This window comes from Flagellimonas algicida (genome assembly GCF_049629585.1).
Classification (GTDB): domain Bacteria; phylum Bacteroidota; class Bacteroidia; order Flavobacteriales; family Flavobacteriaceae; genus Flagellimonas.
In genome coordinates this window covers 345,684-403,354 of record NZ_JBMYIX010000003.1, presented here as the reverse complement: position 1 = coordinate 403,354, position 57,671 = coordinate 345,684, and the positions used below count along the sequence as shown (strand labels likewise).

Annotated in this window: 51 protein-coding genes and 2 riboswitches (2 of these 53 cut by a window edge); of the genes, 19 read left to right on the top strand and 32 right to left on the bottom strand. The window is 44.8% G+C overall.

What is annotated here, in order from left to right; translation table 11 throughout:
- Window positions 1–45, bottom strand: the 5' portion of a protein-coding gene (locus tag ACPD8L_RS15625) for a prephenate dehydratase (protein ID WP_116217343.1). 786 nt of this gene lie to the left of the window's left edge; 45 of the gene's 831 nt are visible here — the first part of the coding sequence; its start codon is at window positions 43–45; its stop codon lies off the left edge, out of view.
- Window positions 46–418: 373 nt separating this feature from the next.
- Between ACPD8L_RS15625 and gldA the strand changes: the two genes are divergently transcribed.
- Entirely contained in the window at window positions 419–1,312 is an 894-nt protein-coding gene (gene gldA / locus ACPD8L_RS15620) for a gliding motility-associated ABC transporter ATP-binding subunit GldA (RefSeq protein ID WP_423944442.1), read from the top strand.
- Here the strand turns inward: gldA and ACPD8L_RS15615 are convergent.
- From ACPD8L_RS15615 to ACPD8L_RS15605, 3 genes are all read right to left on the bottom strand, one after another.
- The gene (locus ACPD8L_RS15615; protein WP_423944439.1) at window positions 1,309–1,725 is read right to left on the bottom strand and encodes a group III truncated hemoglobin; all 417 of its coding nucleotides are present in this window, start codon (window positions 1,723–1,725) and stop codon (window positions 1,309–1,311) included. The genes gldA and ACPD8L_RS15615 overlap by 4 nt on opposite strands.
- A gap of 8 nt (window positions 1,726–1,733) precedes the next feature.
- Window positions 1,734–2,339, bottom strand: coding sequence for a MarR family winged helix-turn-helix transcriptional regulator (locus ACPD8L_RS15610; protein ID WP_423944437.1), 606 nt, complete (start codon window positions 2,337–2,339; stop codon window positions 1,734–1,736).
- Between the two features lie 124 nt (window positions 2,340–2,463).
- Window positions 2,464–2,697, bottom strand: a complete 234-nt coding sequence (locus ACPD8L_RS15605; RefSeq protein ID WP_293302862.1) for a thioredoxin domain-containing protein — start codon at window positions 2,695–2,697, stop codon at window positions 2,464–2,466.
- Between the two features lie 193 nt (window positions 2,698–2,890).
- On the opposite strand from ACPD8L_RS15605, the gene ACPD8L_RS15600 reads away from it, so the two are divergent.
- A complete protein-coding gene (locus tag ACPD8L_RS15600; protein WP_421810919.1) occupies window positions 2,891–4,339 on the top strand; it encodes a pyridoxal phosphate-dependent decarboxylase family protein in 1,449 nt (482 codons plus the stop codon).
- Window positions 4,340–4,343: 4 nt separating this feature from the next.
- On the opposite strand, the gene ACPD8L_RS15595 is transcribed toward ACPD8L_RS15600, so the two are convergent.
- The 24 genes from ACPD8L_RS15595 to metK all read right to left on the bottom strand — a co-directional run bounded on the left by ACPD8L_RS15595 (window position 4,344) and on the right by metK (window position 35,232).
- Window positions 4,344–6,668, bottom strand: coding sequence for a TonB-dependent receptor domain-containing protein (locus ACPD8L_RS15595; protein ID WP_423944432.1), 2,325 nt, complete (start codon window positions 6,666–6,668; stop codon window positions 4,344–4,346).
- A gap of 65 nt (window positions 6,669–6,733) precedes the next feature.
- On the bottom strand, window positions 6,734–7,468 hold the full coding sequence (locus ACPD8L_RS15590) for a response regulator transcription factor (RefSeq protein ID WP_421810917.1): 735 nt from the start codon (window positions 7,466–7,468) through the stop codon (window positions 6,734–6,736).
- 22 nt (window positions 7,469–7,490) lie between these two features.
- On the bottom strand, window positions 7,491–8,555 hold the full coding sequence (locus tag ACPD8L_RS15585) for a serine hydrolase domain-containing protein (RefSeq protein ID WP_423944637.1): 1,065 nt from the start codon (window positions 8,553–8,555) through the stop codon (window positions 7,491–7,493).
- Window positions 8,556–8,630: 75 nt separating this feature from the next.
- A complete protein-coding gene (locus tag ACPD8L_RS15580; RefSeq protein ID WP_423944429.1) occupies window positions 8,631–9,437 on the bottom strand; it encodes a head GIN domain-containing protein in 807 nt (268 codons plus the stop codon).
- A 3-nt stretch (window positions 9,438–9,440) separates the two neighbouring features.
- Window positions 9,441–10,541 carry an acyloxyacyl hydrolase gene (locus tag ACPD8L_RS15575; protein ID WP_421810915.1) on the bottom strand — a complete coding sequence of 367 codons (1,101 nt, stop codon included), beginning with the start codon at window positions 10,539–10,541 and terminating at the stop codon, window positions 9,441–9,443.
- Window positions 10,542–10,560: 19 nt separating this feature from the next.
- Window positions 10,561–11,514, bottom strand: coding sequence for a methylenetetrahydrofolate reductase [NAD(P)H] (metF, locus tag ACPD8L_RS15570; protein WP_423944426.1), 954 nt, complete (start codon window positions 11,512–11,514; stop codon window positions 10,561–10,563).
- A gap of 3 nt (window positions 11,515–11,517) precedes the next feature.
- Entirely contained in the window at window positions 11,518–14,214 is a 2,697-nt protein-coding gene (metH, locus tag ACPD8L_RS15565; protein WP_423944424.1) for a methionine synthase, read from the bottom strand.
- 11 nt (window positions 14,215–14,225) lie between these two features.
- The gene (locus tag ACPD8L_RS15560; protein WP_423944422.1) at window positions 14,226–14,696 is read right to left on the bottom strand and encodes a hypothetical protein; all 471 of its coding nucleotides are present in this window, start codon (window positions 14,694–14,696) and stop codon (window positions 14,226–14,228) included.
- On the bottom strand, window positions 14,680–15,693 hold the full coding sequence (locus ACPD8L_RS15555) for a homocysteine S-methyltransferase family protein (RefSeq protein WP_423944420.1): 1,014 nt from the start codon (window positions 15,691–15,693) through the stop codon (window positions 14,680–14,682). The genes ACPD8L_RS15560 and ACPD8L_RS15555 overlap by 17 nt, the downstream gene beginning before the upstream one ends.
- 138 nt (window positions 15,694–15,831) lie before the next feature.
- Window positions 15,832–15,931: riboswitch (SAM riboswitch) on the bottom strand.
- 141 nt (window positions 15,932–16,072) lie between these two features.
- A complete protein-coding gene (locus ACPD8L_RS15550) occupies window positions 16,073–16,834 on the bottom strand; it encodes an SDR family NAD(P)-dependent oxidoreductase (RefSeq protein WP_423944417.1) in 762 nt (253 codons plus the stop codon).
- Window positions 16,835–16,918: 84 nt separating this feature from the next.
- Window positions 16,919–17,836, bottom strand: a complete 918-nt coding sequence (locus ACPD8L_RS15545; protein WP_116217329.1) for a helix-turn-helix domain-containing protein — start codon at window positions 17,834–17,836, stop codon at window positions 16,919–16,921.
- A gap of 88 nt (window positions 17,837–17,924) precedes the next feature.
- A complete protein-coding gene (locus ACPD8L_RS15540) occupies window positions 17,925–18,986 on the bottom strand; it encodes an NAD(P)/FAD-dependent oxidoreductase (protein WP_116217328.1) in 1,062 nt (353 codons plus the stop codon).
- 45 nt (window positions 18,987–19,031) lie between these two features.
- Window positions 19,032–19,808 (bottom strand): uroporphyrinogen-III C-methyltransferase, encoded by a 777-nt coding sequence (cobA, locus tag ACPD8L_RS15535; RefSeq protein WP_423944413.1) that lies wholly within the window; start codon window positions 19,806–19,808, stop codon window positions 19,032–19,034.
- Window positions 19,801–21,891 (bottom strand): HEPN domain-containing protein, encoded by a 2,091-nt coding sequence (locus ACPD8L_RS15530; protein ID WP_423944410.1) that lies wholly within the window; start codon window positions 21,889–21,891, stop codon window positions 19,801–19,803. Before ACPD8L_RS15530 ends, cobA begins: the two co-directional genes overlap by 8 nt.
- An 82-nt stretch (window positions 21,892–21,973) precedes the next feature.
- Window positions 21,974–23,221, bottom strand: coding sequence for a sulfate adenylyltransferase subunit 1 (locus tag ACPD8L_RS15525; RefSeq protein ID WP_116217325.1), 1,248 nt, complete (start codon window positions 23,219–23,221; stop codon window positions 21,974–21,976).
- 13 nt (window positions 23,222–23,234) lie between these two features.
- Window positions 23,235–24,173 (bottom strand): sulfate adenylyltransferase subunit CysD, encoded by a 939-nt coding sequence (cysD, locus tag ACPD8L_RS15520; protein WP_421811021.1) that lies wholly within the window; start codon window positions 24,171–24,173, stop codon window positions 23,235–23,237.
- Between the two features lie 62 nt (window positions 24,174–24,235).
- Entirely contained in the window at window positions 24,236–24,859 is a 624-nt protein-coding gene (locus ACPD8L_RS15515) for a phosphoadenosine phosphosulfate reductase domain-containing protein (protein WP_116217669.1), read from the bottom strand.
- An 11-nt stretch (window positions 24,860–24,870) separates the two neighbouring features.
- Window positions 24,871–25,137 (bottom strand): DUF2061 domain-containing protein, encoded by a 267-nt coding sequence (locus tag ACPD8L_RS15510; RefSeq protein ID WP_116217324.1) that lies wholly within the window; start codon window positions 25,135–25,137, stop codon window positions 24,871–24,873.
- Between the two features lie 180 nt (window positions 25,138–25,317).
- Complete coding sequence (locus ACPD8L_RS15505) at window positions 25,318–25,728, bottom strand: RrF2 family transcriptional regulator (RefSeq protein WP_116217323.1); 411 nt, start codon at window positions 25,726–25,728, stop codon at window positions 25,318–25,320.
- A 58-nt stretch (window positions 25,729–25,786) separates the two neighbouring features.
- Window positions 25,787–26,959 (bottom strand): trans-sulfuration enzyme family protein, encoded by a 1,173-nt coding sequence (locus ACPD8L_RS15500; protein ID WP_423944405.1) that lies wholly within the window; start codon window positions 26,957–26,959, stop codon window positions 25,787–25,789.
- A complete protein-coding gene (gene thrA, locus ACPD8L_RS15495) occupies window positions 26,956–30,339 on the bottom strand; it encodes a bifunctional aspartate kinase/homoserine dehydrogenase I (protein WP_423944403.1) in 3,384 nt (1,127 codons plus the stop codon). The genes ACPD8L_RS15500 and thrA overlap by 4 nt, the downstream gene beginning before the upstream one ends.
- Window positions 30,340–30,370: 31 nt before the next feature.
- On the bottom strand, window positions 30,371–31,648 hold the full coding sequence (locus tag ACPD8L_RS15490) for an O-acetylhomoserine aminocarboxypropyltransferase/cysteine synthase family protein (RefSeq protein ID WP_293302915.1): 1,278 nt from the start codon (window positions 31,646–31,648) through the stop codon (window positions 30,371–30,373).
- A gap of 109 nt (window positions 31,649–31,757) precedes the next feature.
- Window positions 31,758–31,865, bottom strand: a riboswitch (SAM riboswitch).
- Window positions 31,866–31,939: 74 nt separating this feature from the next.
- A complete protein-coding gene (locus ACPD8L_RS15485; protein WP_423944401.1) occupies window positions 31,940–33,874 on the bottom strand; it encodes a CocE/NonD family hydrolase in 1,935 nt (644 codons plus the stop codon).
- A 104-nt stretch (window positions 33,875–33,978) separates the two neighbouring features.
- Window positions 33,979–35,232, bottom strand: a complete 1,254-nt coding sequence (metK, locus tag ACPD8L_RS15480) for a methionine adenosyltransferase (protein WP_423944398.1) — start codon at window positions 35,230–35,232, stop codon at window positions 33,979–33,981.
- 322 nt (window positions 35,233–35,554) lie between these two features.
- Between metK and ACPD8L_RS15475 the strand changes: the two genes are divergently transcribed.
- The 5 genes from ACPD8L_RS15475 (at window position 35,555) to ACPD8L_RS15455 (ending at window position 39,095) form a co-directional block, all read left to right on the top strand.
- Window positions 35,555–36,172 carry a deoxynucleoside kinase gene (locus ACPD8L_RS15475; RefSeq protein WP_116217317.1) on the top strand — a complete coding sequence of 206 codons (618 nt, stop codon included), beginning with the start codon at window positions 35,555–35,557 and terminating at the stop codon, window positions 36,170–36,172.
- 117 nt (window positions 36,173–36,289) lie between these two features.
- Window positions 36,290–36,502, top strand: coding sequence for a hypothetical protein (locus ACPD8L_RS15470; protein WP_423944395.1), 213 nt, complete (start codon window positions 36,290–36,292; stop codon window positions 36,500–36,502).
- A 26-nt stretch (window positions 36,503–36,528) separates the two neighbouring features.
- On the top strand, window positions 36,529–37,809 hold the full coding sequence (locus ACPD8L_RS15465) for a serine hydrolase domain-containing protein (RefSeq protein WP_423944392.1): 1,281 nt from the start codon (window positions 36,529–36,531) through the stop codon (window positions 37,807–37,809).
- Window positions 37,810–37,814: 5 nt separating this feature from the next.
- Window positions 37,815–38,243, top strand: coding sequence for a DUF1801 domain-containing protein (locus ACPD8L_RS15460; protein ID WP_423944389.1), 429 nt, complete (start codon window positions 37,815–37,817; stop codon window positions 38,241–38,243).
- A gap of 138 nt (window positions 38,244–38,381) precedes the next feature.
- Window positions 38,382–39,095, top strand: coding sequence for an energy transducer TonB (locus ACPD8L_RS15455; protein ID WP_423944386.1), 714 nt, complete (start codon window positions 38,382–38,384; stop codon window positions 39,093–39,095).
- Between the two features lie 212 nt (window positions 39,096–39,307).
- Here the strand turns inward: ACPD8L_RS15455 and ACPD8L_RS15450 are convergent, their stop codons facing one another.
- The 4 genes from ACPD8L_RS15450 to ACPD8L_RS15435 all read right to left on the bottom strand — a co-directional run bounded on the left by ACPD8L_RS15450 (window position 39,308) and on the right by ACPD8L_RS15435 (window position 46,123).
- On the bottom strand, window positions 39,308–41,707 hold the full coding sequence (locus ACPD8L_RS15450; RefSeq protein WP_423944384.1) for a sodium-translocating pyrophosphatase: 2,400 nt from the start codon (window positions 41,705–41,707) through the stop codon (window positions 39,308–39,310).
- A 113-nt stretch (window positions 41,708–41,820) separates the two neighbouring features.
- Entirely contained in the window at window positions 41,821–42,348 is a 528-nt protein-coding gene (locus ACPD8L_RS15445; protein ID WP_116217311.1) for an inorganic diphosphatase, read from the bottom strand.
- A 143-nt stretch (window positions 42,349–42,491) separates the two neighbouring features.
- Complete coding sequence (locus ACPD8L_RS15440) at window positions 42,492–44,987, bottom strand: DUF5686 family protein (protein WP_423944381.1); 2,496 nt, start codon at window positions 44,985–44,987, stop codon at window positions 42,492–42,494.
- Between the two features lie 158 nt (window positions 44,988–45,145).
- Window positions 45,146–46,123 (bottom strand): pyruvate dehydrogenase complex E1 component subunit beta, encoded by a 978-nt coding sequence (locus ACPD8L_RS15435; protein WP_116217309.1) that lies wholly within the window; start codon window positions 46,121–46,123, stop codon window positions 45,146–45,148.
- A 171-nt stretch (window positions 46,124–46,294) separates the two neighbouring features.
- Here ACPD8L_RS15435 and ACPD8L_RS15430 point away from each other — a divergent pair, with 171 nt between their 5' ends.
- From ACPD8L_RS15430 to ACPD8L_RS15375, 12 genes are all read left to right on the top strand, one after another.
- Window positions 46,295–47,041, top strand: a complete 747-nt coding sequence (locus tag ACPD8L_RS15430) for an electron transfer flavoprotein subunit beta/FixA family protein (protein WP_293302949.1) — start codon at window positions 46,295–46,297, stop codon at window positions 47,039–47,041.
- Between the two features lie 96 nt (window positions 47,042–47,137).
- Complete coding sequence (locus ACPD8L_RS15425; protein WP_423944377.1) at window positions 47,138–48,106, top strand: electron transfer flavoprotein subunit alpha/FixB family protein; 969 nt, start codon at window positions 47,138–47,140, stop codon at window positions 48,104–48,106.
- 91 nt (window positions 48,107–48,197) lie between these two features.
- The gene (locus ACPD8L_RS15420) at window positions 48,198–48,830 is read left to right on the top strand and encodes a bifunctional nuclease family protein (RefSeq protein ID WP_116217306.1); all 633 of its coding nucleotides are present in this window, start codon (window positions 48,198–48,200) and stop codon (window positions 48,828–48,830) included.
- A gap of 9 nt (window positions 48,831–48,839) precedes the next feature.
- Window positions 48,840–50,300 carry a NupC/NupG family nucleoside CNT transporter gene (locus ACPD8L_RS15415; protein ID WP_423944375.1) on the top strand — a complete coding sequence of 487 codons (1,461 nt, stop codon included), beginning with the start codon at window positions 48,840–48,842 and terminating at the stop codon, window positions 50,298–50,300.
- A 172-nt stretch (window positions 50,301–50,472) separates the two neighbouring features.
- Entirely contained in the window at window positions 50,473–51,297 is an 825-nt protein-coding gene (locus tag ACPD8L_RS15410; RefSeq protein ID WP_423944372.1) for a thymidylate synthase, read from the top strand.
- Window positions 51,298–51,385: 88 nt separating this feature from the next.
- Complete coding sequence (locus ACPD8L_RS15405) at window positions 51,386–52,444, top strand: endonuclease/exonuclease/phosphatase family protein (RefSeq protein ID WP_423944369.1); 1,059 nt, start codon at window positions 51,386–51,388, stop codon at window positions 52,442–52,444.
- A 3-nt stretch (window positions 52,445–52,447) separates the two neighbouring features.
- A complete protein-coding gene (locus tag ACPD8L_RS15400; RefSeq protein WP_421810894.1) occupies window positions 52,448–52,801 on the top strand; it encodes an iron chaperone in 354 nt (117 codons plus the stop codon).
- 78 nt (window positions 52,802–52,879) lie between these two features.
- A complete protein-coding gene (locus tag ACPD8L_RS15395) occupies window positions 52,880–54,340 on the top strand; it encodes a sulfatase (protein WP_423944365.1) in 1,461 nt (486 codons plus the stop codon).
- A 58-nt stretch (window positions 54,341–54,398) separates the two neighbouring features.
- Entirely contained in the window at window positions 54,399–55,070 is a 672-nt protein-coding gene (locus tag ACPD8L_RS15390) for a hypothetical protein (protein WP_423944363.1), read from the top strand.
- A 23-nt stretch (window positions 55,071–55,093) separates the two neighbouring features.
- Window positions 55,094–55,987, top strand: coding sequence for a cation diffusion facilitator family transporter (locus ACPD8L_RS15385; protein ID WP_423944360.1), 894 nt, complete (start codon window positions 55,094–55,096; stop codon window positions 55,985–55,987).
- 195 nt (window positions 55,988–56,182) lie between these two features.
- Complete coding sequence (locus ACPD8L_RS15380) at window positions 56,183–57,310, top strand: cyanophycinase (RefSeq protein WP_423944358.1); 1,128 nt, start codon at window positions 56,183–56,185, stop codon at window positions 57,308–57,310.
- Window positions 57,311–57,421: 111 nt separating this feature from the next.
- Window positions 57,422–57,671 carry the 5' portion of a toxin-antitoxin system YwqK family antitoxin gene (locus ACPD8L_RS15375; protein WP_423944355.1) on the top strand. Its footprint extends 392 nt past the window's final position, so the window shows 250 of its 642 coding nt (coding positions 1–250); it begins with the start codon at window positions 57,422–57,424; the stop codon falls past the right edge of the window.

Sequence of the window (57,671 nt, the reverse complement as noted above, 5' to 3'; positions counted from 1 at the left end):
GTGGTTGGATCCCTTAATTCCCTGAATGGCTACTTTTAAACCCATGGCAAAAAAAAAGCCCCGATTTTATCGGGACTTTATCATGTTAATATACTTTAAGCGTATCTACAATAGTCCCGTTGCTCCTTGAAAAAAGAAGTAAAAATAAAAACGGTTCCAGAAATACGTTGTTGTCATTTGTGATAAATATGGAGCTAATATAGGCATTCAAACCAAAATCAACAGCAAAGCTTCATTTTTTTTCGATTTTTATTGAAATATCATTTTTTGTTGCATTTCGATTTAAAAAAAGCTTCATTTTTTGACAAATTCTATTTTTTCCGGTTTTGATGGTCTGCACTAAACTGACCTCAAAAAAAGCTCACTACATCTTATGGAAACGTCTAAAGATGTATTTTTGAGGCTTAAATAGCGTAGCATGTCCATCACTGTCCAGAACATTTCCAAAAGCTTTGGCCCACAAAAAGCCTTGAACAATGTTTCCTTCTCCATCAAAAAAGGAGAGATTGTAGGGTTCTTGGGACCAAACGGTGCGGGAAAATCTACCATGATGCGGATTTTGACCACCTATTATAAACCAGACAGTGGAGATGCAGAAGTAAACGGTTTTGATGTGTTGAAATCAGAAACCGAGGTACAAAAAAGCATTGGATACCTTCCCGAGCACAACCCACTCTATCTGGAAATGTATGTTAAGGAGTACCTATCCTTTAATGCCGATGTATACCAGGTATCCAAGAATACGGTACAGGAAGTTATTGAACAGACCGGATTGAGCCCTGAGGCCCATAAAAAAATTGGCCAGCTTTCCAAAGGGTACCGCCAACGTGTGGGATTGGCCGCTGCATTATTGCACAACCCAGAAGTATTGATCTTGGACGAACCTACTACCGGTTTGGATCCCAATCAATTAATAGAGATTCGGAAATTGATCCGGGACATTGGAAAGGAAAAGACCATTCTCCTATCCACCCATATCATGAAAGAAGTGGAAGCGGTCTGTGATCGGGTCATTATTATCAACAAAGGAAAACTTGTTGCGGATAAGAAATTGGAGGAACTTCGGGAATCTGAAGAACAAATCATTGAGGTAGAATTCGATTTTCGTGTGGAAGAACAATTGCTCATGCAATTGCCAAATGTTTCCAATGTGCGGAATATAGGTGGCTTTGCTTATGAAATCAGTTTTAACACTTCAACCGATATGCGCCCTGCGGTGTTCGATTTTGCTCACGACAATCAACTTAAAACGCTTCAACTTAGCCGAAAGAACAAAAATCTGGAGAGCTTGTTCACCGAACTTACCCGCTAATCGTTGGATTGATTTAGGACGCCATCCCTTTTTCGTTGTTCAAAAATGGTGATGAACATACGGACACTGATATTCCTGGCCCGCTGCTTGGCCTTCTCCGTATTTGGACCAACAAAATACGTATCCAGTGTAGTGATCCAATGGCGCAGCCAAATGCCAAAATGATAATCGGTTATGGAATACCCCTTTTCCTTATCCAACTCAGCATGCACCAACAAGGGGTTCCCTTTATATTTTTGGACAAAGAATAAATTGGTTTCCCAAAAGTCGGTCAGTTTTTCCATGTGCTCGGGCCAGTCCGTAATGGTAGTATTGAAAAAATGACCAATCTCAGCATCAGCCCGCACTTTCTCATAGAAACGATGCACCAATGCTGAAACATCTTCCCTGTTTTCAATATCCTTTCTTTCCATGGCCAAGATTATGGTTTCTCCTCAAATTCATTGCAATCCAGACGGATGTCCGAGTGGCGTAACTTTCTTTCCAATAAACGACAGTAATGTCCTGTCCCGTCTTTTGTATAAAATTTACAGGCAAAACAAGTCCGCTGCACCGTTAGTATGCCTTGCTGGTTCAACTGATAAATGAGGTTGCCCAAGGTCTTGAACAGCATTTCCTTTTCACCAGTGGGGACATTCTTCAATTGTGAAGCCAGCGGATGGGCAAAATCCTCGGTTTCTTCAACAATTTTCTTCCCCTTGTCCGACAAGAGAATGGAATAGCTCCTACTATCTTCCGAAGAGTGGTCTTTTATAATCAGCCCTTTTCGTTCCAAAACTTTAATAGCGTCGCTAATGGTCGGCTTGGTCACATTGAATTCCTTGGCCAAAAAACTAACATTATTGTAGCCTGATTTGTGATAGGCCACAAAAATCAGGATTTGAATTTGGATGGGGCTTAGCCCCAAACTTTTGGCTTTTTCCCATAACAGCACTTTAAAAGCTTGGGAAATACGCTCCAGACCTGCTACAATTTTGCTGGAAAGATCTTGCTGTTGCTGTTTCGTATCAAAAATACTTTTCTTCATAACAAACAATGCCTGCCGAAAGCTACCGACAGGCAAAGTTAGCATTCCTAATTAAATGTAGTGCGATTTTAATTTAAATTCCGGTCGGAATAAAAATAAGGATTCCTAACTACATAAATTATGACTATGCTTTCACATCCTCCAAAGAAGCCCCATAATTGATATGAAGGACATGACCGCTGGAAGTCACCAAAGCAGGAACCGACTTAACGCCAAAGTCTTCCGCTATGGATATTTGCTCTTTCTCTTCTCCCAAATGGACAATATCAAGATTTTCAACTCCCACTAAATCAATGATTTCACTCTCTGCCCCTACACAAACTGGACATCCTGCATGATAAAAAATTGGTTTACGCATTGTATTTTCATTTAAGTTAACGCATTATTGCCATACAAATATAGTTAGGATTCCTTATTAATAAAATTTCAGCCCTATTTTTTTATTTCTTATCCCAATGATAATGGCTGGTCTTATATGCAAACCATCCACATTGAAATTAGCTTCCCAATCAAAATATGGTACTTTTGCGATTGGAAACAAAAGCAACCTCATGAAGAAGAATCGTTCCCAACTGGAACTTACGAAAGAAGAAATGACTTCGTATGGCTATCAGATCATAGATGCCATAGTGGAGCACCATGATACCCAAAAACAAAAACTACCCGTAGCCTTGGGATCTCGGGAAGAAATGGACTCGCTTTTTTTGGAAGAAGCACCCGAAATGGGAACCGAACCCACCGAAGTACTTAATTTTGTACTGGAAAAGGTCATGACGAAGAGCACACTCATGTCTCATCCTAAATCGTATTCCTTTGTTCCCGGTCCCAGCAACTATATCAGCGCCATGGCTGACACCCTTGCCACAGGGTATAATATTTTCTCAGGGGGATGGGCAGCCTCACCAGCGGCGGCAGAATTGGAAATCGTTACCATTCAATGGCTGCTGAAGATTTTTGGATTCCCGAAGAAAAAAGGAGGTGGTATCTTCACCAGTGGAGGCTCCATGGCCAATTTAACGGCCCTGACCACTGCCAGAAGAATCAAATGTGGGGATGATTTTTCCAAAGCGATCATTTATCTCTCGGACCAAGCCCATTCCTCCAATATCAAGGCCATTCGGGTATTGGGATTCAAAAAAGAACAGATCCGCATCATTCCCACGGATAGTGAGTTTAAATTTTCCGTCAATAAACTGAAGAACTGTATTGCCAAGGACCGATTGGAAGGGTTTATGCCCTTCTGCTTGATCGCCACATCAGGAACCACCAATACGGGTACGGTGGACCCTCTTTCCGAGTTGGCGGCCATCTGCAAAAAAGAAGACATTTGGTTCCATATTGATGGCGCTTACGGCGCAGCGGCTATCTTATCTAAAAAAGGGAAACAATTGATGAAGGGCATCGAAAAAGCGGATTCGCTTACCGTAGACCCCCACAAATGGTTCTATCAACCTTACGAAATGGGCTGTTTATTGGTCCGCAACCACAAATACCTGAGTCACACCTTTACCGAAAAACCGGAATACCTTAGGGACATTGAGGGAAACACGTCTGAAATCAACTTTTATGATCATGGTATCCAGCTGACCCGAAGGTTTAGGGCGTTAAAATTTTATATGTCCCTTAAAACCTTTGGCCTTCAAGAATTTCGGAATGCCATCACCTATAATATTGACCTTGCCGAGGCCACCGAGGGTATTTTACGCAAGAGCAAACGCTGGGAAGTGGTTTTCCCTGCCACTTTGGCGGTCATTAATTTTAGGTACAACCCAATTTCCAAAAATTATACCGACAAGGAACTGGACGGCATCAACCAATACATTTCTGAAAAGGTAGTGTCCTCCAGAAAGGCTTTGCTGGTCACCACCATCCTACACGGACAGGTGGTATTGCGGATGTGTTTGATCAACCCCAGAACCGCCTTGGATGATGTAAAGGAAACCCTGGAACTCTGCGGAGGCTTTGCCGCCGAAATCGAGGAAAAATTGGCAAAAGGATAGGATCTTAGTTGATTCTATCCAGATTCTCATCCACATTCTTGTTTTTGAATGCATTGGATGCAGTTCCTCCAAAACTATATTTTAGGGATAGGGCCATTTCACGCCCGTCAACATAATAGGTTCCATTGGCTTCCACCCCGTTGATGGAATAGCTTTCTCCATAGTTCATGGCTTTGGTAATGTCGTTGAACCGCAGGGCACATTGCAGTTTTTCAAATAAAGTGGTGGTCACAGAGGCATTCAGCACTACCATCCCATTTCTTTCAATGATACCCTCTTTCCGTTGGGCCAAAGCATACCCTCCTACAGAAACGATGGTATCTTTCATTACTCTCAACTGTTGATCGGTGTAGACGTATAGATAGGGTTTGGCCTTGGTGAACACTGCAGATGAATCCTTGATTTTGTTATAGGTTATGCTCACTGAATTGGTCGAAGACCAGATTTTATGGGAAAATGGCACTGTCAATCCAAGATAATAACCCGATTCCTCATCTAGGTTATTCTCGGCCAGCAAGGCAGCTGAATCATTTTCTTTGTACCCTATCATAAAATATCTGGGGTTCTTATTCGTGTAGATACCTCCAAAGATAGATGTGTTCCCTACCTGAAGATTCGTGGAAATTTCATTGGTAATCGTAGGTATCAAGTCCACATTGTTCCCTGCTTCCAAAAAGGGGTTTATGAACACCCTCACGGAGCTGGTTCGGGAAAAATTGGGCCGATTGATGTTTCTGGAGTAGTTCAACGAAAGGGTTTTGGTGCTGTCTATGGTAAAATTCAAACCTACTTTGGGAAAAATCCGGGTATTTTCACGTTCAACCAAAGGTTGCAGGTCCTTTTCAAGCTGTCCTTCAACCTGATTGTATTCCACTCTGGCTCCCAGATTAAACTTGAACTTCTCCCCAAAACTTGATGCCGTATTTGTATAAATAGCATAGAGGATTTCTTTATAATCGTAGTTGATAACATCCCCATTGGCTAATTCAGGTTGATCAATCTGACTGAATGCATCAGCTTTGGCCTCGTTCCAGCTTGTACCGAAATCCAATTGCAAATTTTCGGAAATCACCTGTTCAAAATCCAAACGGGCCGCCAAAGATTCAATTTTATAATCCTGGTTTCTGGTTTGGTCCAGTACCAAGCCTTCATTGTTGTAGTTGTTTGCAATATCCGTTTGCAGCTTTTGATCAAAAGAGGAATATTGGATTCCCGTAAAAAGGTTCAAGTTTTCACTAAGCCTTTTGTTGAAATTGAAATTGGCACTAAAATAATCCCTCCGGTTCTCGTTCTGTGTTTCAGACGTGATTTCATTCGTTTCACCCCCATTTTGAAGAAACGTGCTGGTTTCAAAACCCGCATCATCAGTTTGACGGCGAAAAATAGTATTCAGGGAAATGTAGTCATTGGCATTGATGGGATAATAGAATCCCATTCCACTGTTGATTTGCATCCGCTTATTATCCGGGATGAGCACCAAATAATCAGAACGGATATTCTCCGTAGGAATGGCAAATGCAAAGGTATTGCTCTCCCATTGGCCAATGGTATTGTAATTAAGGTTTCCCCGAAGGTTCCATTTTCCGTTGGAATGGTTCCCATTGGCACTGATATAGTTGTTGGTGTTTTGTCTGAAGGAAAGTGTTTCACCCAGCGTTACTGTGGTGCCTTTGTCATTATTTTTCCTAAGCTGAATCAAAATCACCGCCCGCCCCTCAGCTTCATACTTTGGCGAAGGATTGTTGATGAGCTCGATACTTTCAATGGAGTCTACCGATAAGGCAACAAACTCTCCAAAGCTGATTCTTTGATTGCCTAGATAAATCAAGGGTGTTCCTTTCATAAGGACCGAAATGGACTCCCTATTTGGTGAAATCTGGACATTGGGAAGTTTCACCAACACTTCCAGAGGGTCTACCATGGTTGAAAAAACAGGGTTTAGGACATCAACCTTAAAATTTCCGTTTTTGTTGGTTATCGGATTTTTGGAGGCGATTACTTCAACATTTTCCAAGTCGGTAGTTTCTTCCTCCAGTTGAATTACCACTTCCAACGAATCACGGAACACATATTTTTTGGAGAATGTGGCATATCCCAACGCGGAGATTTCCAATAGGTATTCGCCCTTGGGCACCTCTTTAAAAGCAAAGTTTCCCTGTACCAATGTAGTATAGGATACCAACTCCCTAGTTTCGGGAACCAAGAGCAACACATCCCCGATGTCCACCGGGACCTTGTTCCCATCCAAAACCTTTCCCTTTAGGGAAAGCTGTTCTTGGCCTTGTATGAATTGTATCCCAAGAAGCAACAACCAAATTGCATGTTTCAATACCATCTGTTTTTGAAACAAAAAAAGCTTGCAAAAGATTTGATGTAAAGAATTTGGGGTATGGATTAGGTGCTAGTACCCGTACTATTTTTTAGAAGTTCCTGTCTTCCGGTCACATTGAGTTTACCATAAATACTGGTAATATGGCTCTTAACGGTGCTCAAGCTTATAAATAGCTCGTTGGCAATTTCTTTGTTGCTCTTGCCCTGCACAATGAGGCCATGTACCAAAGTCTCCTGCCTGCTCAATTGTGGAGCACCCCCTTTTTTCCGCTTCGCGTACTGGTACCACATGGTCAAGCCTAGAAAAAGTACCAGCAAAGCAAGGCCCACATTCAACCCTCTGCTCCATTGTAGTTCCCGTCCAAGGGCTTGCTGATTTAGATAAGCCAATTTCTCTTCAAGGAAACGGTATTCCAATGGCGCGATATCACTTTCCTTAAAATCAGTTAGCAACGAGGTGTAGTATGCTATATTTTCAGCAATATCCCTATCCAATAGATTCTTTTGGTCCAGAACCTTGATAGCGACCAGTTTCACCTTTAAAATATTCAGGGAATCCCGGGCATATCCTGTCAATTGACTTTCTTTTTCCTTGGCTGATAAGGTGGAAGCCTCCAACTGGTCTTCAAAATATTTGAACTTTTTCCATTCTTGGGCGCTTAAGCCATCAGAAAGACTATCTTTTTCAACCTCAAGTTGTTCCAAGGAAAACTTTGACTCCTTGGCATAGGAAGAAGAAATCGCCAAAAGCAAAAAAGCTCCGGCAAACAGGAATGTAAATTTGAAGACCCTTCTCATTTGGAATAAATTTCAGCAAAAATCATAAGCTTCGCAAATCCAGTATAGCTGTAATGGCAGCATCCAAGGTCTGCTGCACCTTGGGGTCGGTACAATTGATCAACATGGAAACCGCTACTTCTTCATCAGGATATACAAAAAAATTGGTGTAGGCCCCAACACTGCTGCCCACATGGCCCACAAAATGCCTGCCTTGGGCATCTTGGCTCACTTGAAAGCCCAAACCATAATAGATGGACTTTCCATTGACTTCTTGTGCGGTCAAAAGTACATCATAGGTTTCCTTTTGAAGTAGTTTTTGGTCCAGAATGGCTTGCCCCAACCGAGCTACATCCTCGCTAGTGGATAAATACCCTCCTCCGGCAATCTTATAAAAATTATCTACCGGAACCGATTTTTTAAAACACAGTGCTGTCTTGGTATACCATTGGGCCGAAGTACCCAAACCATCTGTCTTTGGTGGAAACGTATGCATCATACCCAGCGGATGCAGCACCTTTTGCTCCACATAGTCTTCAAAGGGCATACCACAGGCCTCTTGCATGGCCAAAGAGAGCAATACAAAATCAAAACTATTGTACAGATACCCCCTTCCCGGCTCAAAGACCAAGGGATCATCTTGGAACACACTGATACTTTCCTTGATTCCAAAAGGCTGGTTCAGGGCATATTCCTTTCCGCGATAGCCACGGATACCCGCCGTATGACTTGCCAATTGGCGCAAGGTGAAATCATACTTTTTCTTTGGAAAATAAGGCACATGGCTATAAAACGAATCGTCCAAATTCAGAATTCCCTCCTCCGCCATCTTGCCCAAGGCCAATCCGGTAATGCATTTGGAAATACTGGCAATCCGAAACAAAGTGTCCTTGGGGTCTACTGGGATTTTCTCTTCCATACGGGCATAACCATATCCTTTTTGGAGCATGGGTTTGCCGTTTTTGAGAATGGTAATGGCCATGCCGGGGATTTGCCCTTCCACAGTCAAGTTATGAAAGAGCGCATCTGCCCTTTCCCATCCTTGGAGTCCTTCAGGTGATTTAACCTTGGGGTCAGAAGAAAATAGTTTTTTTAAATGCGAGAACACCGACTTCAAAGGTCTAGGTTTGATATTCTCGAAAGTAATGAGAAATTAAGTCGTACCCAAGCTTGAAGCCAAGCATCAATCTTTAAAAATCAACTGGCCATTGAAGAGTTCCTCCACCTCAATCTCTGAAGGGCGGTTTACGCTGATCACATCACCTGTACCACTGATTGTCCCACTGATGCGTTGTTGTGGGTTGACAAAAATATCATTTGAGCCTCTATGGTTAAGGCTTACCCTTTGGGCCACAAGATTTTCCGCTTCTATTCTGGAATCCCCTGCGGCAATGGTCACATTAAAATCAGTGGTAGTCCCTACCAACTTAAAATAGGCGATACCATTTACTACAATACTGACCCTTTCGACATCCAATTGCAGATCAAAGGAACCATCCGTGGTCTCGGTTTCCGGATTATTGAAACTTTCGGTAATCAAGGATAGGTTTGGATATTGCAAGACTCCATCACTGGAAATTAAGAGTCCCGTACTGCTCCGTATTTCTGAAATATTTGGCGCTGTTACATAAATGGTGGTCAGCCCATACTCCCGGACATAATTACAGTTGTTCTCATTGCGCACAATCAATCTGTTGTCCTTGACCTCTGCCAATACATCATTCTGAAGAAATTCCCCGGTTTCAATTTCAACACGTTGTTCCTCTCCTTGTTTGAGCACCACATTGAGATTTTCAAAAACCGTAATGGTATTGAATTCCGGCACATCCACGGTCAATCTTACCGTATTCCCTGCATTTTGAAAACAATCGGGCACATTGTCCCCATTACAGGAAAGCAACAGCAGTAGAAGTAAAGCAAGGCAACACCTCTCGACTGTGCTCGAAGTGACATTCTTGCTTCTTTTAGTTCTTCTTGCAAATTCCATCATCACCTATAGTCTAATTCCAATTCCAAATTCCACTGCTTCTGCCTTGGCCCCGTGTGATTTTAAGGTCACGGCCCCAAATAGCTTGTCCCCAAAATACCGTTTCAATCCCACACGGTTGTATACCTGCCCTTCAAAATCAAACGGATAATACACATAATAGCCCAATTGGGCCACTACACTCATCTTGTTGATAAAGAGTTCATGACCTACAAACAAACCTACGCGCTTAAAATCGGTATCGGGGTCCACATCCATTTCGGGAAAGGAAGTGGATTGGAACCGAATCAATTCCTTCAAAAAGTTGGAAAAGAACACATCTGTTCCCAATTGTAGGGCACTTTTATTGCCCAATCTCTTATCGGCATAAGCCGATAAAATCCAAAATCCATACTGTCCCGAATTGATTACATCGCTCTCATTTAAACCACCACGTAGCACAAAATTGTATCGGATGGGTTCAATAATTTTCTCTTGAGGTCTTGGTTCTTGAAACTCATAAGTTTCACCACCATCCAAATCGTAGGTGAGCCCAAAATTGAAGGCCATGGTATTGGTAGAGGTATTGGGCGCCTTAAAATTGGCATTGGAATAATGAATCAGGGAAATGCCTGCCTTGAATCCCAATCCGGCCAATAGGTTCTCTTTATGATAATTGAACATGACCATGGTAGAACTCAGTAAATGGCTTCCGTAGGCATTGTTCCTGAAATTTGCGGCCTTGTCATACGGGTTGGTGTTATAGGCCACCCCCTGCCCTATCCGAAATTGTAGGTTTCTCCTTAAAAAATAGAAATTGTAGTGTGCGTACAACCCAAAGTTTTTTCCCAAGGTAGGATTGTTCATATCCTGATACACAAACGAAAAACCCGTATCGGGATACCCCAAACTGGCCTCCCAATCCTCATGCCCAAAACGCTTTCGGTTGAATCCCAAAATAACCCCTCCGGGATGGGCCGTGATCAAATGTGAAATATCCGGGTTGTGCAATAAAATGGAACCGTAGAACTGACTGGCGTCCAGCACATACTTTTTGGGAATCTCCCCTTTTTGGGAAAATCCAAAATAGCCACAGAAAAAAATAACCAAAAAAAGTAGGTGCCTCATGGGCCGCTAAAGTAGGAAATTAAAATACCTCCTTGGCAACCGCCTTGATATTATCCGATTTTCCCATGGAATAATAGTGCAAAACGGGCACTCCAGCTTCCTTGAGTTCCTTGGATTGCTGAATACACCATTCCACACCCACTTGGCGCACCTCTTTGTTGGTCTTGCAAGCATCCACGGCATCCACCAAATCCTGCGGAATATCCACCCGAAACACCTGGGGCAATAACTGTAAATGTCTTTTTACGGCAATGGGTTTAATCCCCGGAATAATAGGCACATTGATTCCCATTTCCCTTGCTGCTTCCACAAAGGCAAAGAATTTTTGATTATCAAAAAACATTTGGGTCACTACATAATCCGCCCCCAAATCCACTTTCTCCTTCAATCGTCTCAAATCGGACTTTAAAGAAGGGGCCTCCATGTGTTTTTCCGGATAACCGGCCACTCCAATGCAGAAACTGGCGCAATCATCGGTCTCTATGACCTCGTGCAAATAGTTTCCACCGTTGATGTCGTGAATCTGCTTTACCAATTCCGAAGCATATTGATGACCACCCCGTGTGGGAGCAAAATATTTTTCCTCCTTCATGGCATCGCCTCGTAAGGCCATTACATTCTCTATCTCCAAATAATGACAGTCTACCAAAAGGTATTCGGTCTCCTCTTTGGTAAACCCTCCACAAAGCACGTGGGGCACGGTATCCACATCGTATTTGTGTTTGATGGATGCACAGATGCCCAAGGTACCGGGACGCATCCGGGTCAATTTTTTATCGAGCAGCCCATCGCGGTCAATGTATACGTACTCCTCCCGGGAGGTGGTCACATCAATGAATGGGGGCTTGAACTCCATCAAGGGATCAATATTGTCGTACAGCTCCTGAATGCTCTTCCCTTTTACCGGAGGGATGATTTCAAAACTAAAAAGGGTTTTCCCTTTTGCTTTTTTAATATGGTCGGTTACTTTCATGCCTTATGCTTCAACTATGTTGGGAGCCAGCCACTTTTTGGCTTTCTCCAATTCAATATTCTTTCGTTTTGCAAAATCCTCTACCTGATCTTGCTCTATTTTTCCCAATCCGAAATATTTTGCCTGCGGATGTGCAAAATAATAGCCACTTACACTGGCCGCCGGCCACATGGCCAGGCTTTCGGTAAGTTCCACCCCTATTTTCTCCTTGACCCCCAATAATTCCCAGATAGTAAGCTTCTCCAAATGGTCTGGGCAGGCCGGATATCCCGGTGCAGGCCGGATTCCTAAATATTTTTCCTCAATAAGCTCATCGTTGGACAGGGATTCTGCGGCAGCATAGCCCCAGAATTTGGTTCGCACCTGCCTATGCAGATATTCCGCAAAGGCCTCTGCCAAACGGTCGGCAATGGCTTTGATCATGATGGAATTGTAGTCATCATGCTTTTTCTCAAAATCAGCAGCTAGTTCTTGTGTCCCAAAACCGGTGGAGACGCAAAAACAGCCTATATAATCTTGCAGGCCACTATCCTTTGGAGCGATAAAATCCGCAAGGGCAATATTGGGCACCCCATCCCTCTTTTTGAGCTGTTGCCGTAATGTCCTGAATGTCGTTGTGTCGTTCCCGTCCGCACTTGAACCCTCCAGTGACCCTGTCTGAAGCTCAATATCATCATCGTTCACCTGATTTGCAGGAAACAATCCAAAGATGGCCTTGGCGGTCAACCATTTTTCATCAAAGACCTTCTTGAGCATGACCTGGGCATCCTTGAAAAGCTCCGTGGCCTGTTCCCCTACAACCTTATCGGTAAGGATATCGGGATACTTTCCATGCAATCCCCAGCTTCGGAAAAAGGGGCTCCAGTCAATAAATTCTTTCAGTTTTTTCAGGTCGAAATCCTCCCAGACCTCAATACCAAGTTGTTTGGGAACCACAATATCTTTTGGACTCCAATCGATTTGGAGTTTGTTCTTTCGGGCTTCCTCCAAGCTTAAATAGGTTTTCTGTTTGGATCTGCCCAAAAACTTGTCCCTAAAACTTTCATAATCCAATTTGATGGACTTCTTGTAGGCATCAGAGGTTTCGGTCTGCAACAAATCGCCCACCACGGTCACCGCCCGCGAAGCATCATTGACATGCACCACCGCATTGCTGTAAACGGGATCAATCTTAACCGCGGTATGGGCCTTACTGGTAGTGGCCCCACCGATCAGAAGGGGAACTTCAAAATCTTGGCGTTCCATTTCCTTGGCCAAAAAGACCATCTCATCCAATGACGGTGTGATCAATCCACTCAAGCCAATAATATCTACTTGCTCTTCTTTGGCCTTATTGATGATTTTTTCTGGAGGCACCATAACCCCCATATCCACAATCTCATAATTGTTGCAGGCCAGTACCACACTGACAATGTTCTTTCCAATATCATGGACATCCCCTTTCACGGTGGCCATCAATATTTTTCCGGCCGCCTTGGCATTGGCATCCTTGGACGCCTCTATATATGGGGTAAGATAGGCCACTGCTTTTTTCATCACCCGGGCCGATTTGACCACCTGCGGCAAAAACATCTTCCCGCTTCCAAACAAATCCCCTACCACATTCATTCCAGTCATCAGGTTGCCCTCAATCACCTCCAAAGGTCTTTTGGCGTTTTGACGGGCTTCCTCTACGTCTTCAACAATGTATTGGTCTATTCCCTTTACCAAAGCCCTCGTAATCCTATCCTGCAATGGGTCTTCCCGCCATGACAGGTCCACTTTGCTTTCCTTGGCCGTTCCCACTACGGTTTCGGCAAATTCCAAAAGGCGTTCCGTGGCATCATCCCGTCTATCGAGCAAAACATCCTCAACGTGCTCCAAAAGGTCTTTTGGGATATCGTCATAAACTTCCAACATGGCAGGGTTTACGATTCCCATATTCATTCCCGCCTTGATGGCATGGAACAGGAAAGCGGAGTGCATGGCTTCACGCACAGGGTTATTTCCACGGAAAGAGAAGGACACATTACTGACCCCGCCGCTTACACTGCAATGGGGCAGGTTTTCGCGCACCCATTTGGTGCCATCAATAAAATCGAGGGCATTACGTCTGTGTTCTTCCATTCCCGTTGCCACAGGAAAGATATTGAGGTCGAAAATGATATCTTCCGGGGCAAATTTCACCTGATTGACCAAGATGTCGTAGGAACGTTTGGCAATTTCGATTCGGCGTTCATAGGTATCCGCCTGTCCTACCTCATCAAAGGCCATGACAATTACGGCCGCACCATACCGCTTGATGAGTTTGGCATGATGTATAAACTCTTCTTCCCCTTCTTTCAGGCTGATGGAATTAACCACACATTTTCCCTGTACCACTTGGAGACCTGCCTCGATGATCTCCCATTTGGAACTATCGATCATGATAGGCACCCGGGCAATATCGGGTTCGGATACGATAAGGTTCAGGAACTTGACCATGGCAGCTTTGCCATCGATCAATCCATCATCCATGTTCACATCTATGATCTGTGCTCCTCCCTCTACCTGATGACGGGCAATCTCCAGGGCTTCATCAAACTTTTCTTCCTTGATGAGCCTAAGAAACCTCTTGGAACCTGCTACATTGGTTCGCTCCCCCACATTGATGAAATTACTTTCCGGGGTAACGACCAACGGTTCCAGACCTGATAGTTTTAAAGCTCTTGTTTGGGCCATGTATCTCTTCCTTACTTGATCCTAATATATTTTTCCACTATATGCCGCTTGATACCAGCTTCGGGCACATCCTCAATCCCGGATTGAATCAAGGTATCTCCCTTGATCTCCACCTTGAAAGTAAACTCGTGCCCCCTTATTTCCTTTACACCCACATAATCCAATTGTTCCACGTAGGTGTCCCCATCCAAGCTGTAGGTTCCTCCACCGCCATAGAATCCATCTGCGGTATCCTTCACTTGATTGAAAAAGGCAAAATGGTCCTCATTCAAAATCTTTACGAACTCGGTATTTGACAAATCCTTTACTTCCAACGAATCTTCCGTCCTTATCTCACCATAGACCAGTTTCCATGTGCCCATGATACCTTTTTCTACTTCAATTGGGGTTGAAATTGTTTCTTCGACCTTTTCCTTTTTTCCACAGGAAGCCAAGGTCATCATCACCAATAAAATCATCATTATGTTATGCATGCGCTTCATGGGTCGGTTTTAATTTTCTGGGTGAATATTGCTCTGTCAATTCCACAATGGCCTTGATGTGCTCCGGAGTAGTTCCACAGCAACCGCCTACGATGTTCACCAATCCTTTTTCCAAGTACTCTTTGATCTGTGATGCCATTTGTTCCGGGGTTTCATCGTATTCCCCAAAGGCATTGGGCAAACCAGCGTTGGGATGGGCCGACGTGGCAAAATCCGACTTGGCTGAAATCACCTCCAAGTGGGGAACCAATTGTTTGGCCCCCAAGGCACAGTTGAACCCTACCGATAAAATGGGAATATGGGACACCGAAATCAAAAAAGCTTCTGCCGTCTGTCCGGACAAAGTACGCCCTGAAGCATCCGTAATGGTTCCACTGACCATGATAGGCACATCGATATTACGTTCGTCCTTAACTTCTTCTATGGCAAAAAGTGCCGCTTTGGCGTTCAGGGTATCAAAAATGGTCTCAACCAGCAACAAATCCGAACCACCATCCAACAAGGCTTCCACCTGCTGTTTGTAGGCTTCACGTAATTCATCAAAAGAAATGGCCCTAAAGCCTGGGTCATTTACATCAGGCGACATGCTAGCCGTTTTATTGGTGGGACCTATACTTCCGGCCACAAATCTGGGTTTATGGGGTTCCTTGGCAGTAAACTCGTTGGCTACCTCCTTGGCAATCCGGGCCGACTCGTAATTGAGCTCGTACACCAAATCTTCCATGTGGTAATCGGCCATAGCTATGGTAGTTCCCGAAAACGTGTTGGTTTCCACGATATCGGCACCCGCCTCAAAATATTTGTGATGAATGTCCGCAATGGCTTGGGGCTGGGTCAAGGACAACAAATCATTGTTCCCCTTCAAAGGATGCTCCCAATCCTTGAAGCGCTCCCCCCTAAAATCCTCTTCCTCGAACTTATACCGCTGCAACATGGTACCCATGGCACCATCCAGCACTAAAATGCGTTTTTGTAAAATGTCTTCAATCTTTTCCATAACTATACAATCTCCCTATACAGGAAATAAAACGGTATCAAGAAAATATGGAAATACAACAGGAATGTATTTTTGTTATCCTTCCCTTACCATGGACGGTTTTCCTTCCATGAGTTCCCAAATCATACTGAAACATGTTCAGTACCATTCCGGACAGGGGTAGAATGTAGCACCTTCTCGAAGTCGAGGGTTGCTAAGGTTTCACAGGGTCCATTCCCTCCACCTTTCTTGATAACCACTTCAGTTTATAAATGAACTAGGGTACAAAATAACGGCACTCCTGACTGAAAAGCAAAAAAAGAGCCACTAATTTTGGGTTTTGGGGCAATAAAAAAGGATTGGGCAAGCCCAATCCTTTTTAAACCATTTCAGTAGTACATTACATCATCATTCCCCCTGATGCTTCAATGCGTTGTCCGTTGATCCATTTGGCATCCTCCGTGCATAAAAAGGCCACTACTCCCCCAATGTCATCGGGCAAACCAACCCTTCCCAAAGCTGTTACATTGGCAATGATCGTTCTCTTTTCCTCATCAGTTTTATTGACGCCGCCTCCAAAATCGGTTTCAATGGCTCCCGGCGCAACCACGTTGGACCTGATTCTTCTTGACCCCAATTCCTTGGCCTGGTATCTGGTAAGGGCTTCCATGGCCGCTTTCAAGGAGCCATAGACTGAAAATCCTGGAAGTGAAAACCGTGCCAACCCGCTAGAAATGTTTACGATTCCACCTCCGTCCGCCAACAAAGGTAACAGCTTCTGCGTCAGGAAAAATGCTCCTTTGAAGTGGATATCCACCAAGGTATCAAACTGTTCCTCCGTGGTTTCATTTATGGTGGCGTTAATACCAATACCGGCATTGTTGATCAAAAAACCAATCTTTTCCGTCCCAAATTGGGACCCAACCACTTTTTGGACCTCTTGGACAAAGGCATCAAAACTACCCGTATCAGCCACATCCAGTTGAAGCGCATAGGCCTTTTGCCCCAATTGCTCCACTTCATGGACAGTTTTTAGGGCCTCATCCTTATTACTCCGATAGGTCAATATCACATCCAATCCCTTTTTGGCCAAACTGACGGCCATATTTTCACCGAGGCCTCTACTGCCCCCGGTCACCAATGCAATTTTTGAATTTCCCATTTTGTATGATTTTTTAGGTATGGGGCAAAGATCATCCATGCCCTTCCGAAGGAATTGCAACCATCAATCCACTTTTTGTAAAAATCAAACTTTTGCCCCTGTACGGTAATGCAAAGGGGATAGTGAGGCGTGTTTTTTGAAGAAATTGGAGAAATGGGCCACTTCTTCAAACCCCAAACTGAAGGCAATTTCGGAAACGTTCCAATCCGTATTGTTAAGCAAAATCTTGGCTTCCTCAAAAATTCGGGAATGGATAATGGCGGTTGTAGTGCTTCCAGTAGTCTCTTTCAAAACCTTGTTCAGGTGATTGGCATGCACCGCCAATCGCTCGGCAAAATCTTGGGCGGTTTTCAATCCCAGTCGCTGAACCGGCGAATTGATGGGAAATTGTCGCTCCAATAGTTCCACGAACAAGTCCGTGATTCGGGTAGCGGCATTTTTAGCATTTTCCTGAGGCTGTGCTGGGTGCAATTTCTGTCCGAGATGCAGCAACTCCACCACATAGGCCCGGATAAGGTCAAATTTATAAGCGTAGTCCGAAGACAGTTCCCTGTCTATTTTTTTGAACAATTGCTCCAACTCGGCATAATCCTTATCTGAAATGTTGAATATGGGAAACCCTCCCGGTTGAAACAAGGGGAGATTATCCAAAATGACCCCACTTTTATCCTTGGAAAGAAAGGTATCGGTAAACACACAGAAGTATCCCGATTGAACTTTATCCTGTGGCACGTAATGGTACGGAATCTTGGGAGAAGCGAACAAAAGCGCCTTGTTTTCTATATGGATGACCTTGTCGGCATACTCTGCCCTGTTTTTTCCATTGATGAGACTGATCTTAAAATACGAACGTCTGTCATAGCGCATTTCGCCACTTTTAAGGCGAGCTATATACTCATCAATCTTAAATACATTGAAATGCCCAATGTCTTTCCCTATGTTTTCAGGAATGGGCAGACCATGATTGCTGTAAAAATCCCGTAAGGTGAAAAGGCTCTGCATGGAATTGTAAAATTCAAATATACGCCATAAAACAAAACACCCTTCAAAAGCATTTGGAGGGTGTTCTTACTTTAGTAATCCGTATCTATTATGAAATACTCTGTACCACTTCTTTTTTGGCTTCTTTCTTGGATCCATCGAATCCTTCCACACCACCTACCGTGGTATATTTCATCACGTAGCGCTTATCTGGGTTGATAATCTGATAGGCATACTGGCACATCACGGCTGCTTCGTGAAAACCGGACAAAATCAACTTTAATTTACCTTCATAGGTATTAACATCACCAATGGCAAATACACCAGGAATATTGGTCTGGTAATCTTTGGCATTGTTCACCTTGATAGCATTCTTTTCTATCTCCAAGCCCCAATTGCCGATAGGTCCCAGCTTTGGGGACAAACCGAACAACGGAATGAAGTAATCGGTTTCCACATAGCTTTCTTCCTTGGTCTCGTCGTTGTATTTGATCACAACGGCTTGAAGGTCTTCCTTCCCATGGATTTCCTTCACCTCAGCTTCAGTGTAGAGTTGGATCTTGCCCAATTTGGCCAATTCCCTTGCTTTTTCAACAGAGTCCAAAGCCCCTCTAAACTCATTTCTTCGGTGTACCAAAGAAACTTCGGAAGCTACATCGGCCAAGAAAATAGCCCAATCCAAGGCAGAATCCCCACCTCCAGAAATAACCACTTTCTTGTTTCGGAACACCTCGGGGTCTTTGATCATATACTCCACCCCTTTGCTCTCAAACAAGTTAAGGTTGGCAATCAAGGGTTTTCTGGGCTCAAAAGAACCCAATCCCCCTGCAATAACCACAACGGGGGCATGGTGTTGGGTACCCTTACTGGTTGTGACAATAAAAGACCCATCCTCTTGCTTGTCCAAAGTTTCGGCACGTTCACCCAAGGTAAATCCTGGTTCAAAAGGTTTTATCTGCTCCATCAACTTGCTCACCAAGTCCCCTGCCAAAATCTCGGGATAGGCTGGAATATCGTAAATGGGTTTTTTTGGGTAAATCTCGGAACACTGTCCTCCCGGTTGGGCCAAGGCGTCAATCAAATGACACTTCAGCTTTAGCAAACCTGCTTCAAAAACGGTGAACAATCCTGTGGGCCCCGCTCCAATTATAATGATGTCTGTTTTAATCATAATACTACTTTTATTCGGTCTTAACGATGGTTTACCAGACCGTTTTTACACTTTTTCAAACAATTCTTTTCCCTTTTCTTGATATGCTCTTTGGATATCCAATATCTGCTGGCGGTGTTGTACCACTTCACCGATCACAATGATGGCCGGATTGGCCAATTTTTGCTCCCTTACCGTATCTTCAATGGTAGCAACCGTTCCTATCCCCACTCGTTCCTGACTCGTGGTGCCATTCTGGATAATGGCCACGGGAACCTCCTGTTTGCCCTCTTGCCTGAAGAGTTTCATAATCTCTCCCAATTTGGACATCCCCATAAGAATGACCACGGTAGCACTGGACTTGGCCGCCAGAGCCACATCATTGGAGAGTTTATGTTCTTTGGTGGTTCCTGTAATCACCCAAAAACTTTCGGAAGCTCCCCTTTTGGTCACTGGGATATTCTGCGAAGCAGGTACGGATACCGAAGATGAAATTCCCGGTACCACGGCCACTTCATGGCCATATTGGGCAGCATACTCCATTTCTTCCGCTCCTCTTCCGAACACGAATGGGTCACCCCCTTTTAAACGTACCACATGCAAGCCTAAATTGGCCCGTTGTACGATCAATTCATTGATCTGTTCCTGTTGATATCGGTAACAGCCTTTTCGTTTTCCCACGAAAATCTGTTCGGCTTGTGGCGCATACTCCAACAGTTCCTGATCCACCAAAGCGTCGAACAGGACAACATCTGCATTTTGAAGGGCCTTGATTCCTTTTAGGGTAATCAAATCCACATCACCGGGGCCAGCCCCAACCACTGTCAATTTTCCACTACGCATGTTGCAATTCCAATTTTCTGAACGCTTCCAATCGCTCCAAAACGGTCTTGGCATCTTCCAAGTAGCTTTTGGCAAAGGTTTCAGAAGGTTCATTTTTATTCAGTTGAAGGGCTAAAGTATCGAAACCACCCTCGAAGGCAATCTTCCCGGATGCCACATAGAGCTCCTCAAAATCCTTGATGATACTGGCATGGGTATTGGTCTTCACTTTTTCAGCCGTAAGCAACGCCTTGGCCGAATTCACAATGGACTGATACGAGTAGTAGATACAGGCTGCCCATTTTCCTTCCTTGATAGCCTCTTCGGCATTGTCAATCTTTTCTTGGCTTTCAAAGAAGAGTGTGGCCACCAAATCAATCACCACACCGGCACATTCACCAACACCGATTTCCTTTTTATATTTTTCCTCATTCCCCCAATCAATGAAATCTTCTGGGGTAAGGTTATCCACATCCGTAAGTGGCTTTAAAAAATCGTAGAAGTAAAGTTGGCCTTGTTTTTCGTAGTATTCCGTATAGGATGCTCCATTACCATTGGCCTCGAAATCATCCAAGATCAAACGAAGGGCCTCTGGACCTCTTTTACTCGGGATTTTGGCCACCTTATCGGCAAACTTTCCATTCCCATTTCCAAGATTTCCACCTCCCAATAACACCTGCAAAGCAGGAGCCACCAATTTATCCTTGGTACGAACGGACATTCCTTGAAATCCGATATGGGCCATATTATGCTGTCCACAGGCATTCATACATCCACTAATCTTAATCACCACATCAGGGTTGCTGATATACTGTGGGTATTCTGCCTTGATCACACGCTCCAACTCATCGGCAATCCCCGTACTACTGGCAATCCCTAAATTACAGGTATCGGTACCGGGACATGCCGTGATGTCCAAAGCCTTGTTATAACCTGCTTCGGCAAAGCCCAATTTTTGAAGTTCCACATAAAAGAAGGGTACCAACTCTTCCTTCACAAAAGGAATCAATATATTTTGTCTTAGGGAAAGTCGTATTTCACCGGCGGCATAATCGCGAACCAACTTTGCCAATTCCCTGGCCTTATCGGTATAGAAATCCCCTAAGAGCACCTTAATGCCGATGGCTACGTAGCCGTCTTGTTTTTGTGGCACCAAGTTGGTGGACTTCCATTGTTCGAATGCTTCTTTATCTTCAATGGTGATTTCAGGTACCTCTACCTCAACCGCTTTTGTCACGGGATAACTTTCATGATCAATTGGATACGATTTTACAGGTACGGCCAATTGCTCTTCTTCCAAAAGTGATTTGAAACCATCCAAACCGATATCCTTCAACAAGAACTTCATACGGGCCTTGGCGCGACTTTTACGTTCCCCATATCTATCAAAAACGCGGATTACGCCTTCCATCAAGGGAACTATTTGGTCTACCGGCAAGAATTCATAGAGTTCATCGGCATGGCGGGGCTGTGAACCCAATCCACCACCCAACATCACCTTAAAGCCTCTTTCCCCGTTTTGGATTTTGGCAATAAAGCCCAAATCGTGCATGTAGGACAGCCCGGTATCTTCATCACTGGATGAAAAAGAAACCTTGAATTTACGGCCCATTTCCTGCCCAATGGGGTTTCTTAGAAAGTATTCAAAAATTCCATGGGCATATGGGGAAACATCAAAAGGTTCGTTGACATCGATGCCCGCGGTTTCACTGGCGGTTACATTCCGAACCGTATTTCCACAGGCTTCACGGATGGTCACTTCATCTTTTTCCAGTTGTGCCCAAAGCTCAGGGGTTCTTTCCAAGTCCACGTAGTGGATTTGGATATCCTGACGGGTGGTAATGTGCAACCTTCCTCTGGAAAACTCATCGGATACGTCGCAAATCCCCAAAAGCTGATTGGAAGTTACCTTACCATAAGGCAGTTTTATCCGAACCATCTGTACACCAGGCTGACGTTGTCCGTACACCCCACGGGCCAAACGAAGGCTCCTGAACTTTTCCTCGTCCACTTCACCTCCTTTGAACTGGCGAATTTTTTTCTCCAATTCAATGATGTCCTTTTCAACTATCGGGTTCTCTATTTCTGTTCTGAAGCTTTTCATATTCTATTTTTCCTATCAATTTTATAGGATTTTGTTATAAATCCTCTATCCCTTTCCGGGGTTGCTAATTCTTATCGTAAAATCAACTGATAAAACCTACTCCCGCGGTAGTGTTGGTTCGACTGTCAATGATGATGAACGAGCCATTGGTCCGGTGATCCTTGAACTTGTCATAAAAAATAGGCTTGTTCAATTTGAAACGCACTTTGGCAATATCGTTCATCTGCAACGATGTGGCATTCTCTTCTATACCGGAGTAATCGGGATGAATCTTATGTTCAATGGCATCCACTTTGGCCAACACCTTGTTCACACCATGTTGCACAATATACTTGCCGCCCGTTGTCAACTGGTCGGCATCCATCCAAGATACCGTTGCCGTCAACTGCTTGTCTATGGTAGGCAGGTCATCGGTCTTCACCAACATATCCCCTCGGCTTACATTTACCTCATCTTCCAAGGTAATGGTCACGGAAGAGCGTCTTGGTGCTGTCTGATATTCCTTATCATAAAAGTATATCGCCTTTATTTTGGACCTTGTCATAGAAGGCAATACCACTACTTCATCACCCACACTCAATTCACCTCCATATACCTTTCCCGCAAATCCACGAAAATCATGGAATTCCTCGGTCTTGGGTCGAATTACATACTGGACCGGGAACCTTGGGGTTCCAGTGTTGTATATATCCTGAAGGTTCAATTCCTCCAAGTGTTCCAATAGGGTTTGCCCATTGTACCAAGGGGTGTTTTCGGAATGGTTCACTACATTGTCCCCTTTGAGGGCACTTACAGGAATGAAGGTAATTTTCTGGTCCTGATAGTCTCTTTTCCCCATCAATTCCTCAAAATCAGCCTTGATATCATTGAAGACATCCTCAGAAAAATCGACCAAATCCATCTTGTTGATGGCCACAATCACATCCTTCACCCGCAATAGGTTGTTGATAAAGAAGTGCCTGTTGGTCTGCTCGATGACTCCTTTTCGGGCATCGATCAAAATAATGGCCGCTTGCGACGTGGAGGCTCCGGTAACCATGTTACGGGTATATTCCACGTGGCCGGGGGTATCGGCAATGATATAACTCTTGGACTCGGTTGAAAAGTAGATGTGGGCCACATCAATGGTGATACCCTGTTCCCTTTCGGCCACCAATCCATCGGTTGCCAAGGAAAAATCTAGGTAATCGTAACCCTTTTGTTTGCTGGTACGCTCTATGGCCTCCAGTTTATCCTCGGTCAAGGATTTGGTATCGTAAAGCAAGCGTCCTATCAAGGTACTTTTACCGTCATCTACACTTCCTGCTGTTGCTATTTTTAAAACTTCCATGTTTCTCTTCTTCTTAAAAGTATCCTTGTTGTTTACGTTTTTCCATGGCGGCTTCGGAGCGTTTATCATCGATTCGCGCACCTCGTTCCGAGATTTTTGAGCTTCTGATCTCCGCGACCACCTTGTCAATGGTATCGGCGTGGGATTCCACAGCAGCGGTACAGGACATATCCCCTACCGTTCTGAAACGTACCACGCGCTCTTCCACTTGTTCGTCATCGGCCCTAAAAACCACATCGTCCTCAGCGGACCAAATCAGTCCGTCCCTTAAGAAAGTGTTTCTTTTGTGGGCAAAATAGATGGAAGGAATCTCAATATTTTCTTTTTGGATATAGCTCCATACGTCCAACTCGGTCCAGTTGCTGATAGGAAATACCCTAACATTCTGCCCTATTTCTATTTCACCGTTCAACATATCGAACAATTCTGGGCGCTGGTTTTTTTCGTCCCACTGGCCAAAATCATCCCGAACAGAGAATATACGTTCCTTGGCACGGGCCTTTTCCTCATCGCGACGGGCCCCGCCGATACAGGCATCAAACTTGAACTCTTCTATGGCGTCCAAAAGGGTTGTGGTCTGCAACATGTTTCTACTGGCATATTTCCCGGTTTCCTCCACTACCTTTCCTTGATCGATGGAATCCTGAACATTACGCACAATAAGCTCTACACCCAGTTCCTCTACCAATTTATCCCTGAACTCAATGGTTTCAGGAAAGTTATGGCCGGTATCAATATGCATCAAGGGAAATGGAATCTTAGCGGGCCAAAATGCTTTCTGGGCCAATCGGACCAAGGTTATGGAATCCTTTCCTCCCGAAAACAACAGTACGGGTTTTTCAAACTGTGCCGCAACCTCACGGATAATGTAAATGGCCTCATGCTCCAATGCATTGGCCCTTGGCCTATCGGTCAGGTTTTGGGTTTCTGGTTTTTGCAATTCTTCTGTGATTGTGCTCAATGTATTGTGTTTATGGTCTCTCGACTGCTCTCGAGGTAGAATTAGTTTATGATTTAGGTATGCAGACCGCATTCGCGGTTCTCCAATACTTTTGTTGGGTCAAAATATTTATGCTCGTTGGGCAATTTGTGCTTGTTGAGATATGCATCCAATTGCGTATCGCTCCAGTGGTAAAACGGGCTTACCTTAAGAACCCCGTCCTTACTCAAGCTCAACACATCCAACGAATCCCGGTGGGCTGTTTGACCTTTGCGCAAATTGGTGAACCATACATCGGGTTTATGCTCCTCCATGGCTCTTCTAAAAGGCTCCAACTTTACCTGCTCCGTAAATTCCTTGTGCCTTGGGTCATCTATTTGTGGAATCCCCATGACAGCATCCCTGTGGGCCGAAGTTTGTTTGGGAACATATAATTTTATGTTCAATCCCAAGCGTGAAATCAACTCTTCTGCATGCTTATAGGTATTGGGCGTATTATACCCTGTATCACACCAAATCACCGGAGTGTTTTTATTCACTTCGGTCACCGCATGAAGAATAGCGACTTCGTAGGGTCTAAAGTTTGTGGTAACCACAGATTTCTTCCCATGACCAATGGCCCAAGAAATAATCTCTTCTGGTGGAATGCCCTTGAACTGGCGATTTAAATTCTGGATTTCTTCTAGTGATAATGCCATATCATCAAATTTTATCTGCCCCATTTGATTGTATTCCAAATTCTCTCATGAAAAAAATAAAGCACCATTTTGGTAACCAACTCCACCATACCAATTGAAAACGCCAAAGACAAGGTCCCGGTTATGATCCATGATATTATAATGGTGTCCAATGTGCCTACGATCCTCCAACTAATAGATTTTACAATACTACGCTTGGGACTTTCGGAGCTTCTGTCCTTCTTATAGGTAGTACTCTCTTCTTTGGTCTTATGAACTACGAGTTGGTCTGCAATCATTTGTTTTATTTTATCCTATCGATTTACTAGGGATTTCAAAAATAGAATTTTTCATCAAAGTAGATTGTTAAAATCCGTATAAAATTACTTTTATCCTATAGTTTTAGTAGATTAATTGGATTACAGGTCGACTTTTATCAATTTACTGATCGTTGGTTCTAAAAATTAATGGATTTCAACCTAAGAAATAAGGTCTGCCAGGGTGTTGTTCCGGTATACTTCCAAGGCACTGTCCCTTACTTGGAGCATCAATTTATGTACGGAACACTCTCCTTCGTCAGGACAGTCATCACACTTTTCGTAGAAATTGAGGCTAACACAGGGAACCATGGCAATGGGTCCTTCCAACACCCGCATTACCGAGGTCATTAAGATTTCGCTAGGGTCTTTTATCAGATAATACCCTCCGCCTTTTCCTTTTTTGGAGCCTAAAAAGCCATTTCTTCTAAGGGTAAGCAAGATACTTTCCAAAAACTTTTGGGAAATGTTCTCATGTTTGGCTATCTCAGCAATCTGAACAGGCTCCTTATCCCCTACCGTAGCAAGGTAAGCCAAAGCCTTTAAGCCATATTTTGTCTTCTTGGAGAGCATCCCACGAATATAGCGAAAATTAACAATCTGCTATCCAAAAATATAGGTGGTATAGGTTTTAGCCCAAGGCCTGCTCAATATCCGCTATAATGTCCTGTATGTGTTCCAATCCTACCGAAACCCGTACCGTACCGTCTGAAATACCCACAGCCTCCCGTTCCTCTTTGGTGAGTTTACTGTGCGTGGTAGATGCAGGGTGGGTCACTATACTCCGGGAATCCCCTAAATTGGCGGAAAGGGACAACAACTTAATGCTGTTGAAAAACCTGCGCCCTTCTTCCAGTCCACCTTTTACTTCAAAAGCAACCACACACCCTCCGGCCTTCATCTGTTTTTTGGCAATCTCATATTGGGGATGCGACTTTAAAAACGGATATTTTACCCACTCCACTTTATCATGCTTTTCCAGGTAATTGGCCAACTCCAAAGCATTCGCACAATGCCTGTCCACCCGTATGGCCAAGGTTTCCAAACTTTTGGACAACACCCATGCGTTGAATGGGGAAAGCGCTGGCCCGGTTATTCGGGAAAAACGATATACCTTGTCCACCAATTCATGGCTTCCAACGGTAATACCGGCCAAAACCCGTCCCTGACCATCCATAAGCTTGGTCCCAGAGTGGATCACCAAATCCGCCCCAAACTTAATGGGCTGTTGCAAATAGGGCGATGCAAAGCAATTATCGATGATAAAAATAAGTCCGTGTTTCTTCGCAATGTTACCCAATGCCTCCAAATCCAGCACATCCACACCTGGGTTGGTAGGCGATTCGGCATAAATGATCTTGGTCTTGGGTGTGATCAATGCCTCTATACTATCCAAATCATTGGCATTAAAATAGCTGGTAGCAATGTTCCATTTTGGGAAAAACTGCGTAAAAAGACTATGGGTTGATCCAAATATGCTCTTGGAAGAGATGATATGGTCCCCACTATCCAACAGTGCGGCCAAGGTTGAGAACACAGCCGCCATACCGGATGCAAAGGCAAAACCACTTTCGGCTCCCTCCATTTTACAAACCTTCTCGATAAACTCAGAGGAGTTTGGATTGGCGTAACGCGAATAAATATTGCGGTCCTTTTCCTCAGCAAAGGAGGCCCTCATATCCTCGGCATCCTCAAAAACAAAGCTCGAAGTAAGGTACATGGGCGCAGAATGTTCCAAAAATTGGGAACGCTCCATTTGCGTTCTGATCGCTTCCGTTTCAAATTGCTTCTTCTGCTCGCTCATATCTTTTCTGCTATTCTTAATATATCACCAAAAACCCCTCGGGCCGTAACGGCCGCTCCTGCCCCTGCTCCTTGGATCACCAAAGGGTTCTCTCCATAGGACTCGGTATAGATTTCAATAATGGAATCCGATCCCTTTACCTGCCCCAAAGCACTTTCTTTGGGCACGGACACCAATTTCACTTCCAAAACACCCTTGTCTTGCTGTAAATCGCCATGCAGATCTCCCACATATCTAAGTACATGGTTCTCTTCTTGTACACTTTTGATATCCTCATAAATCTTATCCATATCCCCTATCTTACCCATAAAGGCATCAAACTCAAGCGTCCTTAATTCCTCCGGGATTAGATTTTCCACTTCTATATCTGAAAATTCATTTTGTAAATCTAATTCACGGGCCAAGATCAACAATTTCCTGCCCACATCGTTACCGGATAGATCCTCACGCGGGTCCGGCTCGGTATACCCCTTCTCCATTGCTTCCTTGACAATGGATGAAAACGGAATATCCTGCTCCGAAAAGGTGTTGAAAATGTAGCTCAACGAACCCGAAAACACCCCTTTGATCCTGGTTATGTTCTCTCCGGACAGGTGCAAGAGCTTAATGGTATCGATCAAGGGAAGCCCTGCGCCCACATTGGTCTCGTACAAATACTGTTTTTGATTTTTATCCAAGCACTTCCGTATGGATTTGTATTTTTCGAAGCTGAGCGTATTGGCAATTTTATTGGATGAAACCAAATCAAAACCGTGTTTGACCAAGGTTTCATAGTTCTCCACAAAAGATTTGCTCGCGGTATTATCAACTGCTATTAGATTTTCCAAATGATGGGTTTGCGCAAAGGACACCACACTTTCCATCTGGTAGGGGATTCCTTCTTTTTCCAATCTTTTCTTCCAATCCGATCCAATTCCAGACGCATCCAACAATACCTTTTTGGAATTGGCCACTGCAAACACCCGAAAGCCAATCCCTTTTCGCTCCTCTATACTTTTTTGGGAGTCCAAGATTTGGTCGATCAGTGTACCGCCCACATTGCCGTGACCAAAAATGGCCAGATTCACTTTTTTGGCTATGCCGAAAATTTGCCCGTGAATCACATTGACGGCCTTATGCAAATCCGCTTTCTTCACCACCATACTCACATTCTTGCCCGTAACCGTATTATTGAAAAGCAAGGGGATCACTTGGTTCTTGGCCAGGGCGTTGAAAGGTTTATGAAAACTGCTCAGGTCCATCCCCACAATGGAGATGACCGATACATCCTTGGTCACGGTTATCTGGTTGATGTCCTGCGAAGAATAGTCGGTCTCAAACTCTGCATCCAAGACTTTTTTGGCCTTCTCCGCTTTGGATAAATCGACCACCAAACCAATACCCCGTTCCGAAGAACCTTGGGAAATGATACCCACACTGATATCGTTCTGACCCAATGCCCTAAAAATCCTTGCATCAATGCCCACCTTACCCAAAAGACCTCTACCTTCCAAATTGATAAGGGCCATATTGTCCAAAACCGATAGGGACTTAATGCCTCCATTTTGGGTTTTAGGGCCAATTAGGGTTCCCTCGTTATCATCATTGAACGTATTGCAGATACGCAAGGGAATGTTCTTTTCAATGAGCGGGATTATGGTCTTTGCATGCAGAATGGTCGCCCCAAAGTTGGCGAGCTCATTCGCCTCGTCGTACGATATCACGTCAATCAGTTTGGCATCGCTCACCAAATCCGGGTTGGCCGTAAAAATACCATCCACATGGGTATAGTTGATGAGTTCGGACGCATCCAAGAAATTGGCCAACAAGGCAGCTGAATAATTGGTGCCATTCCTACCCAAAGTGGTGGTCACTCCCTCCTTATTGGAAGCAATGAAACCGGTTACCACGGGTATCGTATCCGAGTCCAAATCATGGAAGCAACGGATCACATTTTCTTTGGAAAGACTCTGGTCTACCTCTGCATTGCTGTAAGTGTCATCGGTCTTGATCAAGCTTCTGGAGTCTATCAACTGTGCCTTTAACCCTTCTTTATTCAAAAGTGCGGCAACGGTCTTACCCGAAATCAATTCCCCAAAAGACAACAACTCGTCTTTGGTCCTCAAACTATAATCCCCGGTAAGGAACACTCCGCTCAATATTTTCTCTATGGATTTGAGTTCTTCTTCAATAGCTACGGAAAACCCGTTCTTCTGGTAGGCGGAAAAAGCAGCCAGAGCTTCCTCAAACTCCTCACCTCTTGCCGCTTTTTCTAGCATGTTCTCCAATTGGTCCGTGGCCTTGCCCCGGGCCGATACCACCACGGCAAAATTCTCATGGGCTTCCGCCCTTTTGGTGATGATGTTCAACACCCTTTCAATGCCCTCACCATTGGCCAAGGACTTCCCTCCAAACTTCAGGACCTTGATGCGCTCTTGTTTTCCCTTTTTGGGAAAAACGGCTTCCAACAGCTTTTCCAACTGTTCAAACTCCATTAAAAAAGCATCATGGCCATGCAACGACTGCACTTCGCCATAGGTAACATTGGTATTGGCCTGGGCCAAACGCTTAAAGGTTTCCCTGTTTTCTTCAGCCGTAAAGAACAAATCCGAGTTGACCCCGATAATATGGATCTTGGTATCACTATCCTGCAGTTCCTTGAAACCCTCATCCCCATTTCGGGTGATGTCTATGGTCTTCAGCAATTGGTTCATCAGTTTATAGGCCGATAATTGGAACCGTTCCTGAAGTTTTTTTCCATGGTGCATCAACCAGCTCTCCACATTGAAGACCTGAAGTTCTTCATTGGTACTTCGTTTGAAACGTTCTTTGAAGGATTCAGGGGTCCTATAACAGAGCATGGCATGCATACGGGCATCGTGAACGGGCTGCTTGGAGTTCACCAAAAACTGTTCTTGGATCTGACAGTTGGCAATGAGCCAATCGGTTGACTTCCAATCCGAAGCTACGGGAATCAAATGTTCCGTGATCCTTGGGTTCAACGCGGCCATTTCCCAGGCAATGCCTCCACCCAATGACCCACCAATGATGGCATACAATCGGTCTATCTTCAACTGTTGCAATCCCAAAAGAAAAATCTTTGCGATATCCCCTGCCACAAAATCCTTGTAATTGTCGATCACAAAACCGTCATGACCATTTCCCGGAATGTTGAAGGACAAAATGGTATAGACATCGGTGTTGATGGATTTATCCTTACCAATAAGATCGGACCACCATCCGTGTTCACCAGCCACATTGGAATTTCCGGTAAGGGCATGGTTCACCAAAACAATGGGAGCCGAATACAAGGGCTGCCCAAAAAGTTGATAGGACAATTGCAAATCCTGGGTGGTACCGTTCTGTGTGGCGAATTGTGGTATGTTAAGATGCTGTAACATGTAGGTGTCTGTAATATGCGTGTCTGTTATTTTACCCGATGGATGCAAAGGCCTGCTCCAAATCGGCTTTTAAATCTTCGATATCCTCAAGGCCTACCGACAATCGAATTAAATCTTGGGTCACACCGGCACTTTCCTGTTGTTCTTCGTTCAGTTGCTGGTGCGTGGTGCTGGCTGGGTGTATGATCAAGGATTTGGTATCGCCAATATTCGCCAACAATGAGAATATCTGGGTGGCATCGGTCAGCTGTTTGGCTGCTTCAAACCCGCCTTTTACCCCAAAGGTAACGATTCCACTTTGGCCTTTTGGCAAATATTCCTTGGCCAAATCATTGTACTCACTACTTTTCAATCCAGGGTAATTGACCCAGGCAACCTCATCCCTGCTTTCCAGCCATTCTGCCAATGCCAAAGCATTTTCACTGTGCTGTTTGATTCGAACCGGCAAGGTTTCCAAACCTTGTAAAATCTGGAAGGCATTGAACGGACTTAAAGCCCCTCCAAAATCGCGCAGTCCCTCCAAAATCAATTTAAAGGTAAAGGCTGCAGCTCCCAAGGCTTCGTGGTACACCAAACCGTGGTAGCCTGCAGAAGGTTCCGTAAATTCAGGAAACTTTCCATTGGCCCAATCAAACGTACCGGCATCGATGATCGCCCCACCCAAGGAGTTGCCCTGACCCCCAATATATTTGGTCAAAGAATGGATCACCAAATTGGCCCCATGCTCAATCGGATTCAACAATCCGGGAGTAGCTACGGTGTTGTCCACGATAAAAGGTACTTGTGCCGCTTTGGCTTCCTTGGATATTCCTTTTAGGTCGAGCACATCCAACTTGGGGTTCCCCAAAGATTCCACAAAGAAGGCACGCGTATTATCTTGAACGGCGGCCGCAAAATTGGAAGGATCGGATGCATCCACAAAAGTGGTTGTGATGCCCAATCTAGGCAGGGTCACATTCAACAAGTTATAGGTACCTCCGTACAAACTGCTCGAAGCCACAATATGATCTCCGGCCTTTAAAAGAGTCAACAACCCTGTTGAAATAGCGGATGTCCCTGAAGCAAACACCACAGCACCCACACCGCCTTCAACCGCCGCCAAACGATCTTGTAAAATCTGGTTGGTAGGATTGTTCAATCGGGTGTAGATGAAGCCCAATTCTGCCAAGGAAAACAAGTTGGCAGCATGGTCCGTGTTGTTGAACACATACGAGGTGGACTGATAAATAGGCACTGCCCTGGTACCCGCTGTTTGGGTAGTATCGTGTCCGGCATGTAAAGCGTTGGTTGCAAATTTTTGATTACTCATGACTTTTCTTTTTTTTAATTTTTAAAACAATACGTAAAAGTCAAACCCAAGGGCATGGCCCATAGATAAATCAAAAAGTTATAAGAAAGTGAAATCGAAAAATCGATCGTCGTTATCTATTCCCTGCTGGGATAGAATGTAGCACCTTCTTGGCACTAGGGGCCAAGGGTTGCTAAGGCTTCACAGGGTCTATTCCCTCCACCTTTCTTGATAACTAATCAATACGTGTTTGAACTTGTGGGGACAAATATACTGATGGAAACACCGAAATTCCTAATCTTTTGGAAAAAATTAGCGTAAAACCGAAAACTCAATGTTCGAATCGGTAAAAACGGTATGTGTTTGGGTCTTAAAGTCCGATTCATCCGCTTTAAAGATATTATCCACATAGGTCTGCGGATTCAAATCGATAAGGGGAAACCACGTACTCTGCACCTGAATCTGTAATTTATGCCCTTTCTTCACCGTATGGAACACATCTTGGAGTTTGATGTCCACATCCGTCTTTTGATTGGGCGTAAAAGGTTCCGGGTCGGAAAAACTGTTTCGGAAACGCCCGCGCAATACCTCGCTCCGTACCATTAAATGATAATTGCTCATTTTAAGGTGGTCCTGCATTTCCTCGTTGGTTTCGGCATCAGCGGGGTGCACATCAATGACCTTGACAATCCAATCGGCAGCTGTTCCTGTGGTAGCCACTTTTAAATGGGCCATGATATCACCGGCCAAGGTAAGGTCTTCATCCATCACCTCGGTTTCAAACACCAAAACGTCGGAACGCCTTGCGGCAAATCGTTGATCATCCGTCATGTACTTTCTCGGAGTGAACACAGTCTTTACATCTTCGGAATAAGGCACCGGCTTTTTTATATCACTGATAAACTGGATTCCTTCGGTTCCTTTTTGTTCCAAGGTCAATTCTTGATTTTCTGAAAGGTATAGGGTCTGTTTCATCATATCTGCTGGTGGCCATGTATCGTATTCTTTCCATTCCTTTTTACCCGTGTCAAACACGTAGGCTTCGGGAAGACCAGAATTCATATCGCCATCACCCTTCAAGAAATGGTTGAAGAATTTGGTTTCGATATTATCCTGATAAAACTCTGCAATGGAATCCCCAAAATAATAATTGCCCACCAAGCTTCGGCCATCCCGTCTGGACCAACGTCCATGATCCCATGGACCAAAAACCATGGTATTGTAGTTACCTTCATTGTATTTTTCAATGTTTTTGTAGGTTTCCAACGGACCGTAAAGGTCTTCGGCATCAAACCACCCTCCCACGATCATGGTGGCCACATGGCTCTTTACATTTTTTAGATGCTGGATAAGACCCTTGCGTTGCCACATCTCATCATAATTGGGATGTTCCTTTAGCTCATTCCAGAAAAAGTCATCGGTCACACCTTCGGGACGCATTTTTGGGGTGTCCGCGGTTTCATACTCAAAAAAGTAATCCAGGTTTTTCAACGGACCGGCATCCAAGAAGAATTGGTATTGATCTTCCGTAGGCAATTCCGGCAACACATACCAAGCCGTGTCGATGGGCTGATCACCGTTGGGCCGTGGTGTTCCAAAAAGGGAAGTCGCCCTAAAATAGCTCAATAAATAGGCACCATTGTGGTGAAAGTCGTCAAAAAAGAAATCCCCAATACAGGCCTGTGGCGAAGCGGCCTTTAAGGCCGGATGCGCATCCACGGTGGCATAGGTGGCGTAATATCCCGGGTAGGAAATTCCCCAAACGCCTACATTGCCATTGTTGTTCTCCACATTGTTCACCAACCAATCAATGGTGTCGTAGGTATCCGAACTTTCATCCACTTGATCATTGGAGGTCTTGTTGGGAATATAAGCCCTCATATTTTCATAATGTCCCTCACTGAGCCAGCGCCCCCTCACATCTTGGTAAACTATAATGTTCCCTTCCTTCATTAAATGCACATTGGGCCCGATCTGTGTCCTGAAATTCCCTTCACCATAGGGTCGGGAACTATATGGGGTGCGTTGCATCAGAATGGGATATTCCTTGGAAGTGTCCTTTGGGGAATATATGGTGGTGTGCAGTGTTACCCCATCCCGCATCTCAATATCCACTTCCTGCTTGGTATAATGATCTTGTACATAGGTATCAACTTGTTGAACCTCGGTCTTAACCGTTTTTTTACAACTGCCAATTACAAACAACAGGCCAACACTTAGAAACAGAACCTTTACCAAACTTTTCATCGATTTGTATTTTGATTGCCTAAAACTACTAAAGTTCCGCAGAGTATCCCAAACAAAAAAGGAGCCCCTTTCGAGACTCCTTCGTTTAGTGTGGTTATTTTTCTTTATAGGTTGAAGGCTGCTTTCACGGCATCCACTTTATCCAATTTTTCCCATGTGAACAGCTCTACATCCCTTTCAATTTTTCCATTATAGGGAGATTCAAAGACCTTGGTCAAGGTTTGGGGCTGTTTCCCCATATGGCCATAGGCCGCCGTTTCCAAATAAATGGGATTACGTAGTTTTAGGCGTTCTTCAATGGCAAAGGGTCGCATATCGAAGAGTTCGGAAGCCTTTTTGGCAATCTCGCCATCGGTTAGATCAACATTGGCGGTCCCGTAGGTATCCACAAAAATGGACGTTGGTTCCACTACCCCAATGGCATAGCTCACCTGTACCAAAATCTCATCGGCCACCCCTGCGGCCACCAAGTTTTTGGCAATATGTCGAGCAGCATAGGCCGCACTGCGGTCCACCTTGCTGGGATCCTTTCCACTAAAGGCACCACCACCATGCGCTCCCTTTCCACCGTAGGTATCCACAATGATCTTACGGCCGGTAAGACCGGTGTCGCCATGTGGGCCACCAATCACAAACTTTCCGGTGGGATTCACGTGGTATTTGATGGTATCGTTGAATAGTTTCTGGATGTTTTCGGGCAAAAGTTCCTTGACCTTTGGAATCAATATTTTGATTACATCTTCCTTGATCTTGGCCTGCATCTCGGTATCTGTTCCAAACTCATCGTGCTGGGTAGAGACCACAATGGTATCGATGCGTTGTGGCACGTTGTCATCCGAATATTCTATGGTCACCTGTGCCTTGGCATCAGGTCGTAGATAGGTCAATTGGGTGCCTTCACGTCGCAATTCTGCCAAAACCTGCAAAATCTTGTGCGAAATATCCAAGGCCAAGGGCATGTAGTTGTCAGTTTCCTTGGTAGCATACCCGAACATCATTCCCTGATCACCGGCACCTTGCTCTTCTTTGCTACCACGATCTACCCCTTGGTTGATTTCCTGGGATTGTTCATGGATCAAGGAAATCACCCCGCAGGAATCGCCGCTGAACTTATACTCCCCCTTGGTGTAGCCAATATTGTTTATGACTTCCCGGGCAATGCTCTGCAAATCCAAATAGGTGTGACTCTTCACTTCACCCGCCAAGACCACTTGCCCCGTGGTCACCAAGGTTTCACAGGCCACTTTGCTCTCGGGGTCAAAGGCCAAAAAATTATCCAAAAGGGCATCACTGATCTGATCTGCAATTTTATCTGGGTGTCCCTCACTTACCGATTCTGAGGTAAACAAATATGCCATGATTCTAATTTAAATGGATAGTTTTGACGGAAAGGCCGTAAGAAGTTTACAATGCTTCACCAAGAAGCCCGAACCAGGTTCAGTATAAACTGCTTTAGCATTTTTGTACACCCATCTGTTGGGCGACCGAGGTTGCAATCAGTCAAATCTATCCTCATTCAGATGGGCAAAAGTACATATTTGCCACATATTTTAAAACTTTGTTTGATCACTGTTCACAAGTTTCCCATTTCAACCGGTTTTTTTTCTTCTACTGGATATACTTTGTATATTGCGCGTTGGTTCCCCAACCTAATACACCAACTTTAAACAACATCATCCCATGCATATTGCGGTAGCAGGAAACATTGGCGCCGGAAAGACCACCTTAACCAACTTACTTGCCAAACATTATAAGTGGGACGCCCATTTTGAGGACGTGGTGGACAATCCGTACCTAGATGACTTCTACACCCAAATGGAACGATGGAGTTTTAACCTGCAGATCTACTTTTTGAACAGTCGCTACCGACAGATCCTTAAAATCCGTGAAACTGGAATGGATGTGATCCAAGACAGGACCATCTATGAGGATGCGCATATTTTTGCACCCAACCTGCATGCCATGGGGTTGATGACCAACCGGGATTTTGAGAACTACAAAAGTCTTTTTGAGTTGATGGAGACCTTGGTACAACCGCCAGACCTGTTGATTTATCTACGCAGTTCCATCCCTAATTTGGTGAACCAGATCCACAAGCGCGGTCGGGATTACGAGAACAGTATCTCTATTGACTACCTCAGCCGATTGAACGAACGTTACGAGGCTTGGGCCAATACCTACGAAAAAGGGAAATTGCTCATTTTTGATGTGGACAACCTCAACTTTGTGGACTCCCCGGAGGATTTGGGCGAGGTGATCAACCGCATTGATGCGGAGATCCACGGCTTGTTCGAATAAATTTTTACGCCAGAACATATTTATCAACTTTATACCGCTCCTTTTTTGAAGGGATATGGGTATATTTAGTTTTTGTATTCAAGATTTTACCTTGTAAAAATCAGAAAACCCAATACCATGAATTCAGACATCATAAAGCTCTACAAGCAGTTGGAAAACATGGAACAGACCAAGGAAGTGGTACAATTGAGCAATCAACTTAGAGAAACATTACATCAAAATCTTCGGAGCCATTTTCAGGAGTTCATCAACATTGGCCATGCCATTGGCTTTAACGAACTCCATGAAGAATTGAAAAAGGCCATGGAGCTGTTGGAAATCCAGAAATAAAAAATAATCATCACAATCAACCCATTATGAGAACCCTATCGTTTTCCAAGTTTTTACTTTTTGCCTTTGTATCCTTGCTTTATGTGGGCACCACGGCCCAAGAGTTGGCCAAAGTCCCTGCCGATCAGGTAGGCCTATCTTCCCAACGCCTCAACGTACTCACCCAGACCTTTCAGGAGTATGTGGATGACGGGGAACTGTCCGGCGCGGTTGCACTCGTGGCCCGCAAAGGAAAAGTGGCCTATTTGCAGTCGTTTGGAAAGAATGACGTGGAAAACAACGTCCCCATGACCGAAAGCTCCATTTTCAGGATCGCTTCGCAGACCAAGGCCGTTATCAGTGTTGGGGTGATGATCTTGCAGGAACGGGGGCAATTGCTCATCAGTGATCCCGTGGGAAAATATATGCCCGCTTTTATGGAAACCAAGGTGGCCGTGGCCAAAGAAGATGGTTCCTATGATGTAGTGAAGGCCAAAAGACCCATCACCGTTCGCGATCTACTCACCCATACCTCGGGAGTTTCCTACGGCAGTGGCATAGCCAAGGACCTCTGGGAAGCCGCCAATATCCAAGGGTGGTATTTTGCAGACCGTAACGAACCCATCCAAGCGACCATCAACCGTATGGCCGACCTCCCCTTTGAATCACAACCCGGTGAAAAATGGGTGTATGGCTATAACACCGATATTCTTGGTGCCTTGATCGAGGTGGTTTCCGGGGAACCTTTGGATGTTTTCATCAAGAAAAATATTCTGGACCCTCTGGGCATGAACGACACCCATTTTTATCTTCCAAAGGATAAAAGACAGCGTTTGGCAACAGTGTATTCCGCTACCGAAAACGGATTGGAACGCGCCCCCGAACCTGGGCATATGGTAGGCCAAGGGGCGTATGTGGATGGTCCTCGAAAAAGCTTTTCCGGTGGTGCCGGTCTCTTGAGCACCGCCATGGACTATGCCAAATTCTTGCAAATGACGCTCAACAAAGGAACGTTCAATGGCAAACAAATCATATCCCCCAAAACCGTGGAACTCATGACCGTGAACCATTTGGCCAGTGATGTGATTTATCCTTGGGGAAATGGCACCGGATTCGGTCTGGGCTTTTCCGTTGTGGAGGATTTGGGCAGACGAGGGGTATTAGGCTCCAAAGGTGAATATGGTTGGGGTGGCGCCTATCACTCTTCCTATTGGGTAGACCCAGAGGAAGAATTGGTAGTGGTCTATTTTACCCAATTAATCCCTGCCGGGAAGATTGACGACCATGGAAAACTCCGTGCTTTGATTTACCAAGCGTTGACCGACTGATTTTCATGGAAAACCTTCAGATAAACACAAACCCCGAAGTACAAACGGTGTTCGACCACTATCCTGATTGGGCTAGGGAAAAACTGTTAGTGCTTCGGGAGTTAATTGTGGAAACTGCCAAGGAAGTTGAAGATATCTCCGCACTGGAAGAGACCCTGAAATGGGGTGAACCCAGTTATTTGACCAAAAATGGCAGCACCATACGGATGGATTGGAAATCCAAGGCCCCCGACCAGTATGCCTTGTACTTTAAGTGCACCAGCCGATTGGTGGAAACGTTCAAAGCAACTTTCCAGAGCGTTTTTGAATTTGAAAGGAAGAGAGCCCTTATTTTCCAAAAGGATGATGAAATCCCTGTGGAAGAACTCAAGCATTGTATACGGGCCGCCCTTACCTATCACAAGGTGAAACACCTCCCCACTCTGGGCATATAAAACCCATCTTGAACCGTATCAAGGTCATTCCCTAATCCAAAAGGGGCATTCACTCATTGTAGGTTTCATCCAGCTGATTTTCAAAGTAGTTTAAGGGTACGAACTGCGACCCTCACGGGCCATTAAAACTTGAAAGTCATGGAACCAAAGAAAAATCAACATGTGGAATTGAAACGGAACAGCCTCCTTTACTTTTTTATGGGGATGTTCTTGGTATTGCTCCTTATCTACACTGCATTGGAGTGGAAAACGTATGACCCCGTAGTAGATTGGGATTATGCTAAACTACACGTTCAAGATGAACTTATTGAAGAAGTACCCATCACCAAAATTGAACTCCCCAAACCCAAGATTATCCAAGCACCTCCGATAATAGAAATTGTTCCAGACGATGACGAAAACATCATTGAAACTGTTATCGAATCCACAGAACCTGATCAGGATACAGAGATATCCCCCATTGAAACCATAGAGGTAGCCGATGACGATGAACCTGAGATTGTTCCGTGGGTATTGATTGAGGATGCCCCTACTTTTCCAGGTTGCGAAAATGTAACCGACAAAGAAGAAAAGAAATTATGTTTTCAGGAGATGATGCAAAAACATATTAGAAAGCATTTCCGCTATCCCGAAATTGCCCAAGAAATGGGTTTGGAAGGCCGGGTAAATGTGGTATTCACCATTCAAAAAGATGGAAAAATAGCTGATGTACGCATGCGAGGTCCCCATGAAAGCCTGGAAACCGAAGCGGCCCGCATCATCTCCAAACTACCCCAGATGATTCCGGGAAAGCAACGGGGAACAGCAGTGAAGGTTCCTTTTTCCATACCCATTACGTTTAAATTGAATTGATTTAAGATTTTCCACACTCCCAAGGTGGGTTTGAAATGACAGTAGGAACGGCAAGGTTATTTCGAAGAAGCGTAGCGACTGAGAAATCTATCAGGAAAACATGTCATTTTAAAATGAGGACCGCAAGGACGATTGAGAAATCCAACATAGATTGAATTCACAAAAAAACCACGCCAAAGGCGTGGTTTTTACTCGTATTGAAAGCAAGTTCTTTATTGCTTCATCTTATTTTTATATGCCTCCACCAATTGTTCCACTTCTTCCTTGGTATCAGCAGTGAACTCTTCTATCTCATCCACTACTTTTCCATTGGCTTCGTAGCTGGAGGTCACGATAGCCTTGAAAGCACCATCGGCAGTATTGCTTACCTCTACCAAGAACTTCTTGGCAATGGTCTTGGTCTCTTTCATTCCTTCCTCAGAAATGGTGATGACCGTACCGTTTTCTTTCACCATGCTCAACTCATCCGCTGGGGATAGGTTTACCAAACTTGGCGCAATAACCAAGGCCACAACGGACATCAATTTCAACAAGATGTTCAAGGATGGCCCTGAAGTATCCTTGAAAGGATCTCCAACGGTATCTCCAACCACGGCAGCTTTATGGGCATCAGAGCCTTTGCGACCTTCACTTTCAATGGTCTTCTTGGCGTTGTCCCAAGCACCTCCGGCATTGGATTGGAAGATGGCCATCAATACCCCGGCTGTGGTTACCCCAGCCAACAATCCACCTAACATTTCGGCACCTCCAATAAACCCAACGGCCACAGGAACGGCAATCGCCAACAATCCAGGGAATACCATTTCCTTAATGGACGCCTGAGTGGAAATGGCCACACACTTTTCGTATTCGGCCACACCATCGGCGGCATCAAAAATCTTTCTATCTTCTTCTGACGCTTTTGAAATATCAGCATCGTATTTACGCATTACCTCAAGGGCCGCTTTCAATTGGGGAATGTCCCTAAATTGACGACGTACCTCTTCGATCATGGCCATGGCAGCTCTACCTACGGCATTCATGGAAAGGGCGGAAAATACGAAAGGAAGCATTCCCCCGATCAATAGTCCCGCCATAATATCCGGCTGGGATACGTCAATGGATGTTACACCGGCTGTCTTCATGAAAGCAGCGAACAACGCCAAGGCAGTCAAAGCCGCTGAGGCAATGGCAAAACCTTTACCAATGGCAGCAGTGGTGTTTCCAACGGCATCCAATTTATCAGTACGTTCACGTACTTCGCTTGGCAATTCGGCCATCTCGGCAATACCACCCGCGTTGTCGGAAATAGGTCCGTACGCATCAACCGCCAACTGGATACCGGTATTGGCCAACATCCCTACGGCCGCGATAGCGATACCGTATAATCCAGCAAAATAATGTGATACCAAAATCGCAGCGGCAATCAATATGATCGGAATGGCGGTGGACATCATACCCACGCCCAAACCGGCAATAATGTTTGTGGCAGAACCGGTTTCGGACTGACGTACAATGGAGTTTACGGGTTTAGTTCCCGTTCCAGTATAATATTCAGTGACTTTACCCACCAACAATCCGGCAACAAGACCGGCAATGGTAGCCCAGAAAACCCCCATGGAAGAGTATTCTTTTCCTCCTTCAACCCAAGATTCTGGAAGCATTCCAGTAATCAAGAAATAGGATGCGATCAACATAAGTCCGGCAGAGCCAAATTCACCAATGTTCAAAGCAGTCTGTGGATTCCCGCCATCCTTTACTTTAACAAAGAACGTCCCGATAATGGACATTACAATCCCTACTGCAGCCAAAGCCAAGGGAAGATATACGGCCCCAAGACCGTCAAAAGCGGCTTGGAATTCTGGAAGACCCGCAAAAACGGCTCCCAATACCATGGTTCCGATTATGGAACCTACGTATGATTCAAAAAGGTCAGCCCCCATACCGGCAACGTCCCCAACATTATCCCCCACATTATCTGCAATAGTGGCAGGGTTCAAGGGGTGATCTTCGGGAATACCGGCTTCCACCTTACCCACAAGGTCGGCACCAACATCGGCCGCCTTGGTATAGATACCTCCACCCACACGGGCGAAGAGTGCTATGGATGATGCGCCCAAGGAGAATCCAGAAAGTACGTTCAATACTTCACTAAGTTCCCATCCTTGTCCGCTGTACACCATAAAGAGCACGCTCAATCCCAAAACACCGAGACCTACAACGCCGAGACCCATTACGGCTCCACCGGCAAAAGCCACTTCCAAGGCCTTGCCCAAGGAAGTTCTGGCGGCATTTGTGGTACGCACATTTGCTTTGGTGGCCACTTTCATTCCAATAAAACCGGCCAACGCGGAGCAGATGGCCCCTACAATAAAGGAAACGGCCACCATGCCATTGGAACCAGCCTCATTACTGCCTTTGAAGAACAGTAGAATAGCCACAGCAACGACGAAAATGCTCAATATCTTATATTCAGCCTTCAAGAACGACATTGCACCATCTGCAATGTTCTTGGCAATTCTTGCCATCTTCTCATCCCCGACTTCCTGCTTAGAAATCCATACGTTTTTAATAAACACGTACAACAAGCCCAGGATACCAAACACGGGCAAAAATTTCACAATCAAATCCATAGTTAGTAGTTGTTTAAGATTTTTTTAATGGCAGCTAATGTAGTAAAATACGGAGTAATAAAAAAAATGCGCTTTTATTTAATAAAAGCGCATAAATTCTTGGCGATTGTTCCTTATATGGTATAAGTACGTTTCTTTTTGTGTTCACTTTCATCATATCGTTTCACACATTCGAGGTAAATCTCTATGGCTTCATCGACACCACCCCATCCTCCGGTGTCGACCTTTTTCTCTTCCAAGTCTTTGTATACTTGGAAAAAGTGCTCGATTTCCTTTAGTCTATGTGGGTTCAATTCGCTGATATCATCCCTTTTGCTCCAAATAGGGTCGGAAACGGGAACACAAATCAATTTTTCATCCGGTCCTTTTTCATCGGTCATATGGAACACCCCTACTGGCTTTACCTCCATCACCACCATGGGATAGGTGGGCTCGGTACCCAACACCAACACATCCAAGGGATCGTGGTCCAAGGCCAAGGTCTCTGGAACAAAACCGTAATCCCCGGGATACATCATCGAGGAAAAAAGGGTTCTATCGAACCGAATCTTATGCAGGGTAAAGTCGTATTCGTATTTGTTTCGGCTACCTTTTGGAATTTCAATTAGGACATCAAAGGTAACGGGTTCTCTTTTGGACATGCTTGAAGTTTTATTTTCTACAAAAATAGCCCGTATAGATGGAATGGGGTAATGAAATTGCGTTAATTCGTATAGATTCCTGTTTTCACAGGAATAACAATTTTATCCGAGCCCTGATGCCCTGCATCAGGAAGATTTTTCAGTTAAAAATTAAATCCGAAGGTTCCCGTGATTCCAAACGGACGTGCATCGGGATTATCCAGATAATTCCCCCTAAAGTTAAAATCGATGCGCAAAATCTTGAAGATGTTGCCCACACCAAACGAGTACTCCCAATAAATCTGGTCCTCGGGCGCCATTAATGGAATGTTGGCGGGAGCACTCAAAGCGATATTTTCATCCGAAATTTGACCCCATGCCCCTCTCAATCCAACAATTTCACGCAGGTTGAACTTGCGCAAAAATGGAATTCTTGAGAACAGTCTCCCATTAAAATTATGCTCCAAATGCACGGTAGCATAGGTATCGGTCACAAATTCGTAAAAATCAAGGTTGGGGAATACATTATATAGTGAGAACAGGGTTTGATTTCCGGGAATAACACTTAAAAGTGACAAAGGCACTTCTCCAAAGGTCTTCCCAAGTTCCACGCTGGTCGTTAACCTCCCAAAACCTCCTATTTGCCAAGGCTGCTTGTACGAAAATTGGAGTCGCTCATAGTCAAAATCACTTTCCAAGAAGCCACTTATCCCTTTGGTGTAATTCAACACCACGGTGCTATGATCGTCGTTGATATTGGCCCGTTCCACCCCATATCCAATGGTTCTTTTACCCGGCGTATAGATGAGGGTGGTGCTGACATCAAATTGTTTCACTTCTGATGAAATGCCTGTTGGCGAACCCGCATCCACATAATCCAGGTTAAAGGCATCCGGCAAGGCCGAACTCAAGGTCCGTAAGGAACTCCCCAGACGAATCCGGAAATTCTTGACGGGTTCCATTTCCAGTCCCAAAGTGGATAGGTTAATGTTGGTAAGCCTGTCATTGGAGCCTACCGTGACCAAGGAGGATGAAGCAATACTCCTGCCCAGCACATCATTGGTACTGGTAAGGCTTAGTCCCAACTGCTCTATGTCCCTTCGGTTTCCACCGGAAAGAATCAGTCGGGTCTTTCGGTCCAGCAAGAACTTACCTGAAAGCCCGTGTTTAAACTTATGATCACCAAACCCATAGGCCATATAGCCTTCCAAACGCCAGGTATCGTTTTGGCCAAAGTAGGTACGGGCTCCTGCCCTTAAGCGCATTCCTTCAGCATCATTATAGCCAAAGGTGCTGTAGACATCGCCAATATCTATGTTCCACTTGTCTATTTCGATATAGCCAGAACCCAAGATGCTCACAATGTCATAGTAGGTTCGGAACTTGGGGACCGTCTTCAGGGTGTCCAAAAGCTGAAAGATTCCCGATTCGTCATCACTGAGATTCTCCAGCCGGGCATTTTTCCAGAAGGTGGTATCCTGCGAAAAGACCCGTGGGTCATAGGGGTCGGATTCCGCTTTGTAGAACGACTCGGGCCGACTTAGATCAAACTCATAATTATCAAAAACCGTAGTGCGTTTTCCGTACACCCCTCTTGATTTCTCCTTTTTGGAAAAGGCAAAGTCGCTGAGCATATAGTCCCGTTTCAGCAAAAAGACCGAATCGTTGACCACATCAAAATCCTGTTCAATATAGATTTCCTTCACCCAATTGATATTGGCACTCTTGGTGACCTGCATGTTGATCTTCTTAATGGCAAAGGTGGTATCGTTTACCCAAAAATCCCCTTTAAAGGTGAGTTCGTTCTTTCGTCTAGGGTAATAGATGATGTTATAGCACCATTTATCATCAATATAGGTACTGTCTGACAGCACATAATTATAGGTATCTATCCCTGTCTTGGACAACGGACTGGTGAAGCTTTTGTCGAAAAACCGCAGGTAGTTATCGTAGATGTCATAATCGGAGTACAGGTCTTCCACAAAGGCCGTGATGGCTTGGTTTCCTTCAAATCCTGAACTTTTATTGCCTAAGACATCCTCTTTTTCCCGATTCAGGATATTATCACCATAGACCTTTGAAAAGGTTTCGTTCAAAAAGATGGGCAAATAGGTCTTCCCTGTAATCCTTGAGGTATCCAAATCCTCGAACATGAACTCTAACCCCCTGAACAGTTTACTTTGGATCAATGCACTGTCTATGGTATTAAGGTCAAACTCTACTTTTTCGTATTTATCGTATTTGTATTGTTTGAACTTACTAACCCCATTTTCACGTTTCTTGGCCCAAATTTTTCGAAGGATATCAATGGCCGGGTTATCTTTTTTGGACTGCTTTCCGGTATACACAATAACCTCTTTTAGCTGTTCCATGGATTCGTTCAACACGATTTCCAATCCATAGTTCACCTTTTGGGGCAAGTTTATCTCCTTACTTTCATACCCAATAAAGGTAACCGTAATGGTTTCATAGGTATCATCCGATTCCAAGTAGAATCTACCATTGTCATTGGTAATGGTCCCCTCGGAAGAGTTTTTAAAAATGATATTGGCAAAGGCAATGGGTTCACCGGATTCATCCAATACAATACCGCCCACCTTGGTCTGCGAGAAAATGGTTAAAGAAGTAAGCAAAAAGAAAACGGCTAGGAATCTCTTCATGTTTTGATATATGGGACATTGGAAAAACCGTTGGGCTTTCCAGCTGCACTTTAGGTCAAATTTTGGTTCAAAAGTAACTTCTTATCAAAAACTGTTCCGTTAAAAAAGCCCCATCAACATGGTTGACGGGGCTAATATACCTTACAAATATACGCAAGCTATTTATATAACACTTTCTTAACAGCCTTAATGACATCCTCATGATTGGGCAACCACTCGGCCAAAAGCACGGGCGAATAGGGTGCCGGGGTATCGGCTGTGTTTATTTTCACAATAGGGGCGTCCAAATAATCGAATGCCTTGTCCTGTACATGGTAAATGATCTCAGTGGCCACATTTCCAAAAGGCCAGGCTTCTTCCAAGATGACCATTCTATTGGTTTTCTTCACGGAATTCAGGATGGCTTCATAGTCCATGGGACGCACGGTGCGCAAATCGATGATTTCGCAGCTAATTCCTTCTTTTTCCAGTTCATCGGCCGCCTTGTAGGCTTCCTTGATGATTTTTCCAAAGGAAACTATGGTCACGTCGGTACCTTCCCTTTTGATATCGGCAACACCCAATGGGATGGTATATTCGCCTTCAGGCACTTCACCTTTGTCACCATACATCTGTTCCGACTCCATAAAAATTACAGGGTCATCATCACGGATCGCCGCTTTCAACAATCCTTTGGCATCAGCTGGATTTGAAGGTACAACCACCTTCAATCCCGGACAGTTGGCAAACCAGCTCTCAAAAGCTTGGGAGTGTGTGGCCGCCAATTGGCCCGCAGAAGCGGTAGGGCCCCTAAAAACGATGGGGCAGTTGAACTGTCCACCGGACATCTGTCGAATTTTAGCGGCATTGTTTATGATTTGGTCAATTCCCACCAAGGAGAAATTGAAGGTCATGAACTCTATAATGGGGCGGTTGCCATTCATGGCAGAACCTACGCCGATACCGGCAAATCCCAACTCAGAAATGGGAGTATCCAATACGCGTTCCGGTCCAAATTCGTCCAACATTCCCTTTGAAGCCTTGTAGGCCCCATTGTATTCCGCTACTTCCTCCCCCATCAAATAAATGGTATCGTCCCTGCGCATTTCCTCGGACATGGCCTCCGCAATTGCTTCCCTAAACTGTAGTGTTTTCATTAACTGATGCTAAAAGTTTTGTTAGTGTGCTTAAAAACGCAAGCAAAAATAGCAAAAACTAAAAGAACAATGCTTGGGGATAAATCAAAAAAAGAACGAAATTTATTATGCATGCATAATAAATTTATGAATTTAATAGCTATCTTTGAAGCTATAAACCTTAAAGTACCTATGAAGATTTTAGTTTGCATTAGCAATGTACCAGATACTACCTCCAAAATCAATTTTACGGAAGGGGATACCAAGTTTGATACAAACGGGGTGCAATTTGTGATTAATCCCAATGATGAGTTTGGATTGACACGCGCCATGTGGTTCAAGGAAAAGCAAGGAGCCACCGTACACGTGGCCACTGTAGGCGGTCCCCAGACCGAACCTACCATCCGTAAGGCATTGGCCATTGGGGCCGATGAGGCCATACGGGTGAATGCCGAACCCGCCGATGGTTTTTTTGTAGCCAAACAATTGGCAGAAATCGTTAAAAATGGAGGGTACGACCTTGTCATTGCCGGTAGGGAATCCATTGATTACAATGGAGGAATGGTCCCCGGAATCCTGGCCACCCTTTTGGATATGAATTTTGTGAACACCTGCATTGGCCTGGAGGTCGATGGCAATACGGCCACGGCACTTCGGGAAATTGATGGCGGTAAAGAAAAATTGAGCACTTCCCTACCCTTGGTCATTGGAGGCCAAAAAGGATTGGTACAGGAAAGTGACCTTCGCATTCCCAATATGCGGGGAATCATGATGGCTCGTCAAAAAGCACTCAATGTCGTGGAACCCGTGGAAGCTTCGCAACCCACACAAGACCAAAAATTTGAGAAACCAGCGCCAAAAGGACAAGTGAAGCTTGTAGATGCAGACAATGTTGGTGAGTTGGTGAACCTATTGCACAACGAAGCCAAAGTAATCTAAGGCGCAGCCAAATCATTCCGAACTCGTTTCGGAATCCATTTGAAAAAGTCATAAGGTTCCTGAAACAAGTTCAGGAAAAAATTTAAAGAAATTTTTATGTCAGTATTAGTATATACCGAATCCGAAAAAGGAAAATTCAAAAAAAGTGCCTTTGAAGTGGCTTCCTATGCCTACAAAGTAGCACAAGACTTGGGAACAAATGTGACCGCGGTTGCCTTTAATGCCAATGACGAAGCTTCATTGGGCAATTATGGTGTCTCCAAGGTTTTAAAGATATCCAATGACCAATTGGCCACTTTCAACGCCAAAGCCTACGCCGATGCACTGACCCAGGCTGCAGAGGCCGAAGAGGCCAAAGTCATTATCTTAAGCTCCAGTGCCGATACCAAGTTTTTGGCGCCCATCCTAACCGCAAAACTTAGCGCCGGTTACGTACCCAATGTTGTTGCCGCTCCGGATAGTACCTCACCTTTTGTTGTGAAGCGTACTGCGTTCAGCAATAAAGGGTTTGCCCATACCGAAATCAGTTCGGACATAAAAATTATAGGAGTGTCCAACAATGCCTATGGCGCAATGGAAAACAATGTTTCAGCTTCTGTTGAAGATTTTAACCCTTCCTTGGGCGATTCAGATTTCACCACCAAATCCGTTGAAGTGGACAAGGTCGCAGGGAAAGTCTCCATTGCCGATGCCGATATTGTGGTATCAGGAGGTAGAGGACTTAAAGGCCCTGAAAATTGGGGCATGGTAGAAGAATTGGCCGATGTTCTGGGAGCAGCCACTGCCTGTTCCAAGCCCGTCTCGGATTTGGGCTGGCGCCCCCATGGCGAACACGTAGGCCAGACCGGAAAACCCGTGGCCAGTAATTTATACATCGCTATAGGGATTTCAGGTGCCATTCAACATTTGGCGGGGGTCAGCGCCTCAAAAACCAAGGTGGTGATCAACAATGACCCTGAAGCCCCATTCTTTAAAGCTGCTGATTATGGTATAGTTGGCGACGCCTTTGAGGTGGTGCCCAAGCTCATCGAAAAATTAAAGGAATTTAAAGCCCAAAACGCTTAAATTTTGTTAATTTGCCCTTAACAAGGGGCTGTTCAGATAACTGGCAACGCCGCTTATTTGAACGGCCCTTTTGGGTTTTTAGGAGGAGATTATGAGCTTAGTTCGATTAAAAATAAAGGGAATATCATATAGTCAAACACAAAATGGTGCGTATGCCCTTATTTTAAATGAAGTGGAGGGAGACCGAAAACTTCCCATTGTCATTGGTGCCTTTGAAGCCCAGTCCATTGCCATTGCGCTGGAAAAAGAAATCAAACCACCAAGGCCCTTGACACACGACCTTTTCAAGAATTTCGCAGATAGATTTCAGATTGTGGTGAAGCAGGTGATCATCCACAAATTAGTGGACGGTGTTTTTTATTCCAGCATCATCTGTGAGCAGGACAAGGTAGAGGAAATCATCGATGCCCGCACCAGCGATGCCATTGCTTTGGCGCTTCGGTTTGATGCCCCTATATTCACCTACAAGACCATCTTGGACAAAGCAGGGATCTTTCTTAAATTCTCCCCCAAGGAAAATGAAGAGAATGAGGAAGACGATAGCATTGTGGTGGATGAAATCCTTCAAGAAGGCGAAACCGTTGAAATAGAATCAGGGGCAGACACCCATGGGTATCGGGAAATGTCCTTGGATGAGCTCCATAAAGAATTGGACAAAGCAGTGGCCAACGAAGATTACGAAAAGGCCGCCAAACTGCGGGACGAAATTTCCAAGCGCAAATAAACCAACTACATGGGGAAAAAGACCTTAAGTTTCCTGACACTATTGCTCCTGTGCACTGTTGCCTTGGGACAAAACACCCCACCTACCGACTCTCTGAATATTGCCATTGGCACTACCCTCATCAATGATGTTTCAGTTCAAAATGTAACAGAAATCATACCCAATCAAGGTTTTTCCATCCATACGTTATGGCGCGGGGCTCTGGGAATGGCCGTGCTTATTTTCATCTCATTTTTGTTCAGTTCCAACAGAAAGGCCATCAACTGGAGAACAGTGGGCATCGGTCTTGCATTGCAATTGTTGATTGCCGTTGGAGTGCTCAAGGTATCTTTTGTGCAGTATGCCTTTGAAAAAGTTGGGGAAGTTTTTGTCAGCATTTTGGACTTTACCCGCGCCGGAAGCCAGTTCCTGTTTGAAGGTTTGGTGGTGGACATGGACACGTTCGGCTATATTTTCGCCTTTCAGGTATTGCCTACCATTATATTTTTCTCTGCATTGACCTCGGTATTGTTCTACTTGGGAGTAATTCAAAAAGTGGTAAAGGCCATGGCTTGGTTATTGTCCAAATCCTTGGGCATATCAGGAGCGGAAAGCCTCTCCGTGGCCGGAAACATTTTCTTGGGGCAGACCGAAGCCCCATTGCTCATCAAGGCCTATCTGGAAAAAATGAACAAATCTGAAATCCTTTTGGTGATGATTGGCGGAATGGCCACCGTAGCCGGCGCCGTTCTTGCAGCCTATATTGGTTTTTTAGGTGGGGATGACCCTGAATTGCGATTGGTATTCGCCAAACACCTGTTGGCCGCTTCCGTGATGGCCGCACCTGGCGCCATTGTCATTTCAAAAATATTATATCCCCAGACCGAAACCGTAAATACCGATGTCCAAGTCTCTTCGGAAAAAATTGGCGCCAACATCTTGGACGCCATTGCCAACGGAACCACGGAAGGATTAAAATTGGCCCTAAACGTGGGTGCCATGCTCTTGGTCTTCGTAGCCTTCATCGCTATGATCAATGGTATTTTGGGCTGGGTTGGCGATTGGAGCACCCTCAACAATTGGATTGCAGCCAATTCACCATACAACAGTTTTTCGCTTGAAGCCATATTAGGCACTGTATTCGCTCCCCTCATGTGGCTTATAGGCGTGGCCAACGAAGATGTTATGCTTATGGGGCAGTTGCTTGGCATTAAACTGGCGGCCAGCGAATTTGTGGGCTACATTCAATTGGCGGAACTCAAGAACATGAATAGCGACCTGCACTTTGCCTATAACAAGTCCGTGATCATGGCCACTTACATGCTTTGTGGCTTTGCCAACTTTGCCTCCATTGGTATTCAGATAGGCGGCATTGGCTCCTTGGCCCCCGGACAGCGCAAGACCCTCTCCGAATTCGGTATGAAAGCCGTTTTAGGCGGCTCCTTGGCGTCACTACTTTCGGCCACTATTGCCGGGATGATATTGGGATAACGCATATTCCGTTGATAAAATCTTTATAAGTACATCCTGCTCCTATTTTGAATGCTTTTTTCTTGATGTAATTTAGACCGATTGATTTTTTTGTCACATCGAGCGCAGTCGAGATGTCTTGGATTTCTCCTCATGCATTCATTCGAAATGACCTCTAATTTGTACCAAAAGAATGAAACAATACCACGACCTTCTTAAACACGTTTTGGAACATGGCAATGCCAAGGGCGATCGCACGGGAACAGGAACCTTGAGCGTTTTTGGCTATCAAATGCGTTTTGACCTTTCCGAAGGATTTCCCATGGTGACCACCAAAAAGTTGCACCTGAAATCCATTGTCCACGAACTGCTTTGGTTTTTGAAAGGTGATACCAACATTCAATATCTACAGGAGAACGGGGTGCGGATTTGGAACGAATGGGCTGATGACCAAGGGAATTTAGGCCCTGTGTACGGACACCAATGGCGCAATTGGAACAGTGAGGAAATCGACCAGATCAAGGAAGTCATCGAAACCCTGAAGAACAACCCCAATAGCCGAAGAATGCTGGTCTCCGCGTGGAACCCCAGTGTACTTCCGGACACTTCGGTATCCTTTTCGGAAAATGTGGCCAACGGAAAAGCAGCATTGCCCCCATGTCATGCTTTCTTCCAATTTTATGTGGCCGACGGCAAACTTTCCTGCCAGCTGTATCAGCGGAGCGCCGATATCTTTTTGGGAGTTCCCTTCAATATAGCCTCCTATGCACTCTTCACCATGATGATGGCCCAAGTTTGTGGCTACCAGCCTGGGGAATTCATCCACACCTTTGGTGATGCCCATATCTACGACAACCATAGGGAGCAAGTGGAACTGCAACTGAGTCGTGACCCGAGACCTTTGCCCACCATGAAACTCAACCCGGAAGTCAAGGATATTTTCTCCTTTACTTTTGATGATTTTGAGCTACTGAATTACGACCCGCATCCCCACATTAAAGGTGTTGTGGCGGTATAGAGATTACCAGTTGGATTAAAAAATTAGTGCTAACTTACCATTGATTCCTTTACCTCCCATTCGAAGTAAAATTCAATAAAAATTGCACATGGATATTTGGCATATTGTACTGAACACTTTGTCAATTATATGTGCCTTGGTGAGTTTTTTGCCTTTTTTGGATTTCAAGCATTGGTTCTTCCGTGTATTTGATTTTATCAGGCTCCAGCTCTTGGCACTACTGGTTGCACTGTTCATCGCTGGTTTGTTTTTCAGTGGTACCTCCATATTTCTGGAGACACTCACTAGAGTGTTACTTTTGATTGCAATTATCTACCAGTTCTTCGTGATTTGGCCCTACATTCCCTTCCGAAAAAAATCTGGAAAACTTCCAAAAGAGGCCATTACCCTGATCAGCGTCAATGTGCTGCAAAAAAATACCGATCATCAAAAACTGATTGGCTTGGTCAAACAGATACAACCGGATATTTTGCTGACCATGGAAAGCAACTTGGAATGGGAAAAAGCACTTTCAGAGCTTGAAAATGACTTTGCCTTTTCACACAAAATACCCAAAGAGAACCGGTATGGGATGCATTTCTACTCCAAGCTAAAGGTAAAATCCTGCCAGGGACATTACTTGATTTCTGAGGAACACCCTTCCATTGAAGCTACTTTGGTAGATAAAAATGGTACCGATTTCATCTTTTGGGGCATCCACCCACCACCGCCAAGTCCTACGGAAAAGCCTACCTCCAAACAAAAAGATGCCGAACTTATGAAGGTGGCCCAATTGGTCCGTAAAAAAAAGACACCCACCTTGGTTTCGGGCGATTTCAACAATGTGTGCTGGTCCAAAAGCTCTAGACTCTTCTCAAAAGTGTCCAAACTAAAAGACGCGCGCTTGGGAAAGGGGTTCTACAGCACCTTCCCGGTAAAACCCAAACTGTTCCGCTTCCCTATAGATTTGTTGTTCCACTCCGGGAATATGGGAGTGCATCAAATAAAGACCTTACCCGCTATTGGGTCTGACCATTTGCCGCTATTTGCTACATTTACCATTACCGATACAGGGCATAACACCATAAAACCCATGGAGCCCGAAGTAAAACAAGAGGTGGTTTCCATTATTGTGGAAGGCAAGGAGGCCACTCAGGAAGAAAACTAAAAAATGAATAAAAAGCCAGAAAATGTGGATGGGTATATTGCCGAGTTTCCTCCAGAAATTCAGGAAAAGCTTAATCAAATCCGTAAAGTGATACGTGAAAATGCCCCTGATGCCGTTGAAAGCATTGCCTACGGTATGCCCGCTTACAAGCTAAACAAAAAACCCTTGGTCTATTTTGCGGGATATGCAAAGCATATTGGTTTTTATGCCACCCCATCCGGACATAGTGCATTCGAGGCCCAACTGTCCCAATACAAACAAGGAAAGGGCTCTGTACAATTTCCGTTGGACCAACCCGTGCCTTTGGATTTAATTGCTGAAATAGTACGGTTCAGGGTTTCGGAAAACACCCCATAAAGAATCTTAGGTTTTTGAGTATTACGATGCATTTTGCATATATTCAAAATATAAAATCAACATCAGAAAACCATGCCAATGCCATTTACCAAGAGAAGTTCATTGCTAAGTTTAATCCTTTGTGTGGGTCTACATCTATGGTCCCATTCCCAAAAACAGGAGCAGGACTATAATGTACTTTTTATCATTTCCGATGACCTTACCGCAACGGCCGTATCATCCTATGGAAACAAAGCCGTACATACGCCCAATATCGACAAGCTGGCATCGGAAGGAACCCGATTTACCAAAGCCTATTGCCAATATCCGGTATGTGGGCCCTCTCGGGCCTCTTTTATGAGCGGATATTACCCCAATGCCACCACTACCTACGGATATGTGAGCGGTCGCGAAAATATTGGTGATGAACGGAAAACATGGTCGCAGTCCTTCAAGGACAAGGGGTATTACACGGCCCGCGTGAGCAAGATTTTCCATATGGGTGTCCCCATCGATATTGAACAGGGCAGCGATGGCAAGGACGACCTCGCTTCGTGGAATGAAAAATACAACAGTCAAGCCCCGGAATGGCAAACCAAGGGAGAGGCCGAACTCGTACAGGGCAACCCTGATGGGGTCATAGAACGAAAGGGAGGCAATGTTATGACCATTGTCAAGGCCAATGGGGACGACTTGGTCCATGCGGATGGAAAAACAGCCCAAAAAGCCAGTGAGCTCATTCGAAAACATAAGAATGAAAAGTTCTTCCTCGCCGTTGGGATGGTACGGCCCCATGTTCCCTTTGTAGCGCCAAAATCGCACTTTGATCCGTATCCTTATGCCGATATTGTTTTACCCAAAAAAGTGGAAAATGACTGGGACGACATCCCCAAAAGGGGCATCAACTACGTGACCAGTGTTAATGGACAAATGAGTCTTGAACAACAACAAAAGGCCGTTGCCGCCTATTATGCTTCCGTTTCTTTTATGGATGAGCAGGTGGGCAAAGTGTTGAAGATCTTGAAAGACGAAGGTCTGGAGGACAATACCATCGTCATATTCGCTTCCGATCACGGGTTCCATTTGGGGGAACACGATTTTTGGATGAAGGTAAGCCTGCATGAGGAATCGGCCAGGGTGCCGTTGATCATAAAAGTCCCGGGCAAAAAACCCGCCGTCTGCAATTCGTTTGTTGAACTCATCGACCTGTACCCCACCATTGCCTCATTGGCCGGAGTGGAGTATTCCGAACATCTACAGGGAAAAAATCTGGTAAAACTATTGGAGGACCCCAATGAAAAAGTCAGGGATATGGCCTTCAGCGTGTCTCAAGGCGGAAAAACCTTTTTGCTACGCACCGATAAATGGGCTTACATCCAATACGATGAAGATGCCACATCGGGCATGGAACTCTTTGATATGGAAAACGACCCAAAGCAATACACCAACCTCGCCTACGATTCCAACTATGCCGATGTGGTGGCCGATTTTCAACAAAAACTAAAGGACAAGCTGAAGGAGGTCCGTACCAACGACCTAGGGATTGACTACTCCAAATAATCTGCAAATTTTGTGGTATCTTAAACCTATCGAGCAGCAACCACTAAAATCCTAGAAAATGAAACATATCATCACCGTATTGGCCCTGACAGGAGCCTTGATGTCCTGCAACACCTCAAACAAGACGAAGGACAACGCAGAGGAGAGCCCCGCAAAAGAAACGGTAACGGACAGTACCGCCACCCACTTCGTTGCCATTGATACCGAAGAAGCTTTAATCGCCACCTCCTTGATGGCCGCCCCGGAGGCAAGTCGCGCCGGATGCAAGGTCATCGGCTACAACAACGAAGGGGAACTGGTGACTTATAAAGAAGGGAACAACGAATTCATCGTTCTGGCGGACGACCCAAAAAAATCAGGGTTCAATGCAGCTTGCTACCACAAAAGTCTGGAACCATTTATGGCACGAGGTCGTGAACTCCGGGCCGAAGGAAAGACGGGTCCCGAAATTTTTGATATTCGGGAAGCGGAAGCCAAATCGGGCCAGTTGGATATGGGCATAGCCGGAGCCACCCTTCACATCTATTATGGTCCCAATGAGCGCTACGATCCCGAAACGCATAAAGTGGAGGGTGCCAAATACCGCTACGTGGTGTATCTGCCCTTTGCCACTGCGGAATCCACAGGACTCCCTGAAAATCCCGTGGGATCCAACCACCCTTGGATCATGAACCCGGGAACGCACAGGGCCCACATTATGATCTCGCCCTTGGCAGACGACAAGCAATAGGATGATGCACCCGAACACCAAAAATGGATAGCGAACAAAGCGCAATTCGGACCACGTATTTCAGTATTATTGGAAATGCCAGTTTGGCCTTAATCAAAGGCCTTGCCGGTTTCTTTGGGAATTCGTACGCCCTTATTGCCGATGCCATTGAGTCCACCACCGATATTTTCTCCTCGCTACTGGTCCTGTTCGGTTTAAAATATGCCAAGCGGCCTGCCGATGAAAACCATCCGTACGGCCATGGAAAAATTGAGCCCCTGATCACTTTTTTGGTGGTCGCCTTCTTGGTCACCTCGGCCACGGTGATCGCGTATGAAAGCATCCAAAACATTAGAACGCCCCACAAAGTGCCCAAACCATGGACATTGATCGTGTTGGGCTGCATTATCCTCTGGAAGGAAATCTCGTTCAGGATCGTGATCAAAAAAAGTAAGGAGACCCACAGCTCCTCGCTCAGGGCGGATGCTTGGCACCACCGCAGCGATGCCATTACCTCCATCATGGCATTTATTGGGATCACCATAGCCTTGGTGTTCGGAAAAGGATATGAAACCGCGGACGATTGGGCCGCTTTGTTGGCCTCCTCCTTTATCCTCTACAACAGCTATCTGATCTTTAGACCTGCACTGGGGGAGATCATGGACGAGCATCTGTACGATGACCTGCTGGAGGAAATCCGGGAAGAATCCATTAAGGTGAAGGGAGTGGTGGGGACGGAAAAATGTTTTATCCGAAAAGCGGGCATGAAGTACCATGTGGACCTACACGCCATTGTGGATGGGAACATTTCTGTGAAGGAAGGGCACGACATATCGCACCATCTTAAAGATCATTTACTGAGCGAAATCCCCAATTTGGGGCACGTATTGATCCATATAGAACCGGATACCCCGCACCATACGGAACCGAAACCATGACCAATAGGGTCGCCCGCTAGGACTTCCCTTCGGGAAAAAGGTGTATTTTACATTCCATAAACCAACCAGTTAACATTTAGAAGAAACCTCCCGCAATTTATGGACATTAGGAAATTGACATTGAAAAGTCTTAAAAGCCTATCTATAATTTTACTTCTGATTTCAGCAATTTCTTGCCAAAATCCAGAACATAAATTGAATACCGCCAAAAGTCAGTCCATAGGGCCAAAAAATGGTGCATTGTTAATTGGCGGTGGTGGAATGACCGATGAAATGTGGCAGGTATTTTTTGATTTGGCAGGTGGCAAGTCGGCTAAACTGGTAGTGATCCCAACAGCTTTTGATGAAGGTTCAATCCAGTATGACCCTGAATTTAAAATTTTGGAACGGCAGTTCAGGGAACGAGGGTTCGTTAGCATTGAATTCATGCACACAAGGGACACTTTAATGGCCAATAGCGATGATTTTGTAAAACCGCTCAAAACTGCTACTGCGGTTTGGCTTACCGGAGGAAGACAATGGCGAATGGCCGACACCTATCTAAATACCAAGACCCATGCTGAATTGAAAAACGTCCTAAATCGCGGTGGAATTATTGGCGGACACTCAGCAGGAGCATCTATCCAAGGTTCCTATTTGGTAAGGGGCGGACGAGAGGAGGACGGCAACTACAAGATAATCAGCGACCCCAACGTTGGTTTCGGGTTTGTATCCAACACCGCTTTTGACCAACACCACCTTGAACGAAATAGGCAATACGACATGTTCCAATTACTGGAAGTAAACCCTGAACTATTGGGTGTGGGTGTGGATAAAAACACCGCTGTTGTGGTCCAAGGAAATGAGTTTGAAGTCATTGGGGATAAATATGTTGCCCTATATGACGGTACATTTTGGTCGGACTATTTTAATGAGATCGATACCCTTGAAACCGGAAAGGGAAAGTTCTATCTTTTGGAAAATGGCGACAAGTACAATCTCAAGGAAAGACGGGTCCAACGCAATAGGTTCTTACAACCAAAAACAATTTCTCCCGAAGCACAAAAGGAATATTTAGGGAACTTTTTATTTGAAAAAAGCAAAGTGTATTGGAACAACATCATCGTTGAAAATGACACCTTAAAATTTCAAATTGTGCGCAGGAACATTGTTCGTGACCCGATCCCAATTTATCCCTACGGAAAAGATTTGTATTTTGATACGGATGCCGAGTTATGGTTTCATTTTAAAAGGGATACTTTAGGACAGATTATAGGCTTTGATAAAAAAACGCATCAATTTATAGATGGCCTAAACCAGAGGTTCAACAAAGTTGTGGAATAAAACCTGTGATCATAATTCATTACAACCATCCCTCCAACACCATTTAGGCTTCCATCATACTTCGGGGAAAAAGGTGTATTTTACATCCCTATAAACAAGTTAGCTTAAGTTTTGAAGAATTCAATTTATCCCTTTCTATTTTCAATTCTACTCTTAGCCCCAATCACTTTAATCGGACAGAATTCATTTGAGCAAGAAATACTTGGAACTTGGGAACATGAAAAACCCAAACAGAATCCAGAACTCTTGTTGAGACCGAAAAAACATAACGAATCAAATCATGTTTCCATAAGCACCTACTTCTTTCAGAAGGACGGCATACTGGATATTAAAGAAGATTTTGGACAGTTTAAAGCATACT

Excerpts from the sequence above, each read along its gene's own strand:
- gldA (WP_423944442.1), top strand. The coding sequence starts at position 419 with ATGTCCATCACTGTCCAGAACATTTCCAAAAGCTTTGGCCCACAAAAA.
- ACPD8L_RS15615 (WP_423944439.1), bottom strand. The coding sequence starts at position 1,725 with ATGGAAAGAAAGGATATTGAAAACAGGGAAGATGTTTCAGCATTGGTG.
- ACPD8L_RS15610 (WP_423944437.1), bottom strand. The coding sequence starts at position 2,339 with ATGAAGAAAAGTATTTTTGATACGAAACAGCAACAGCAAGATCTTTCC.
- ACPD8L_RS15605 (WP_293302862.1), bottom strand. The coding sequence starts at position 2,697 with ATGCGTAAACCAATTTTTTATCATGCAGGATGTCCAGTTTGTGTAGGG.
- ACPD8L_RS15600 (WP_421810919.1), top strand. The coding sequence starts at position 2,891 with ATGAAGAAGAATCGTTCCCAACTGGAACTTACGAAAGAAGAAATGACT.
- ACPD8L_RS15590 (WP_421810917.1), bottom strand. The coding sequence starts at position 7,468 with ATGAGAAGGGTCTTCAAATTTACATTCCTGTTTGCCGGAGCTTTTTTG.
- ACPD8L_RS15580 (WP_423944429.1), bottom strand. The coding sequence starts at position 9,437 with ATGATGGAATTTGCAAGAAGAACTAAAAGAAGCAAGAATGTCACTTCG.
- ACPD8L_RS15575 (WP_421810915.1), bottom strand. The coding sequence starts at position 10,541 with ATGAGGCACCTACTTTTTTTGGTTATTTTTTTCTGTGGCTATTTTGGA.
- metF (WP_423944426.1), bottom strand. The coding sequence starts at position 11,514 with ATGAAAGTAACCGACCATATTAAAAAAGCAAAAGGGAAAACCCTTTTT.
- metH (WP_423944424.1), bottom strand. The coding sequence starts at position 14,214 with ATGGCCCAAACAAGAGCTTTAAAACTATCAGGTCTGGAACCGTTGGTC.
- ACPD8L_RS15560 (WP_423944422.1), bottom strand. The coding sequence starts at position 14,696 with ATGAAGCGCATGCATAACATAATGATGATTTTATTGGTGATGATGACC.
- ACPD8L_RS15555 (WP_423944420.1), bottom strand. The coding sequence starts at position 15,693 with ATGGAAAAGATTGAAGACATTTTACAAAAACGCATTTTAGTGCTGGAT.
- ACPD8L_RS15550 (WP_423944417.1), bottom strand. The coding sequence starts at position 16,834 with ATGGGAAATTCAAAAATTGCATTGGTGACCGGGGGCAGTAGAGGCCTC.
- ACPD8L_RS15545 (WP_116217329.1), bottom strand. The coding sequence starts at position 17,836 with ATGCAGAGCCTTTTCACCTTACGGGATTTTTACAGCAATCATGGTCTG.
- ACPD8L_RS15540 (WP_116217328.1), bottom strand. The coding sequence starts at position 18,986 with ATGATTAAAACAGACATCATTATAATTGGAGCGGGGCCCACAGGATTG.
- cobA (WP_423944413.1), bottom strand. The coding sequence starts at position 19,808 with ATGCGTAGTGGAAAATTGACAGTGGTTGGGGCTGGCCCCGGTGATGTG.
- ACPD8L_RS15530 (WP_423944410.1), bottom strand. The coding sequence starts at position 21,891 with ATGAAAAGCTTCAGAACAGAAATAGAGAACCCGATAGTTGAAAAGGAC.
- ACPD8L_RS15525 (WP_116217325.1), bottom strand. The coding sequence starts at position 23,221 with ATGGAAGTTTTAAAAATAGCAACAGCAGGAAGTGTAGATGACGGTAAA.
- ACPD8L_RS15515 (WP_116217669.1), bottom strand. The coding sequence starts at position 24,859 with ATGGCATTATCACTAGAAGAAATCCAGAATTTAAATCGCCAGTTCAAG.
- ACPD8L_RS15510 (WP_116217324.1), bottom strand. The coding sequence starts at position 25,137 with ATGATTGCAGACCAACTCGTAGTTCATAAGACCAAAGAAGAGAGTACT.
- ACPD8L_RS15505 (WP_116217323.1), bottom strand. The coding sequence starts at position 25,728 with ATGCTCTCCAAGAAGACAAAATATGGCTTAAAGGCTTTGGCTTACCTT.
- ACPD8L_RS15500 (WP_423944405.1), bottom strand. The coding sequence starts at position 26,959 with ATGAGCGAGCAGAAGAAGCAATTTGAAACGGAAGCGATCAGAACGCAA.
- thrA (WP_423944403.1), bottom strand. The coding sequence starts at position 30,339 with ATGTTACAGCATCTTAACATACCACAATTCGCCACACAGAACGGTACC.
- ACPD8L_RS15490 (WP_293302915.1), bottom strand. The coding sequence starts at position 31,648 with ATGAGTAATCAAAAATTTGCAACCAACGCTTTACATGCCGGACACGAT.
- ACPD8L_RS15485 (WP_423944401.1), bottom strand. The coding sequence starts at position 33,874 with ATGAAAAGTTTGGTAAAGGTTCTGTTTCTAAGTGTTGGCCTGTTGTTT.
- metK (WP_423944398.1), bottom strand. The coding sequence starts at position 35,232 with ATGGCATATTTGTTTACCTCAGAATCGGTAAGTGAGGGACACCCAGAT.
- ACPD8L_RS15475 (WP_116217317.1), top strand. The coding sequence starts at position 35,555 with ATGCATATTGCGGTAGCAGGAAACATTGGCGCCGGAAAGACCACCTTA.
- ACPD8L_RS15470 (WP_423944395.1), top strand. The coding sequence starts at position 36,290 with ATGAATTCAGACATCATAAAGCTCTACAAGCAGTTGGAAAACATGGAA.
- ACPD8L_RS15465 (WP_423944392.1), top strand. The coding sequence starts at position 36,529 with ATGAGAACCCTATCGTTTTCCAAGTTTTTACTTTTTGCCTTTGTATCC.
- ACPD8L_RS15460 (WP_423944389.1), top strand. The coding sequence starts at position 37,815 with ATGGAAAACCTTCAGATAAACACAAACCCCGAAGTACAAACGGTGTTC.
- ACPD8L_RS15455 (WP_423944386.1), top strand. The coding sequence starts at position 38,382 with ATGGAACCAAAGAAAAATCAACATGTGGAATTGAAACGGAACAGCCTC.
- ACPD8L_RS15450 (WP_423944384.1), bottom strand. The coding sequence starts at position 41,707 with ATGGATTTGATTGTGAAATTTTTGCCCGTGTTTGGTATCCTGGGCTTG.
- ACPD8L_RS15445 (WP_116217311.1), bottom strand. The coding sequence starts at position 42,348 with ATGTCCAAAAGAGAACCCGTTACCTTTGATGTCCTAATTGAAATTCCA.
- ACPD8L_RS15440 (WP_423944381.1), bottom strand. The coding sequence starts at position 44,987 with ATGAAGAGATTCCTAGCCGTTTTCTTTTTGCTTACTTCTTTAACCATT.
- ACPD8L_RS15435 (WP_116217309.1), bottom strand. The coding sequence starts at position 46,123 with ATGAAAACACTACAGTTTAGGGAAGCAATTGCGGAGGCCATGTCCGAG.
- ACPD8L_RS15430 (WP_293302949.1), top strand. The coding sequence starts at position 46,295 with ATGAAGATTTTAGTTTGCATTAGCAATGTACCAGATACTACCTCCAAA.
- ACPD8L_RS15425 (WP_423944377.1), top strand. The coding sequence starts at position 47,138 with ATGTCAGTATTAGTATATACCGAATCCGAAAAAGGAAAATTCAAAAAA.
- ACPD8L_RS15420 (WP_116217306.1), top strand. The coding sequence starts at position 48,198 with ATGAGCTTAGTTCGATTAAAAATAAAGGGAATATCATATAGTCAAACA.
- ACPD8L_RS15415 (WP_423944375.1), top strand. The coding sequence starts at position 48,840 with ATGGGGAAAAAGACCTTAAGTTTCCTGACACTATTGCTCCTGTGCACT.
- ACPD8L_RS15410 (WP_423944372.1), top strand. The coding sequence starts at position 50,473 with ATGAAACAATACCACGACCTTCTTAAACACGTTTTGGAACATGGCAAT.
- ACPD8L_RS15405 (WP_423944369.1), top strand. The coding sequence starts at position 51,386 with ATGGATATTTGGCATATTGTACTGAACACTTTGTCAATTATATGTGCC.
- ACPD8L_RS15400 (WP_421810894.1), top strand. The coding sequence starts at position 52,448 with ATGAATAAAAAGCCAGAAAATGTGGATGGGTATATTGCCGAGTTTCCT.
- ACPD8L_RS15395 (WP_423944365.1), top strand. The coding sequence starts at position 52,880 with ATGCCATTTACCAAGAGAAGTTCATTGCTAAGTTTAATCCTTTGTGTG.
- ACPD8L_RS15390 (WP_423944363.1), top strand. The coding sequence starts at position 54,399 with ATGAAACATATCATCACCGTATTGGCCCTGACAGGAGCCTTGATGTCC.
- ACPD8L_RS15385 (WP_423944360.1), top strand. The coding sequence starts at position 55,094 with ATGGATAGCGAACAAAGCGCAATTCGGACCACGTATTTCAGTATTATT.